This is a genomic window from Bradyrhizobium sp. CCBAU 53421, assembly GCF_015291625.1.
Classification (GTDB): Bacteria; Pseudomonadota; Alphaproteobacteria; order Rhizobiales; family Xanthobacteraceae; genus Bradyrhizobium.
In genome coordinates, this window is sequence record NZ_CP030047.1 from 3,968,227 (window position 1) to 4,024,240 (window position 56,014).

General features: G+C 65.2%; 57 protein-coding genes (2 of these 57 running past the window's edge). 39 read left to right on the forward strand and 18 right to left on the reverse strand.

Annotated elements, in window-relative coordinates; all coding sequences use genetic code 11:
- The 7 genes from XH92_RS18745 to XH92_RS18775 all read left to right on the forward strand — a co-directional run.
- Window positions 1-605, forward strand: the 3' portion of a protein-coding gene (locus tag XH92_RS18745) for a xanthine dehydrogenase family protein subunit M (protein WP_194460513.1). Its footprint begins 202 nt before the window's first position; the window shows 605 of its 807 coding nt (coding positions 203-807); its start codon lies off the left edge, out of view; its stop codon occupies window positions 603-605.
- A 102-nt stretch (window positions 606-707) separates the two neighbouring features.
- Window positions 708-1,616 (forward strand): MoxR family ATPase, encoded by a 909-nt coding sequence (locus tag XH92_RS18750; RefSeq protein ID WP_050401966.1) that lies wholly within the window; start codon window positions 708-710, stop codon window positions 1,614-1,616.
- 128 nt (window positions 1,617-1,744) lie between these two features.
- Complete coding sequence (locus XH92_RS18755) at window positions 1,745-2,947, forward strand: VWA domain-containing protein (RefSeq protein ID WP_194460514.1); 1,203 nt, start codon at window positions 1,745-1,747, stop codon at window positions 2,945-2,947.
- A gap of 10 nt (window positions 2,948-2,957) precedes the next feature.
- Window positions 2,958-3,281 (forward strand): XdhC family protein, encoded by a 324-nt coding sequence (locus XH92_RS18760; RefSeq protein ID WP_021077800.1) that lies wholly within the window; start codon window positions 2,958-2,960, stop codon window positions 3,279-3,281.
- Between the two features lie 2 nt (window positions 3,282-3,283).
- Window positions 3,284-3,985 carry an XdhC family protein gene (locus XH92_RS18765; RefSeq protein ID WP_194460515.1) on the forward strand — a complete coding sequence of 234 codons (702 nt, stop codon included), beginning with the start codon at window positions 3,284-3,286 and terminating at the stop codon, window positions 3,983-3,985.
- Complete coding sequence (locus XH92_RS18770) at window positions 3,982-5,586, forward strand: NTP transferase domain-containing protein (protein ID WP_194460516.1); 1,605 nt, start codon at window positions 3,982-3,984, stop codon at window positions 5,584-5,586. The genes XH92_RS18765 and XH92_RS18770 overlap by 4 nt, the downstream gene beginning before the upstream one ends.
- A 184-nt stretch (window positions 5,587-5,770) precedes the next feature.
- The gene (locus XH92_RS18775; RefSeq protein ID WP_371818085.1) at window positions 5,771-6,121 is read left to right on the forward strand and encodes a DUF4189 domain-containing protein; all 351 of its coding nucleotides are present in this window, start codon (window positions 5,771-5,773) and stop codon (window positions 6,119-6,121) included.
- Between the two features lie 30 nt (window positions 6,122-6,151).
- On the opposite strand, the gene XH92_RS18780 is transcribed toward XH92_RS18775, so the two are convergent.
- Complete coding sequence (locus tag XH92_RS18780) at window positions 6,152-7,369, reverse strand: FAD-binding oxidoreductase (protein WP_194460518.1); 1,218 nt, start codon at window positions 7,367-7,369, stop codon at window positions 6,152-6,154.
- 302 nt (window positions 7,370-7,671) lie between these two features.
- Here XH92_RS18780 and XH92_RS18785 point away from each other — a divergent pair, with 302 nt between their 5' ends.
- The 10 genes from XH92_RS18785 to XH92_RS18830 all read left to right on the forward strand — a co-directional run bounded on the left by XH92_RS18785 (window position 7,672) and on the right by XH92_RS18830 (window position 17,595).
- Window positions 7,672-8,082 (forward strand): DUF2000 family protein, encoded by a 411-nt coding sequence (locus XH92_RS18785; RefSeq protein ID WP_194460519.1) that lies wholly within the window; start codon window positions 7,672-7,674, stop codon window positions 8,080-8,082.
- Between the two features lie 351 nt (window positions 8,083-8,433).
- A complete protein-coding gene (locus XH92_RS18790) occupies window positions 8,434-9,159 on the forward strand; it encodes a TetR/AcrR family transcriptional regulator (protein ID WP_371818050.1) in 726 nt (241 codons plus the stop codon).
- Window positions 9,156-9,941, forward strand: a complete 786-nt coding sequence (locus tag XH92_RS18795) for an HlyD family secretion protein (protein WP_194460521.1) — start codon at window positions 9,156-9,158, stop codon at window positions 9,939-9,941. The genes XH92_RS18790 and XH92_RS18795 overlap by 4 nt, the downstream gene beginning before the upstream one ends.
- The gene (locus tag XH92_RS18800) at window positions 9,938-10,897 is read left to right on the forward strand and encodes an ABC transporter ATP-binding protein (protein ID WP_194460522.1); all 960 of its coding nucleotides are present in this window, start codon (window positions 9,938-9,940) and stop codon (window positions 10,895-10,897) included. The genes XH92_RS18795 and XH92_RS18800 overlap by 4 nt, the downstream gene beginning before the upstream one ends.
- Window positions 10,898-10,903: 6 nt before the next feature.
- Complete coding sequence (locus XH92_RS18805) at window positions 10,904-12,067, forward strand: ABC transporter permease (RefSeq protein ID WP_194460523.1); 1,164 nt, start codon at window positions 10,904-10,906, stop codon at window positions 12,065-12,067.
- 118 nt (window positions 12,068-12,185) lie between these two features.
- Window positions 12,186-13,502 (forward strand): adenylate/guanylate cyclase domain-containing protein, encoded by a 1,317-nt coding sequence (locus XH92_RS18810; protein ID WP_194460524.1) that lies wholly within the window; start codon window positions 12,186-12,188, stop codon window positions 13,500-13,502.
- A 71-nt stretch (window positions 13,503-13,573) separates the two neighbouring features.
- Entirely contained in the window at window positions 13,574-14,302 is a 729-nt protein-coding gene (locus XH92_RS18815; RefSeq protein WP_194460525.1) for a GntR family transcriptional regulator, read from the forward strand.
- A 45-nt stretch (window positions 14,303-14,347) separates the two neighbouring features.
- Entirely contained in the window at window positions 14,348-15,592 is a 1,245-nt protein-coding gene (locus XH92_RS18820) for an MFS transporter (protein ID WP_194460526.1), read from the forward strand.
- A gap of 15 nt (window positions 15,593-15,607) precedes the next feature.
- On the forward strand, window positions 15,608-16,510 hold the full coding sequence (locus tag XH92_RS18825; protein WP_194460527.1) for an amidohydrolase: 903 nt from the start codon (window positions 15,608-15,610) through the stop codon (window positions 16,508-16,510).
- 170 nt (window positions 16,511-16,680) lie between these two features.
- Entirely contained in the window at window positions 16,681-17,595 is a 915-nt protein-coding gene (locus XH92_RS18830; protein ID WP_194460528.1) for a PhzF family phenazine biosynthesis protein, read from the forward strand.
- Window positions 17,596-17,597: 2 nt separating this feature from the next.
- On the opposite strand, the gene XH92_RS18835 is transcribed toward XH92_RS18830, so the two are convergent.
- Together XH92_RS18835 and XH92_RS18840 are read right to left on the reverse strand one after the other, a co-directional pair.
- Window positions 17,598-18,059: a DUF488 family protein gene (locus XH92_RS18835; RefSeq protein WP_194460529.1), complete on the reverse strand. Its 462-nt coding sequence runs from the start codon at window positions 18,057-18,059 to the stop codon at window positions 17,598-17,600.
- A gap of 10 nt (window positions 18,060-18,069) precedes the next feature.
- Window positions 18,070-18,909 carry a DUF72 domain-containing protein gene (locus tag XH92_RS18840; protein ID WP_371818051.1) on the reverse strand — a complete coding sequence of 280 codons (840 nt, stop codon included), beginning with the start codon at window positions 18,907-18,909 and terminating at the stop codon, window positions 18,070-18,072.
- Between the two features lie 140 nt (window positions 18,910-19,049).
- On the opposite strand from XH92_RS18840, the gene XH92_RS18845 reads away from it, so the two are divergent.
- The 10 genes from XH92_RS18845 (at window position 19,050) to XH92_RS18890 (ending at window position 30,032) form a co-directional block, all read left to right on the forward strand.
- Complete coding sequence (locus XH92_RS18845) at window positions 19,050-19,421, forward strand: hypothetical protein (protein ID WP_194460531.1); 372 nt, start codon at window positions 19,050-19,052, stop codon at window positions 19,419-19,421.
- 67 nt (window positions 19,422-19,488) lie between these two features.
- Window positions 19,489-19,689, forward strand: a complete 201-nt coding sequence (locus XH92_RS18850; protein WP_194460532.1) for a hypothetical protein — start codon at window positions 19,489-19,491, stop codon at window positions 19,687-19,689.
- Window positions 19,690-19,935: 246 nt separating this feature from the next.
- The gene (locus XH92_RS18855) at window positions 19,936-21,069 is read left to right on the forward strand and encodes a glycosyltransferase family 2 protein (RefSeq protein ID WP_194460533.1); all 1,134 of its coding nucleotides are present in this window, start codon (window positions 19,936-19,938) and stop codon (window positions 21,067-21,069) included.
- 7 nt (window positions 21,070-21,076) lie between these two features.
- Window positions 21,077-22,579 carry a glycosyltransferase family 39 protein gene (locus tag XH92_RS18860; protein WP_194460534.1) on the forward strand — a complete coding sequence of 501 codons (1,503 nt, stop codon included), beginning with the start codon at window positions 21,077-21,079 and terminating at the stop codon, window positions 22,577-22,579.
- A 79-nt stretch (window positions 22,580-22,658) separates the two neighbouring features.
- Entirely contained in the window at window positions 22,659-23,354 is a 696-nt protein-coding gene (locus tag XH92_RS18865) for a DUF899 family protein (protein ID WP_194460535.1), read from the forward strand.
- Between the two features lie 329 nt (window positions 23,355-23,683).
- Window positions 23,684-24,925 carry a tlde1 domain-containing protein gene (locus XH92_RS18870; RefSeq protein ID WP_371818052.1) on the forward strand — a complete coding sequence of 414 codons (1,242 nt, stop codon included), beginning with the start codon at window positions 23,684-23,686 and terminating at the stop codon, window positions 24,923-24,925.
- A gap of 193 nt (window positions 24,926-25,118) precedes the next feature.
- A complete protein-coding gene (locus tag XH92_RS18875) occupies window positions 25,119-26,075 on the forward strand; it encodes a GAF domain-containing protein (RefSeq protein ID WP_194460536.1) in 957 nt (318 codons plus the stop codon).
- Window positions 26,076-26,496: 421 nt separating this feature from the next.
- A complete protein-coding gene (adh, locus tag XH92_RS18880) occupies window positions 26,497-28,014 on the forward strand; it encodes an aldehyde dehydrogenase (RefSeq protein ID WP_194460537.1) in 1,518 nt (505 codons plus the stop codon).
- 62 nt (window positions 28,015-28,076) lie between these two features.
- Window positions 28,077-28,427: a DUF779 domain-containing protein gene (locus XH92_RS18885; protein ID WP_194460538.1), complete on the forward strand. Its 351-nt coding sequence runs from the start codon at window positions 28,077-28,079 to the stop codon at window positions 28,425-28,427.
- 108 nt (window positions 28,428-28,535) lie between these two features.
- Window positions 28,536-30,032, forward strand: a complete 1,497-nt coding sequence (locus tag XH92_RS18890; RefSeq protein WP_194460539.1) for an AMP nucleosidase — start codon at window positions 28,536-28,538, stop codon at window positions 30,030-30,032.
- Window positions 30,033-30,053: 21 nt separating this feature from the next.
- On the opposite strand, the gene XH92_RS18895 is transcribed toward XH92_RS18890, so the two are convergent.
- On the reverse strand, window positions 30,054-30,683 hold the full coding sequence (locus XH92_RS18895; RefSeq protein WP_194460540.1) for a glutathione binding-like protein: 630 nt from the start codon (window positions 30,681-30,683) through the stop codon (window positions 30,054-30,056).
- Window positions 30,684-30,693: 10 nt separating this feature from the next.
- Entirely contained in the window at window positions 30,694-31,287 is a 594-nt protein-coding gene (locus tag XH92_RS18900) for a cysteine hydrolase family protein (protein ID WP_194460541.1), read from the reverse strand.
- A 130-nt stretch (window positions 31,288-31,417) separates the two neighbouring features.
- On the opposite strand from XH92_RS18900, the gene XH92_RS18905 reads away from it, so the two are divergent.
- A complete protein-coding gene (locus tag XH92_RS18905) occupies window positions 31,418-32,257 on the forward strand; it encodes a LysR family transcriptional regulator (RefSeq protein ID WP_194461326.1) in 840 nt (279 codons plus the stop codon).
- A 15-nt stretch (window positions 32,258-32,272) separates the two neighbouring features.
- Here XH92_RS18905 and XH92_RS18910 read toward each other — a convergent pair whose 3' ends face one another.
- Window positions 32,273-32,866, reverse strand: coding sequence for a TetR family transcriptional regulator (locus XH92_RS18910; RefSeq protein WP_194460542.1), 594 nt, complete (start codon window positions 32,864-32,866; stop codon window positions 32,273-32,275).
- Between the two features lie 260 nt (window positions 32,867-33,126).
- Between XH92_RS18910 and XH92_RS18915 the strand changes: the two genes are divergently transcribed.
- From XH92_RS18915 to XH92_RS18925, 3 genes are all read left to right on the forward strand, one after another.
- A complete protein-coding gene (locus XH92_RS18915; RefSeq protein ID WP_246788485.1) occupies window positions 33,127-33,972 on the forward strand; it encodes a DUF3313 domain-containing protein in 846 nt (281 codons plus the stop codon).
- A gap of 185 nt (window positions 33,973-34,157) precedes the next feature.
- On the forward strand, window positions 34,158-37,520 hold the full coding sequence (locus XH92_RS18920; RefSeq protein WP_194460544.1) for an adenylate/guanylate cyclase domain-containing protein: 3,363 nt from the start codon (window positions 34,158-34,160) through the stop codon (window positions 37,518-37,520).
- A 248-nt stretch (window positions 37,521-37,768) separates the two neighbouring features.
- Window positions 37,769-38,548, forward strand: a complete 780-nt coding sequence (locus XH92_RS18925; protein WP_246788486.1) for a Crp/Fnr family transcriptional regulator — start codon at window positions 37,769-37,771, stop codon at window positions 38,546-38,548.
- A 17-nt stretch (window positions 38,549-38,565) separates the two neighbouring features.
- Here the strand turns inward: XH92_RS18925 and XH92_RS18930 are convergent, their stop codons facing one another.
- The 5 genes from XH92_RS18930 to groES form a co-directional block, all read right to left on the reverse strand.
- On the reverse strand, window positions 38,566-38,763 hold the full coding sequence (locus XH92_RS18930; protein ID WP_194460545.1) for a hypothetical protein: 198 nt from the start codon (window positions 38,761-38,763) through the stop codon (window positions 38,566-38,568).
- A 40-nt stretch (window positions 38,764-38,803) separates the two neighbouring features.
- Window positions 38,804-39,019, reverse strand: a complete 216-nt coding sequence (locus XH92_RS18935; RefSeq protein ID WP_076858594.1) for a hypothetical protein — start codon at window positions 39,017-39,019, stop codon at window positions 38,804-38,806.
- A gap of 216 nt (window positions 39,020-39,235) precedes the next feature.
- Window positions 39,236-39,370, reverse strand: a complete 135-nt coding sequence (locus XH92_RS43625; RefSeq protein WP_256437671.1) for a hypothetical protein — start codon at window positions 39,368-39,370, stop codon at window positions 39,236-39,238.
- 407 nt (window positions 39,371-39,777) lie between these two features.
- Complete coding sequence (gene groL / locus XH92_RS18940; protein ID WP_024582526.1) at window positions 39,778-41,418, reverse strand: chaperonin GroEL; 1,641 nt, start codon at window positions 41,416-41,418, stop codon at window positions 39,778-39,780.
- 44 nt (window positions 41,419-41,462) lie between these two features.
- The gene (groES, locus tag XH92_RS18945; protein ID WP_021077770.1) at window positions 41,463-41,777 is read right to left on the reverse strand and encodes a co-chaperone GroES; all 315 of its coding nucleotides are present in this window, start codon (window positions 41,775-41,777) and stop codon (window positions 41,463-41,465) included.
- Window positions 41,778-42,170: 393 nt separating this feature from the next.
- Here groES and XH92_RS18950 point away from each other — a divergent pair, with 393 nt between their 5' ends.
- From XH92_RS18950 to XH92_RS43910, 3 genes are all read left to right on the forward strand, one after another.
- Window positions 42,171-42,461 carry an usg protein gene (locus XH92_RS18950; RefSeq protein WP_074127572.1) on the forward strand — a complete coding sequence of 97 codons (291 nt, stop codon included), beginning with the start codon at window positions 42,171-42,173 and terminating at the stop codon, window positions 42,459-42,461.
- Window positions 42,462-42,560: 99 nt separating this feature from the next.
- The gene (locus tag XH92_RS18955) at window positions 42,561-43,127 is read left to right on the forward strand and encodes a cupin domain-containing protein (RefSeq protein WP_194460546.1); all 567 of its coding nucleotides are present in this window, start codon (window positions 42,561-42,563) and stop codon (window positions 43,125-43,127) included.
- A gap of 1,057 nt (window positions 43,128-44,184) precedes the next feature.
- A complete protein-coding gene (locus XH92_RS43910; protein WP_371818086.1) occupies window positions 44,185-44,355 on the forward strand; it encodes an MGMT family protein in 171 nt (56 codons plus the stop codon).
- Between the two features lie 107 nt (window positions 44,356-44,462).
- Here XH92_RS43910 and XH92_RS18965 read toward each other — a convergent pair whose 3' ends face one another.
- On the reverse strand, window positions 44,463-45,719 hold the full coding sequence (locus XH92_RS18965; protein WP_194460547.1) for a NupC/NupG family nucleoside CNT transporter: 1,257 nt from the start codon (window positions 45,717-45,719) through the stop codon (window positions 44,463-44,465).
- 115 nt (window positions 45,720-45,834) lie between these two features.
- Between XH92_RS18965 and XH92_RS18970 the strand changes: the two genes are divergently transcribed.
- Complete coding sequence (locus tag XH92_RS18970; protein WP_194460548.1) at window positions 45,835-47,058, forward strand: MFS transporter; 1,224 nt, start codon at window positions 45,835-45,837, stop codon at window positions 47,056-47,058.
- Window positions 47,059-47,419: 361 nt separating this feature from the next.
- Here XH92_RS18970 and XH92_RS18975 read toward each other — a convergent pair whose 3' ends face one another.
- Window positions 47,420-48,178, reverse strand: coding sequence for an SDR family oxidoreductase (locus XH92_RS18975; RefSeq protein WP_194460549.1), 759 nt, complete (start codon window positions 48,176-48,178; stop codon window positions 47,420-47,422).
- Between the two features lie 12 nt (window positions 48,179-48,190).
- On the reverse strand, window positions 48,191-48,952 hold the full coding sequence (locus XH92_RS18980; RefSeq protein ID WP_050406373.1) for a proteasome-type protease: 762 nt from the start codon (window positions 48,950-48,952) through the stop codon (window positions 48,191-48,193).
- A gap of 289 nt (window positions 48,953-49,241) precedes the next feature.
- Here XH92_RS18980 and XH92_RS18985 point away from each other — a divergent pair, with 289 nt between their 5' ends.
- Window positions 49,242-50,867 carry an ABC transporter substrate-binding protein gene (locus XH92_RS18985; protein WP_194460550.1) on the forward strand — a complete coding sequence of 542 codons (1,626 nt, stop codon included), beginning with the start codon at window positions 49,242-49,244 and terminating at the stop codon, window positions 50,865-50,867.
- 134 nt (window positions 50,868-51,001) lie between these two features.
- Here the strand turns inward: XH92_RS18985 and XH92_RS18990 are convergent, their stop codons facing one another.
- Window positions 51,002-51,295 (reverse strand): GYD domain-containing protein, encoded by a 294-nt coding sequence (locus tag XH92_RS18990; protein WP_246788487.1) that lies wholly within the window; start codon window positions 51,293-51,295, stop codon window positions 51,002-51,004.
- A 350-nt stretch (window positions 51,296-51,645) separates the two neighbouring features.
- Entirely contained in the window at window positions 51,646-51,972 is a 327-nt protein-coding gene (locus XH92_RS18995) for a hypothetical protein (protein ID WP_246788656.1), read from the reverse strand.
- Between the two features lie 113 nt (window positions 51,973-52,085).
- Between XH92_RS18995 and pdhA the strand changes: the two genes are divergently transcribed.
- The 3 genes from pdhA to XH92_RS19010 are packed head-to-tail and all read left to right on the forward strand — an operon-like array spanning window position 52,086 to window position 55,223.
- Window positions 52,086-53,132 (forward strand): pyruvate dehydrogenase (acetyl-transferring) E1 component subunit alpha, encoded by a 1,047-nt coding sequence (gene pdhA / locus XH92_RS19000; protein WP_210345590.1) that lies wholly within the window; start codon window positions 52,086-52,088, stop codon window positions 53,130-53,132.
- Window positions 53,125-54,105 carry an alpha-ketoacid dehydrogenase subunit beta gene (locus tag XH92_RS19005; RefSeq protein WP_194460553.1) on the forward strand — a complete coding sequence of 327 codons (981 nt, stop codon included), beginning with the start codon at window positions 53,125-53,127 and terminating at the stop codon, window positions 54,103-54,105. The genes pdhA and XH92_RS19005 overlap by 8 nt, the downstream gene beginning before the upstream one ends.
- 20 nt (window positions 54,106-54,125) lie before the next feature.
- The gene (locus XH92_RS19010; RefSeq protein WP_194460554.1) at window positions 54,126-55,223 is read left to right on the forward strand and encodes a dihydrolipoamide acetyltransferase family protein; all 1,098 of its coding nucleotides are present in this window, start codon (window positions 54,126-54,128) and stop codon (window positions 55,221-55,223) included.
- Between the two features lie 31 nt (window positions 55,224-55,254).
- On the opposite strand, the gene XH92_RS19015 is transcribed toward XH92_RS19010, so the two are convergent.
- A complete protein-coding gene (locus XH92_RS19015; RefSeq protein WP_194460555.1) occupies window positions 55,255-55,680 on the reverse strand; it encodes a carboxymuconolactone decarboxylase family protein in 426 nt (141 codons plus the stop codon).
- A gap of 62 nt (window positions 55,681-55,742) precedes the next feature.
- Window positions 55,743-56,014, reverse strand: partial view of an alpha/beta fold hydrolase gene (locus XH92_RS19020; protein ID WP_194460556.1) — the 3' portion only. Its footprint extends 571 nt past the window's final position; only the last 272 of its 843 coding nucleotides appear in the window; the start codon falls outside the window, past its right edge — the gene reads right to left on this strand; its stop codon occupies window positions 55,743-55,745.

Consider the following 56,014-nt stretch of genomic DNA (forward strand, 5'->3'; position numbering starts at 1 on the left):
TGATCGGCGCCACCGCCAAGCATGCCGAGGTCGCGAACTCCGCGACCGTCCGCGAGGCGATCCCGGCGCTGGCCGAGCTGGCCGGCCTGATCGGTGATCCCGCCGTGCGTCACCGCGGCACCCTCGGCGGCTCGCTCGCCAACAACGACCCGACCGCCGACTATCCCGCCGCGGTGCTGGCGCTCGGCGCCACCATCGTCACCAACAAGCGCCGCCTGAAGGCCGAGGAATATTTCCAGGGCCTGTTCTCGACTGCGCTGGAGGCTGACGAGATCATCACCAAGGTGATGTTCCCGCTGCCGAAGAAGGCCGCCTACGTCAAGTTCCGCAACCAGGCCTCGCGTTATGCGTTGGTTGGTGTGTTCGTGGCCAAGCGTCCGTCGGACGTGCGCGTCGCGGTCACCGGCGCGGGCTCCGATGGCGTGTTCCGCGCCACCGCGTTCGAGGAGGCCCTGAAGAAGCGCTTCTCGCACAAGGTGCTCGACGGCATCGCGGTTTCGGCCGAAGGGCTGAACAGCGACCTGCATGGCAGCGCCGAATACCGCGCGCATCTGATCGGCGTTCTGACGCGCAGGGCGGTGGAAGCCGCCAATGCCAAGGACTAGATCCAAGGGACTAGATCCCAAGAGCTAGATCCCATGGTCTAGTTCCAAGAACCAAATCCACGGCGTGATTTTGCTAACCCCTGTTCGAAGACTGGCAATTCCATGAGTGCATCGGCGTTACCCACTTCCGTCGATGCGCTCGAGGAGCTGCTGACGTCGCGCGGCTATCTCGCCGAACGCTCGCTCGCGACCGTGACCTATCTCGCGCTGCGCATGGGCAGGCCGCTGTTCCTGGAAGGCGAGGCCGGCGTCGGCAAGACCGAGATCGCGAAGGTGCTGTCGGCGGCGCTCGGGCGCAAGCTGATCCGCTTGCAATGCTATGAAGGCCTCGACGTCGCCTCCGCCGTGTACGAGTGGAGCAGCGCGGCGCAGATGATCGCGATTCGACTGGCGGAAGCCTCCGGCGACACCGATCGCGACCAGCTCGCGAGCGACATCTTCGCCGAGCGCTTCCTGATCAAGCGGCCGCTGTTGCAGGCGCTCGAGCCCGACGTCGCGGGACCGCCGGTGCTGCTGATCGACGAGCTCGACCGCGCCGACGAGGCGTTCGAGGCGTATCTGTTGGAAATCCTCAGCGACTTCCAGGTCACGATCCCCGAGCTCGGCACTGTGAAGGCGCCGGCGCCGCCGATCGTCATCATCACCTCGAACCGGACCCGCGAGATCCACGACGCGCTGAAGCGGCGCTGCCTCTATCACTGGGTGGATTATCCCACCGCCGAGCGCGAGCTCGCGATCGTCAAGTCGCGGGTGCCGAACATCTCCGCAAAGCTGTCGCAGCAGGTGGTCCGCTTCGTGCAGGCGCTGCGCAACCAGGATTTCTACAAGTCGCCGGGAGTCGCCGAGACCATCGACTGGGCCACCGCGCTGTCCGAGCTCGACGCCCGCTCGCTGACCCCGCAGGTGGTCGGCGACACGCTGGGCGCGCTGCTCAAATATCAGGACGACATCGCGCGGATGCAGGGCGATGCGTTGCAGAAGACATTGAAGGAAGCGACGAGCGAGACGTAAGTCGCGCGTCATAGCAACGTCCGTCATTCCGGAGCGATGCGTCAGCATCGAACCCGGAATCTCGCGCCACAATCTCCAGATTCCGGGTTCACGCTGCGCGTGCCCCGGAATGACGAGGCAAAACAACGATGGCGATCAACCACCTCGCGCCGCCCACCGGCCACATGGCCGACAACGTGATCGGCTTTGCCCGCGCGCTGCGGGCGGCCGGGCTTCCGGTCGGGCCGGGCTCGGTGATCGATGCGCTCGACGCGCTGCAGCTGATCGAGGTCGGCAACCGCTCCGATTTCTACGCCACGCTGGAGGCGATCTTCGTCAAGCGCCACGAGCACGCGCTGATCTTCCGCCAGGCCTTTATGCTGTTCTTCCGCGCCGCCGAGGAGTGGAAGAGCATGCTGGATTCGGTGCCGTTGCCGGATCACGCCAAGAAGAAGCCGCCGCCGGCCTCGCGCCGGGTCCAGGAGGCGATGGCGCAACCGGCGAAGACCGAGGAGCGGCCGCAGGCCCAGGAGCAGGAGCTGAAGCTCTCGGTCTCCGACAAGGAGATCCTGCAGAAGAAGGATTTCGCGCAGATGACCGCGGCCGAGATAGCCGAGGTGACGCGCGAGATCGCCAAGATGCGGCTGCCGCAGGCCGAGCTGGTGACCCGCCGCTACCAGCCGGACGCGCGCGGGCTGCGGCTCGACATGCGCCGCACCGTGCGCAACTCGCTGCGCACCGGCGGCGAGATCATCGATATCAGAAAGCTCGGCCGGATCGAGAAGCCGGCGCCGATCGTGGCTCTGCTCGATATCTCCGGCTCGATGAGCGAGTACACCCGCCTGTTCCTGCATTTCCTGCACGCCATCACCGACTACCGCAAGCGGGTCTCGGTGTTCCTGTTCGGCACCCGCCTGACCAATGTGACGCGGGCGTTACGGGCGCGTGACCCCGACGAGGCGCTGGCGAGCTGCACGTCCTCGGTAGAGGACTGGGCCGGCGGCACCCGGATCGCGACCTCGCTGCACAGCTTCAACCAGCTCTGGGCCCGCCGGGTGCTGGGGCAGGGCGCCATCGTCCTCCTTATATCCGATGGACTAGAACGGGAGGCCGATGCCAAACTGGCCTTCGAGATGGACCGTTTGCACCGCTCCTGCCGCCGACTGATCTGGCTCAACCCGCTGCTGCGCTACTCCGGCTTCGAGGCCAAGGCGCAGGGCATCAAAATGATGTTGCCCCACGTTGACGAATTTCGCCCGGTGCATAACTTGACGTCCATCAAGGGCTTGATCGGGGCGCTGTCATCCCCGCCGCCGGCGCACCACCGCAGCCTGATCCGCTCCGTGGCCTAGGGAGGTTCAAATGCTCAACCGCGACGAAGACATCCTGCAGGCCGCCGAGACTTGGCAGAAGCAGGGCCACGGCGTGGCGCTCGCCACGGTGGTCGAAACCTGGGGCTCGGCGCCGCGCCCGGCCGGCTCAAGCCTCGTCATCAATGACGATGGCACGTTTCTCGGCTCGGTTTCCGGCGGCTGTGTCGAGGGCGCGGTCGTCACCGAAGCGCTCGACGTGATCGCCAGCGGCCAGCCAAAAATGCTCGAATTCGGCGTCGCCGACGAGACCGCCTGGAATGTCGGCCTGTCCTGCGGCGGCACCATCCGCGTGTTCGTCGAGAAGGTCGGTTAGCCGTGAAACTCGAGATCCTGAAAGAGCTGAACGCCGAACGCGCCGCGCGCCGCCCGGTCATCATCGTCACCGACACCGCCAATGGCGAGCAGCGCCTGGTCAAGGCGAAAGATATCGCCGCCGATCCGCTGCGCGCCGAGCTCTCAAAGCAGCTCAGGATGGGCAAGAGCGGCAATGTCGAGGTCGGAGCCAAGAAGCTGTTCCTCAACGTCTACGCGCCGACCGCAAAGCTCGTGATCATCGGCGCCGTCCATATCAGCCAGGCCCTGGCGCCGCTGGCGCGCTCGCTCGACTATGACGTCACGGTGGTCGATCCGCGCACGGCGTTTGCGAGCCCGGAGCGCTTCCCCGACGTGCCGCTGGTCGCCGAATGGCCCGACGTCGCGCTGCCTCCGCTCAATGTCGATCACTACACCGCGTTCGTCGCGGTGACGCATGATCCGAAGATCGACGATCCGGCGCTGCTGCACGCCTTCGACCGCGACTGCTTCTATATCGGCGCGCTCGGCTCGCGGAAGACCCATGCCAAGCGCGCCGAGCGGCTGCGCGCGCAGGGCGCCAAGGACAGCGACATCGCGCGCATCCACGCGCCGATCGGCCTCGACATCGGCGCGGTATCGCCGTCGGAGATCGCGGTCGCGATCATGGCCGAGATCACCGCGCAGCTGCGTCTGCCTCCCAAAGAAAAAGAAGAAGCGGCATGAAGTTCGGTCCCGCCAGTCCGGCCGACGCGATTGGCGGCGTCACCGTGCATACGCTCCGCCAGGGCACGCTGGTGCTCAAGAAAGGCACCACGATCGGCCCCGAAGAGGTCGAGGCGCTGACCAGGGCCGGCGTCAAGGACGTCGTCGTGGTGCGGCTGGAGGAGGGCGACGTCTCCGAGGACACAGCTGCCGCCAGCATCGCACAGGCGGTGGCGGGCGAGGGCGTCAATGTCGAGCGTGCCTTCACCGGCCGCGCCAATCTGTTCGCGGCGCGCCCCGGCGTGCTGGTGGTCGACCGTGCCGCGGTCGATCGCATCAACGGCGTCGACGAGGCGATCACCTTCGCCACCCTCGCAGCCTATAAGCCGGTGGTCGAAGGCGAGATGATCGCGACCGTCAAGCTGATCCCGTTCGGCGTCGAGGGGCGCTTGCGCGATGCCGCTGTGGCGGTGGCAGGCAAGGACACGCTGCGGATCGCGCCCTATGTGATCCAGAAGGTCGGCGTGGTCTCGACCTTGCTGCCGGGCCTCGCGCCGAAGGTGATCGACAAGACGTTGCGCGTCACCGCCGAGCGGCTCGCCCCGGCCGGCGCCACCATCATCGCCGAGCGCCGTGTGCCGCATGACGAGACCGTGCTCGCGGCCTCGATCAAGGAATTGCTCGAGCTGGGCGCCGAGCTCGTCATCGTGTTCGGCGCATCCGCGATCGCTGACCGCCGCGACGTCATCCCGGCCGCGATCACGGAGATCGGCGGCGCGGTCGAGCATTTCGGCATGCCGGTCGACCCCGGCAATCTGCTGCTGATCGGCAGCGCCGGCGGCGTGCCGGTGCTGGGCGCGCCGGGCTGCGCGCGCTCGCCGGTCGAGAACGGTTTCGACTGGGTGCTGATGCGGCTGCTCGCCGGCATCAAGGTGACGCGGTCGGATCTCACCGGCATGGGCGTCGGCGGCTTGTTGATGGAGATCGTGACGCGGCCGCAGCCGCGCACCGTCCCGGACACCGAAGGCAACCGCAACGTCGCGGCGATCGTGCTCGCCGCCGGCCGCTCGACCCGGATGGGCGGCCCGAACAAGTTGCTCGCCGAGCTCGACGGCAAGAAGCTCGCGCGCATCGTCGCCGAGCAGGCGCTCGCCTCGAAGGCCGCTGAGGTGATCGTCGTCACCGGGCATCAGGCCGACCTGATCGAGCAGGCGCTCGACGGCCTCAAGGTCAAGTTCGTCCGCAACCCGGATTTCGCCGGCGGCCTCGCCAGCTCCGTGAAGGCCGGCATCTCGGCGGTCTCCGACAGCGCCGACGGTGCGGTCGTCTGTCTCGGCGACATGCCGCTGATCGATGCGAAGCTGATCGACCGCCTGATCGAGACCTTCGCGCCCGACCGCGGCCATCTGATCGCGGTCCCGGTCAGCGAGGGCCGCCGCGGCAATCCGGTGTTGTGGTCGCGGCGCTTCTTCAAGGAATTGATGACGCTCGACGGCGACATCGGCGCGCGCCATCTGATCGCCAAGCATGCCGAGGTGGTCGCCGAGGTCCCGGTCGAAGGCAACAGCGCCTTCCTCGACATCGATACGCCGCAGGCGCTGGAAGCGGCAAGGCGGGGCTGAACATCATCCGCGTCGTCCCGGCCTTCGTCGGGACGACGAACGGATAGAAATCACCCGTCAACCCGTCATTCACCATCTGGAAACGACCCCCGCGTACAGTCCGCGCCGGACTTTGGGGGATTTCCGCTTGATCATTTCGACCGCCGCCGCGCAGCGCCGCGCGCTGACGATTCTCGTCCTGACATTGCTGCTCGGCGCCACGCGTTACACCGTGGAAACCTTCGTCCCCAAGGCACACGCAGCCGGCGCGTTCGCGGTCGGCAAGTGTGGAGCGTATGGCCAGGCCTACGACTATCCGGCGGAAGGCGCGGCGCGCGCTGCGGCGCTGAAGCAGTGCAAGGGCGATTGCACCACCGTCACCATGAAGCGCGCCTGTGCCGCGCTTGCGATCGACATGAAGAATCCCTGCGGCGCCCATGGCTACGCGGTGGCGCCGAAGATCTCGAGCTCGCTCAATGCCGCGACCAAGAAGTGCTACGACTACGGCGGCAAGGAATGCGTGATCCGCGCCTGGGCCTGCGACGCCAAGGGGTAGCGGAGACGCGATGATGTCCCCGAGCGGCGCTCAGACGGCGCCATAGAAGTGTCGGTATTGCCAGGCGGCGTCGCGCTCCAATTGATCTTCAGACCACGATTGGTCTTTGAACCGCGTGACCGACATCGGCGATAGGTCGACCGGCGGCCTGCCGTCCACGATCCAGTCCGCGAGCGCCTCGCCGACTGCCGGCGAGATCGACAGGCCGGCGACGTTGCACCCGCTCGCAAAATAGAATCCGGTCACGCCAATGGCTGGGCCAAGAATATGATGGCCGTCGGCAGTCATCGTCGGAATGCCGCCGCGAAACTCCCGCACCTTGGCGGTTTGCAGGAACGGGAGCTGGTCCTTCACCTCGTCGGCGGCTGCATGAAGCACGCCGATGTCGAGCGGCATGTCCTTGACGTCGAAGCCGGTCCCAAGCGATTGCATGTCGAAGAAGCGCGGCGTTTCCTCGTAGACACCCCACAGGAAACCGCCCTGACACGGCCGGGTATACACCGCGGCATCCATGATACGGATCATCGGCAAGTCGGCGCGGGCGCCATCCAGCGGCTCGGTGACGATCAATTGCTGCCGGGTCGGCACCAGTGGCACGCGAATCCCGCTCGCCTCCGCGACCTGTCGCGTCCACGCGCCGGCCGCATCGACCACAACCGGACTTTCAATGACGCCGTTCGCGGTGGTCACGCCGATCACGTTGCCGCCGACGATATTGACGGCGCGCACGTCGGTCTTCGGCAGCAAGGTCGCACCGTTGGCCGCCGCGGCTTTGGCGAAACCGACGGCAACCTGCGCCGGGTCGAAATACCGGTCGTCGCCGATCCGCATCGCCGCGACGACACCCGCCGGCTGCAAGAACGGATTGAGACGGCTCGCCTCTTCCGGGGAGATCAGCTCGACATCGAGGCCGGTGCGGCGTCCGCGCTCGAAGTCGCTCCTGATCACGTCGGCGTCCTGTGGCCGACGCGCAACCTTCAGGCTGCCCGAATGCACCCAGTCGAGCGGCTGGCCGGTTTCTTCCGTGAACGCTTCGATCTTGCGGCATGCGTCCTTGATGATTTCGATCATCAGGTCGCTCTTGCGCACGCAGCTCACCATGCCTGCCGCGCGGGGCGAGGTTTGCGATCCGATCTCATGCTTGTCGACAAGGGCGACGCTGAGACCTCCACGCTTGCTCAAGTAATAGGCCGTGGCCGCGCCCAATCCGCCCGAACCAATAACAACAACATCGGCGCTGCTGATCATGATGCAATGCCCTGAAATATGCTGATGGTAATCGAACGCCCGAAGCCTACTCCGCGGCGCAGGACCTGACTATTGCTTTCCGTCCCAGCTGATCTGGGCCAGCGACGCCGAGGGCGCCACATTCGACGATCGAAGTGCGGATTGATCTGCCTTGCCGCGGCAATGTCGGCCTCTGCGGCCTGTGCTGGCGGTTTGGTGCTGCCGCGTGGGTTGCAGGAAACGAACGCCGGCTTCCGGCGGGCAGATGAGCTCTGCACCGTCCGGACTGGTGTTTGCCGGCTGGCTGCCGCTAGACTTGCGTCATGCAGTTCGACACCAAGATCGCGGTCGTGATCCGCACCGACCTGGAAGTCTGGCAGAAGCTCAACGTGGCGTCGTTCCTCGCCGGTGGCATCGCCGCTTCCTTCCCTGAATGTATCGGCGAGAATTACCAGGACGGATCGGGGACGAAGTATCTTTCCCTGATCGGCCAGCCGATCCTGATCTACGGCGCCGATCGCGCGCAGTTGTCACGGGCGCTGGAGCGCGCGCTGGCGCGCGACGTGAAACCTGCACTCTACACCGAGGACATGTTCAAGACCACGCATGATGCCGCCAACCGCGAGGTGGTGAAGGCGGCGGCGCGGAGCGATCTCAACCTGGTCGGCCTTGCCTTTCGCGCCGAGCGTAAGGTGGTCGACAAGGTCCTCGATGGGCTGAAGTTTCATACGTAGCGCGCCAACTCTCCCTGTCGTCATTCCCCGGTGCGCAATTGCGCGCCTGAGGGCTCGCGCGCGACGCGCGCCCCGGAATGACGAGGAGGGGTGACCCACACTGTCATCGCCCGGCCTGTGCGCAATTGCGCACATGGACCGGGCGATCCAGTACGCTGCGGCCTCTCGGTTCAAGCACAGGCGTCTCTGGAATACTGGATCGCCCGCATGCGCGGGTGATGACACCGGACAATGACGGCTAGAGGTCGGGTTCCGGCACGTCCTGACGATCTGCCGGCCGATAGGAACACTTAACGTCACCAGACGTTTCCTTTGATTGACAATGACTGACCAGTCAGTCATAATATGACCATGACAAAACGCCCGCAAAAGACGACCCGCACCCAGCCCGCCAAACGCCGGACCACGATCCGGGCTGCGGCGGCGAAGGTCCCGAAGGTGGCCTCGGCACCACTGACGGAGGCGAAACCGCCCGCGAACCGCGCGGAGAAATCGGCGGAGCGGCGCGCGGCGATCATCAATGCGGCGATGGACGAGTTCATCGCGCGCGGCTTTGCCGCGACGCGGCTCGACGACGTCGCCAAACGGGCGGGCGTCGCCAAGGGCACGCTCTATCTCTATTTCAAGGACAAGGAATCGATGTTCGAGGAGCTGATCCGCACGGCACTGGTGCCGCTGATCAGCCGCATGACCGCGCTGCCGACCATCACCGGTCCGGTGCGCGATGCGGTAGAGGGCTTTGCCGAGACCTTCATGCGCGAGGTGGTGGCGACCCGGCGCGGCGACATCATCCGTTTGATCGTCTCCGAAGGGCCGCGCTTTCCGGCGATCGCCGATTTCTATTTTCGCGAGGTGGTGTCGAAGGGCCTGACCGGCATGAGAGCGCTGGTCCAGCTCGCGATCACGCGCGGCGAGATCAAGCAGCGGGAGCTCGGGGATTTCCCGCAGCTGGTCGTCGCGCCCGCGATCGTCGCGGTGATCTGGCAGAGCCTGTTTGCCCGGCACGCGCCGCTCGACGGGCTCGCGATGTTCAGGGTTCATCTCGATCTGATTTTCGGCGAACGGAGGAAGACATGACCGCGTCGCGCATGATGAAGCTGGTGACAGCCGTCGCGCTGGCCGCGGCGCTCGCCGGCTGCAAGGAGAAGCGCGATCCCGGCTTCCAGGGCTGGGTCGAAGCCGACATGATCTTCGTCAGCCCGGATGAATCCGGCCGCGTCATCAAGCTCAACGTGCGTGAGGGCGACGAGGTCAAGCCCGGCGATCAGCTCTATTCGGTCGACGACGATCTGCAGCGCGCCGATCTCAACCAGAACAACGCGACGCTCGCCAACGCGCAGCAGAGCTATGACCGCGCCGCCTCGCTGCGCGGCACCGGCGCCGGCACCCAGGCCAATCTGGATTCCGCCGTCTCGGCGCTGCGCGTCGCGGAGGCGCGCGTCAACACCTCGCAGACCCGGCTCGACCGCCGCAAGGGCTTCGCGCCGATCGCCGGCTCGATCCAGCAGATCTATTTCCGCGAGGGCGAGATGGTGCAGGCGCAGCGACCGGTGCTGTCGATCATGCCGCCCGGCAACATGAAGCTGCGCTTCTTCGTGCCGGAGACCGAGCTGCCGAAGCTCGCGCTTGGCGACGAGGTGCGGGTGTCCTGCGACAATTGTGCCGCCGACCTCACCGCCAAAATCTATTTCATCGCCACCACCGCGGAGTACACGCCGCCCGTCATCTACAGTCTCGATGAGCGCAACAAGCTGGTCTATCTGATCCAGGCGCGGCCGAGCCGGCCCGATGTGCTGCGCGTCGGCCAGCCGATCAGCATCTACCTCAATCCCAAGACGCCGATGGCGGAGCGCAGATGAACGGCGGCCCCACCAGCACGCAGCCTAATGCATCTTCGATCGCGATCGATGTGAAGGGCCTGACCAAATCGTTCAATGGGCGCGAGGTGGTCCACGACCTGTCGATGCAGGTCAAGCGCGGCTCGATCTACGGCTTCCTCGGCCCCAACGGCAGCGGCAAGACCACGACCATCCGCATTCTCTGCGGCCTGCTGACGCCGGACAGCGGCGAGGGCACCTGTCTCGGCTACGACATCCGGCGCGATGCCGACAAGATCAAGCGCAAGGTCGGCTACATGACGCAGCGCTTCAGCCTCTACCAGGACCTGTCGGTGCGCGAGAATCTGGAGTTCGTGGCGCGGCTCTATGGCATGCCTGATGCGCGCGGCGCCGCGGCCGAGATGATCGCGCGGATCGGGCTGAAGGGCCGCGAGGAGCAGCTCGCCGCCAATCTCTCCGGCGGCTGGAAGCAGCGGCTGGCGCTCGGCGCCTGCACGCTGCCCAATCCGCAATTGCTGCTGCTGGACGAGCCGACCGCCGGCGTCGATCCCAAGGCGCGGCGCGATTTCTGGAACGAGATCCACGCGCTTGCGGCCGAAGGGCTCACCGTGCTGGTCTCGACCCATTACATGGACGAGGCCGAGCGCTGTCATGAGATCGCCTATATCGCTTACGGCCACCTGCTGGCCCACGGCACGGTGGACGAGGTGATCGCGGCCTCCGCGCTGTCGACCTTCACGGTGACGGGCGAGGACTTCAACGGCCTGATGGCCGAGCTCACCGGTAAGCCCGGCATCGATATGGCGGCGCCGTTCGGCACCAGCCTGCATGTCTCCGGCCGCGACAAGGCGGCGCTGGAGGCGGCCATCGCGCCTTACCGCGACAATCCGAAGTGGCACTGGCAGCCGAGCGAACCGTCGCTCGAAGACGTCTTCATCGACCTGATGGGGCGCTCCAAGGACAACTTCCAGGGATAGTTTCCAATGAGTGCGACGGATGCGATCCAGAAAGGTGAAGAGAGGGAGCCGGCATTCGGCTTCTGGCGGCGCAGCTATGCGATGCTGGTCAAGGAATTCATCCAGCTTCGCCGCGACCGCGTCTCGTTCGCCATGATCATCATGCTGCCGGTGATGCAGCTCACGCTGTTCGGCTATGCCATCAACACCACGCCGCGCAACCTGCCGACCGCGGTGCTGACCCAGGAGGACAGCGATCTCGGCCGTTCGATCCTGAAGGCGATGGAGAACACCGCCTATTTCCATTTCGTCCGCGAGGTCCACACCGTCGAGGAATTCGACGAGCTGCTGCAATCCGGCAAGGTGCTGTTCGGCGTCGAGATCCCGCGCGGCTTCGAGCGCGCGGTGCGGCGCGGCGACCGGCCGGCGCTGCTGGTCGCGGCCGATGCCACCGATCCGGTGGCCTCGGGCACCGCGCTCGGCACGCTCGGGCCGCTGGTGCAGACTGCGCTGGCGCATGACCTGCACATCGGCGATCCCCCGGACATGCCGTTCGAGATCCGCGCCCATGCCCGCTACAACCCGGCCGCGGACTCGCGCCTCAACATCGTGCCCGGCCTGGTGGGGACCATCCTGACCATGACCATGCTGATCTTCACCGCGCTGTCGGTGACGCGCGAGATCGAGCGCGGCACCATGGAGAGCCTGCTCTCGATGCCGATCAAGCCGGTCGAGGTGATGTTTGGCAAGATCATCCCCTATGTGCTGGTCGGCTTCATCCAGGCCACGCTGATCATCGCGATCGGCATCGTGTTGTTCGGCGTACCGGTGCTCGGCAGCCTGACGCTCTTGGCGCTGCTCACCACGCTGTTCATCACCACCAATTTGTCGATCGGCTACACGTTCTCGACCATCGTGCAGAACCAGCTGCAGGCGATGCAGCTCTCGATGATGTTCTTCCTGCCGAGCATCCTTTTGTCCGGCTTCATGTTTCCGTTCGCGGGCATGCCGGTCTGGGCGCAATATATCGGCGAGGGGCTGCCGCTGACCCATTTCGTCCGCATCGTCCGCGCCATCATGCTGAAGGGGGCCGCGATGCCGAACCTGCAATACGACACCATCGCGCTGGTCGCCCTGATGCTGTTCGCCATGACGATCGCCGTGACGCGCTTCCGCCGCACGCTCGATTGAGGCTATGATGGATCCCATCAGTGATGGTCATTCCGGGGCGGTGCGCAGCACCGAACCCGGAATCTCGAGATTCCGGGTCTGGTCCTTCGGACCATCCCGGAATGACGTGGTGGAGGGCATGGCCGAGGTCTTGGGGACGAGAAGCGAGGCGGCGCAAGGCACGACCGTCTCCGCAGATTTCCACCACGCCCTGATGCGCGAGGTGATGACCACCGAGCTGCTGCGCATCAAGGTTCTGATCGGCACCGCCATCGTGCTGGGGGCGATCAGCCTGCTGGTGTATCTGTTCGCACCCGAGGCGGTCAGCCGGGTCTGGCACGGCAACCTCAGCCCGGTCTACATTTTCTACGTCACCGGTCCGCTGATCCTGTTCGAGATCTGGGTCCACGGGGCGATCAGCTGGTACATGCGCAAGGGCCGCGACCTGCCGGTGATCCGGCGCTATATCGGCGTGCTGGTCGAGACGTCGCTGCCCACCATCGTGCTCGCGCTGCATATCGACAGCATGGGCCGCCAGGAAGCGCTCGGCTTCGTGGCCCCGCTGATCTATTTCGTCTTCATCATTCTTTCGACGCTGCGGCTCGATTTCTGGCTCTCGACCTTCACCGGCATCGTCGCCGCGACCGAGCTGTTCTACATGGCGGTGTTCTTCCACGCGCCTGATGGCGTCGCGCCCGATCAGGGCATCTATTATCACGCCGCGCGCAGCACGATCATCCTGATCTGCGGCGTGCTGGCCGGCGCGGTCGGCCTGCAGTTGCGGCGGCAGTTCGCCGCCAGCATCGCCGCCGCCACCGCGCGCGACCGCATCACTAATCTGTTCGGCCAGCATGTTTCGCCGCAGGTGGTCGAACGCCTGATGACGGAGGGCGCCTCGACCGGCAGCGACATCCGCCGCGTCGCCGTGATGTTCGTCGATTTCCGCAGCTTCACGGCGGGCGCGCGCTCGCGTTCGCCGCAGGAGGTGGTGGACAGACTCGACGGCGCCTTCGCGGTGCTGGTCGAGATCCTCGATCGCCACGGCGGCATCGTGAACAAGTTTCTGGGCGACGGCTTTCTCGCGCTGTTCGGCGCGCCATTCGAGACGGGCGACGCCGCGCATCAGGCGGTCGCAGCCGCGCGCGAGATGCTGGCCGCCAACGAGCGCACCAACGCAGCGTCGAGCTGGCCGCTGCGGATCGGCATCGGCATCCATATCGGCGAGGTCGTCGCCGGCAATATCGGCTCGCCCCGGCGCAAGGAATACACCGTGATCGGCGACACCGTGAACTTCGCCGCCCGGCTCGAGGCGCTCAACAAGGAGCTCGGCTCGCAATTTTTGATCTCGTCTGCCGTGCGCGATGCGCTCGGCGACGAATGCAGCGACGCCGTCTCGCGCGGCGAGATCCCGGTGCGGGGTTACGAACACCCGGTGCCGGTCTGGCAATTGGGGTAGGGCATAGCAACCCGGCTTGAGGTATCAAGGTAGCGATTGACGCGGCGTCATATACTCATATAGATGACTATATGAATTCAGCCCTCGACGACCGCCTGCCGCGCTACCAGCGTCTCCGCGACGACCTTGCGGCGCGCATCAATCGCAACGAATGGCGCCCGGGGGACCTGATCCCCTCCGAGGCCGAGCTCGGCGCGTATTACGGCGTCGCGATCGGCACCGTGCGCAAGGCGATCGATCAGCTGGTCAGCGACGGCGTGCTGGAGCGCCAGCAGGGCCGCGGCACCTTCGTGCGCCGCGCGCGGTTCAATTCCTCGCTGTTCCGCTTCTTCCGCTTCCAGTCCGAAAGCGGCGAGCGCCGCGTGCCGCAAAGCCGCATCCTGCGCCGCAAGGCGATGCCCGCGACCACGGCTGTCGCGTCGGCGCTGCGCATTGGCGTCGGCGAGCCCGTCATCAGCCTGTCGCGCCTGCGGCTGATCGACGACGCGCCGCTGCTCGCCGAGGAGATCTGGCTGCAGCGATCGCGCTTCGAGGCGCTGCTCGCGCTCGACACAGCCGAGTTCGGTGACTTGCTGTATCCGCTCTATGAGGATCGTTGCGGCCAGGTCGTGGTCTCCGCCGATGAAATCCTCACCGTCGAGATCGCGACCGAGATGCAATCGCACCTGCTGCGATTGGAGGCGAGCGCGCCGCTGATCGTGATCGAGCGCCTGGCCTTTGACCTGGAGCGGCGGCCGATCGAATGGCGCCGCTCGCGCGGGCCGGCGGATCGCTTCCGCTACCACGCCGAGATCAGGTAGCGCGGCGAACAAATAAAACAACACAAGATATTTCAGGGAGGAATGATGGCAAACTGGTACAGCGAATGCTCGCCGCTCGAGCGGCGCACCTTCTGGGCAAGTTTTGGCGGCTGGGGGCTCGACGCGCTCGACGTGCAGATGTTCAGCCTCGCGATCCCGGCGCTGATCACGGCGTTCGGGATCAGCAAGGCCGATGCCGGGCTGCTCGGCTCGGTTACGCTGTTCTTCGGCGCGTTCGGCGGCTGGCTCGGCGGCGCGCTCGGTGATCGCTTCGGGCGGGTGAAAGCGCTGCAGATCACGGTGGCGACCTTTGCGCTCGCGACCTTCGCCTGCGCCTTCGCGACAAGCTATCCCCAGCTTCTGGTCCTGAAGGCGATCCAGGGTGTCGGCTTCGGCGCCGAATGGGCCTGCGGCGCGGTGCTGATGGCCGAGATCATCCGCGCCGAGCATCGCGGCAAGGCGCTCGGCGCCGTGCAGAGCGCCTGGGCGGTCGGCTGGGGCGCGGCGGTGCTGCTCTCGGCCCTGGTCTTCACCTATGCGCCGGCCGACATCGCCTGGCGCGTCCTGTTCGCGGTCGGCCTGATCCCGGCGCTGCTGATCCTCTACATCCGCCGCGGATTGAAAGAGCCGCTGCGCGCCGCACCGCGCGCGGCCGAGCCGCCGTTCTTCGCGACGCTTGCCGGAATCTTTCACCGCGACGTGCTGCGCTCGACCCTGATCGGCGGGCTGTTCGGCATCGGCGCCCATGGCGGCTATGCGGCGCTGACGACATTCCTGCCCACTTACTTGCGCGAGGTGCGGCATCTCTCGGTGCTCGGCTCCAGCGCCTATCTCGCCGTGATCATCGTCGCCTTCTTCTGCGGCTGCGTGGTCTCCGGGATCATCAGCGACCGGATCGGGCGCCGTGCCAACGTGACGTTGTTCGCCGCCGCCTGCGTCGTGACGGTGCTGGTCTATATCTTCGCGCCGCTCAGCAATTCGCAGATGCTGGTACTCGGCTTCCCGCTCGGCTTCTTCTCGGCGGGCATTCCCGCCAGCATGGCCGCGCTGTTCAGCGAGCTCTATCCGGCCGGCGTGCGCGGCACCGGTGTCGGCTTCTGCTACAATTTCGGCCGCATCGTCTCGGCGGCGTTTCCCTTCCTGGTCGGCTACCTCAGCGATCACATCGGCCTTGGTGCCGCGATCGGGATCGACGCGGCGTTCGCCTATTCGCTGGTGCTGGTCGCGGTGCTGATGCTGCCGGAAACCCGCGGCAAGGTTTTCGAGCAGGCCGCCGCCACGCGCGCGTGATGATGAGGAATGATCATGACATCGGACGAACATGGGTTGACGCGGCGCCGGTTTGCCGCGGGGGTGGTTGCCGCGCTGTCGGCAGGCGGATTGGCGCGCAAGGTGAGGGCTGAGGTGCCGAAGCAACTCGCGATCGATACCCACGCCCACGTCTTCCATCGCGGGCTCAAGCTGGCGCCCGGCCGGCGCTACGCGCCCGACTACGACGCGCCGCTCGCGCTCTATCTGCAGCAGCTCGACCAGAACGGCATCACTAACGGCGTCCTGGTGCAGCCGAGCTTCCTCGGCACCGACAATTCCTATCTGGTCGAATGCCTGAAGGCGACGGGCGGCCGCCTGCGCGGCATCGCGGTGGTCGACGTAGGCGTTGGCGCGGACGAGCTTCGCGCGCTCGATCGCGCAGGGGTGGCGGGCATCCGTCTCAACCTGGTCGGCCAGAAGCTGCCCGATCTGACGTCGGGCGAGTGGACGGCGCTGCTGGCGCAGATCAGGGCGCTCGACTGGCAGGTCGAGATCCAGCGCAATGCCGGCGATCTCGCGACGCTCGCACCTCAGCTGCTCGACCAGGGCGTGAAGGTCGTGCTCGATCACTTCGCCTTGCCCGATCCAAAGCTCGGTATCGACGATGGCGGATTCCAGTCGGTGCTCAAGCTCGGCGCGACGCGCAATGTCTGGGTCAAGATCTCCGCACCCTATCGCAATGGTGCGGCCGGCGAGGCGTTCGCGAAGCAGGCCTATCCGTTGCTGCGCAACGCGTTCGGCGTCGACCGTCTGCTATGGGGCAGCGACTGGCCGCACACCCAGTTCGAGGCGACGCAGAGCTACGCGAAGAATCGCAAATTCCTCGACGAGCTCGTCACCGACGCCGATGAGCGCGCGCGCGTGCTCGCATCGCCGCGCGAGCTGTTTCGCTTCTAGGAGCATGATCCGGAAAAGTGCGAAGTGGTTTTCCCTCGCGACAAACGCGGAACGCGTTTGCGCGGAGATCATGCTCAACAAGGACGTGATTGTACCGAGTGCTCTGAAGGGCGTCGTTGCTGCTGTGCTACGATGACGCCATCGGAATGACCGGCACAAGGATACGCACAATGCAGCGGCGCTATATCACTGTCGATGTTTTCACCGACCGCGCCTTCGGCGGTAACCCGCTCGGCGTGGTGCTCGACGCCGAAGGGCTGTCGACCGCACAGATGCAGGCGATCGCGACCGAGTTCAACTATTCCGAGACGACCTTTGTGCTGGCGCCGCAGGACAAGGCCAACGACGCCCAGGTGCGCATCTTCACGGTGCGCTCGGAAATTCCGTTCGCCGGCCATCCCAATGTCGGCACCGCTTTCGTGCTGGCGAGCCGGGCGGCGAAGACGCCGGAGCAACTGAGGTTCGAGGAGAAGGCGGGCCTCGTGCCGGTCGCGATCCTGTCCGAAGGCGGCAGGGTGGTGGGCGCTGAGCTGACCGCGCCGCAGCCATTGCAACGGACCACCGAGGTGAGCGCGGCCGCTGCGGCCGCGTGCCTGTCGCTGTCGGCGGCTGACGTGAAGACCGATCGGCATGTGCCGCAGGTCGTCTCGGTCGGCCTGCCGTTCCTGGTGGTGGAGATCGCTTCCCGCGAGGCGGTCAGGCGCGCCCGGCCCGATGCCGCGGCGTTCGCGAAGGTGCTGGCCGAGATTGGCCGTGACGTCGTCTATTTCTACACCCGCGACGTGCCGGCGAGCGAGCAGCCGCTCGACCTGCAGGCGCGCATGTTCCATCCCGGCGCGAGCGGCCTGTCCGAGGACCCCGCGACCGGCAGCGCGACCGCGGCCTGCGCGGCGCTGCTCGCCGACATCGATCCCGCGCGCGACGGCGAATTGCGGTTACGGATCGGGCAGGGCGTCGACATGGGCCGGCCGAGCCTGCTGCTGACGCGGGTGCGCAAGCAGGGCGGCGCGATCACCTCGGTGCATGTCGGCGGCGGCTGCGTGCAGATGATGGAGGGCACGCTCAACGTGCCGGGGCAGGGCTGACGCTAGAGCTGCGGCGCGGCCAAATTCTCGATCCTGACGCCGTCGCGCTCCTCGATGATCTCGGCGATCCAGCGGCGGTGACAGTGCTCGTGGTCGCGCTCGTAGCAGAGGATGCAGACCGGCCCGGACTTCTTCACCAGCGCCGACAGCTCGTCGAGCTCTTCCTTGGCCTGCACCGTTTTCAGGTGCGCCGAGTAGATCTTGTGCAGCAGCGCATATTGCCCGCTGCGAGCTGCCTCCCGCCCGCTCTTCGGCGTGCCGAGGCCGCGGAGGTGGACGTAGCCGATGCCGCGCTCGTCGAGGCCTGCGGCGAGCTGGCTCTTGGAGAAGCCGGGGCGGCGCGAGGAGGCGACCGCCCGCACGTCGACCAGCAGCTTGACGCCGGCGTGCTGGAGCTCGTCGAGCACGGCCTTGGACGGCGTCTGCTCGTAGCCGATGGTGAACAGCCTTTTTGCCTTCGCCATCGGCTCTGCCTCACTTCACCCGTTCGATCAATTCCATCGCGCCCGCGGGCGCGCGGATCTTGCCCTCGTGGATCACGTAGGCGAACACGTCGCGCGGCGCCTTCTTCGGCGCTGATTTGTCGACCTTCGGCAGATCGTCCGGCTCGCTGCCGCCGGCCCAGTCCTGAAATCGCTTGGCCCAGGCGTCGAGCTGCTTCGGCGGGTAGCAGGTCTTCAGTTCGTCATTGCCCTTCTGCAACCGGGCATAGACGAAGTCGCTCGCGACGTCGGCGATCGCCGGATACTTGCCGTGCTCGGCGAACACCACCGGCACCTGGTGCTCGCGAATGAGGGCGATGAACTCGGGCACGCAAAAGCTGTCGTGACGCACCTCGACGACATGGCGCAGCGCGCGGCCGTCGAGCTTGCGCGGCAACAGCTCGAGGAACTTGCCGAAATCGGCGCCGTCGAACTTCTTGGTCGGCGCGAACTGCCAGAGCACCGGCCCGAGCCGGTCCTTCAGCTCCAGCACGCCCGAATCATAGAACCGCTTCACCGAATCGCCGGCTTCGGCGAGCACGCGGCGGTTGGTGGCGAAGCGCGGACCCTTCAGCGAGAAGATGAATCCATCAGGCACTTCGCTCGCCCATTTGCGAAAGCTCTCCGGCTTCTGCGATCCGTAATAGGTGCCGTTGATCTCGATCGAGGTCAGCTTCGAGGCGGCGTAGGACAGCTCCTTCGCCTGCGTGAGCTTCTCCGGATAGAACACCCCGCGCCACGGCTCGAAGGTCCAGCCGCCGACGCCGATATAGATGTTGCCTGCGTCTGTCTTGGTATCTGTCTTGGTCGCCTTGGTGGGAGCTTTGGCCACGACTGCACTCATCGTGAGGAGGGGAACGGGGATCGAGAGTAGTCAAAATAATCGTGATTGGCCAGTTTGCCAGATTGCCGCGCGGGTGCTTATCGTCGTTGTCGCTCTTCGCTACGATGCGCCAAAATGGAGAACAACACATGCGCATGCTGGTTGCGGCCGCCCTCCTGATCACATCCTCCGCTGCCATATCGTCCGCTGCGATGGCCGACGAGGTCGACGATGCGCACAAGCTCGCGATCACCGGCCGCGACGCCTACTGGAATTGTCTCGCCCGCGAATATCCTCGCGACAGCAACAAGACGATGTCCGATCAGGAGTTCGGCTCGCTGATCGCCAACGTCTGTCCCTCGGAGCGGCAGAACTTCCGGGTGTCGCTGATCGACTTCCTGTCGCTGCAGTTTCCCAAGCAGGATGCCGACGCGAATCTGACCACGGCCAACCGCGCGATCGAGCTGGCGCAGAAGGACATCGTGACCGCCTTTGTCAGGCGCAAGGCCGCGGCGAAATAGGTTCCCGAATCCTGTTGCGGCCGGCCGATTTTTGATATCAATCCGCGCAGGCGAGGGGATGATCGGCATGAGGTCACAATCGACGGCAGGCTTCTTGGGCGCATTGGTCGCGGCCATCGTGCTGGCGGCAGCGTTCATCTACGGGCCGTCGCCGACCCAGCTCCGCAACCCGACCCGGCCCGCAGCCGTGCAGCCGCAGGCGGCTCCCGCCGCCGAGGCGGCCCCGGCGCCACGCGGCCCGGTGATCCGGGAAGTCCCGAACAACTAGCGCCATCTGCCCCTTGCGGATCGCATGGGGGCTTCCTATCTGGCTCATAACGGCGGCGTTGAGCTCTAAGGGCTCCGGCGCTGGGACGACCACGGCAATGTCGGCTGCGCCGGATGTACGCGCGCCCCTTGTTCGTGGTCGTTGGCATTTTCAGGGGCATTTTGCCCCGTTTTCCCGCTTCCCGAGACCGCGATTGGGCCGGCCCGCCTTGGCAGCGGGGGAGGCTGCGGCTATACGCTGGCGCTCATGAAAGACGCCATCAAGCCAGCCCCCGAAACCGTGCCGCAGGCAGCAAGCCTGCCGCAGCTTTCAGTGGTCGTCCCGACCTTCAATGAACGCGACAACGTCACGGTGCTGTACCGCCGGCTCGACGCGATCCTGAAGGACGTGTCCTGGGAGGTCATCTTCGTCGACGACAATTCGCCCGACGGAACCTGGGACGTGGTCCGCGCCCTGGCGCGGAAGGATTCCCGCGTGCGCTGCATCCGCCGGGTCGGCCGGCGCGGCCTGTCCGGCGCCTGCATCGAGGGCATCCTGGCCTCGAGCGCGCCCTATGCCGCGGTGATGGACGCCGACCTCCAGCATGACGAGAGCCAGCTCCCGAAGATGGTCGCGCTGCTGCAGAGCGGCGAGGCCGAGCTCGTGGTCGGCAGCCGATATATCGAGGGCTACAAGGCCGACGGCTTCAACAAGCAGCGCGCCGGCGCCAGCGCCTTTGCCACCGAGATCGCGCGCCGCGCGCTGAAGGTCGAGATCGCCGACCCCATGAGCGGCTTCTTCATGATCCGCCGCGACCGTTTCGAAGAGCTTGCGCCACAGCTCTCGACCCAGGGCTTCAAGATCCTGCTCGACGTCGTGGCGACGGCGGAAGGCAAGCTGCGCGCGGTCGAAATTCCCTACACGTTCGGTGCCCGCCAGCATGGCGAGAGCAAGCTCGACTCGATGGTCGCGCTCGACTTCCTCGGCCTCGTGCTCGCGAAGCTGACCAACGATCTGATCTCGCTGCGCTTCATCCTGTTCGCAGGGGTCGGCGGGCTTGGCCTGCTGGTGCATCTCAGCGTGCTGTTCATCGCGCTGGAGCTGTTCAAGGCGCCGTTCCCGGAGGCCCAGGCGGCCGGCGCGATCGTCGCCATGACCAGCAACTTCATCCTCAACAATTTCCTGACCTACCGCGACCAGCGGCTGAAGGGCTTTGGCATCCTGCGCGGCCTGCTGCTGTTCTATCTGGTCTGCAGCGTCGGCCTGCTCGCCAATGTCGGCGTCGCGTTCTCGGTCTACGACCAGGAGCCGATCTGGTGGCTTGCGGGCGCGGCCGGCGCGCTGATGGGCGTGGTGTGGAACTACGCGATGTCCGGGCTGTTCGTCTGGCGCAAGCGATGACTGTGGCATGAACGCGAACGAGGCGCGGCTGGCCCGGAACACCGCGCTTGCGGTGTGCGCGCTGGTCGTGTTGCGGCTGGCCGCCGCCGCATGGACGCCGCTGACCTTCGACGAAGCCTATTACTGGATGTGGTCGAAGGCGCTCGCCGGCGGCTATTACGACCATCCGCCGATGGTCGCGGTCGTGATCCGGCTCGGCACCATGATCGCGGGCGATACCGCGTTCGGCGTGCGGCTGGTGTCGATCCTGCTCGCGCTGCCGATGAGCTGGGCGATCTACCGGGCGGCCGAGATCCTGTTCGGTGGCCAGCGCATCGCCGCGAGTGCTGCGATCCTGCTCAACGTCACGCTGATGGCCGCGGTCGGCACGCTGATCGTGACACCGGATGCGCCGCTGCTGGTCGCTGCGAGCTTCCTGCTGTATTCGCTCGCAAAGGTGCTGGAGAGCGGCCGCGGAGGGTGGTGGCTTGCGGTCGGCGCCAGCGCCGGCCTGGCGCTGCTGTCGAAATACACCGCGCTGTTCTTTGGTCCCGCGATCCTGATCTGGCTTGCTGCCGTGCCGAAGTTGCGGCGCTGGTATCTCTCGCCCTGGCTCTATCTCGGCGGCCTCGTTGCCGCTGGCCTGTTTGCGCCGGTCGTCCTTTGGAATGCCGATCACCAATGGGTGTCGTTCATCAAGCAGATGGGCCGCGCCCGGATCGAGGACTTCCGGCCGAATTACATCGCCGAGCTGATCCCGACGCAGTTTGCGTTCGCAACGCCCTTGGTCTTCATCCTCGGCGTGATGGGCCTTTATGCGCTCTACCGCCGCCGCGCCGGCGCGATGCCTGCGCGCGTGCTGGTCAACACGATGTTCTGGACCATCGTGGTCTACTTCACCTGGCACGCGCTGCATGCGCGGGTCGAGGCCAACTGGTTTGCGCCGGTCTATCCGGCCTTTGCGGTGGCGGCCGCGGTCGCGGCGATCCAGGTGCAGTGGGCGCCGCGCGAGCAGCGCACGATCGATTTCTGCCGCCGCTGGGCCGTGCCCACCGGCGTCGTGCTGTTCGCGCTGCTGATCGTGCAGGCCAACACCGGCTTGCTCTCGGGCTACCGCCGCGACGCCACCGTGCGCAGCGTCGGCGTCGGCTGGCAGGAACTCGCGAGCGAGATCGAGGCGGCGCGCGCGCGGACCGGCGCGACCTGCGTGCTGGCACCGGACTACGGCACCACCGGCTGGCTGGCCTTCTATCTGCCCAAAGGCACCTGCGTCGCCCAGCAGGGCCAGCGCATCCGCTGGGTCAACATGCCAGAGCCGAGCCCGGCGCAGCTGTCCGGCAAGCTGTTGTATGTGCATGAGGTCGAGCAGCCGATGCCGGCCTCGCTGCGCGACGATTTCGCTCGCGTCGAAACGGTGGTCGAGGCCAAACGCATGCGCGGGCCGCTGGTGATCGAGACCTATGCGCTCGATCTGCTCGATGGTGCCAAGGGCGAGGTCCTTGACCGGTCGCCGCCGCCGGAACTGGAGTAAAATCGTCGCCGTTGACTGTCGGATCGTCCGGCTCCGGCGCGTCTTCAAGGGAGCCCGTCAACCACGCGAGGTTCCAACCATGACCAGTTCCGTCCTCAAGCCCGCCGCCGAGCTCGCCAGCACCAACACCAGGCGCTTTCCCAATGAGAGCGCCGAGTATCGCAGGGCGCGCCAGGCGCTGCTCGTCGAGGAGATCGAGCTGCGCCGGCACATCGCGCGCGTCGCCGAGCTGCGCCGCGCCTTGCCGCCGGGCGGCGAGGTGACCAGGGCCTATGAGTTCATTGGCGAGTCCGGCACAGCCTCGCTCGCCGATCTCTTCGGCAACAAGCAGACGCTCATCGTCTACAGCTACATGTTCGGGCCGCAGCGCGAGAAGCCGTGCCCGATGTGCACATCGTTCATGGGCACCTGGGAGGAGAAGCTTCCGGATATCGAGCAACGTGTGGCGTTCGTGTTCGTGGCGCGCTCGCCGATCGCGCGGCTGATCGAGGCGAAGAAGGCGCGCGGCTGGACCCGCCACAAGGTCTATTCGGATGCGTCGGGCGATTACACGCGCGACTATGTCAGCAAGGATGACAGCGACGTGCCCGGCTACAATGTCTTCACGCGCCACCACGATGCGATCCGGCATTTCTGGGCCGGCGAGATGGGCGCCGGCACGATGGACCCCGGCCAGGACCCGCGCGGCGCGCCGGACATGGATCCGCTCTGGACCTTGCTCGACACCACGCGCGAGGGGCGCGGCACCGACTGGTATCCGAAGCTCGGCTATTGAGAGATGGATTTTGCCCGATCCCCGCGCGATTACGGGGCCATCGGCAAGGAAATTCTCCCTAGGATTTATCTCGGCATGCGACGGCTGAGCCGCGTGCCGGAATGTCCCATCATGGGACAGAAAAGCCGCTTTGGCGGTCCAATGTCATCTTAAAAAAGCCCTACGCCACAGGCACTTCCCGCGTTGCAGGGGATCGCATCCGGTTAAGTCGCATTTAACTAAAAGTCGCCTTAATGGCCGTCTGTGCCCCCTGCGCGATGGTGTGCCGAAACGTCGTTCGGCAGATCCAGTGTGGGGACAAAGGTGGACCTGTTTTGAGCGCCGGGCGTATGGGTACGAGTGCGAGTGCGTATGTTCTTGGGGCGCCGAGCCGCAAGAAATCTTCCCGAAAAATCCTTCCGCAGCATTTCTTTGGCAGCGCGGCCGTCGCGGCGCTGGTGCTTGGCTGCGCCTGGACCGTCTACGCCAACATCTTCGCGGCGAGCGTCTATCCGTCGGTCGGCAATGCGTCGTTCGATGCGCCGGTGGTGAAGCGGCCCGTCGCGGTTGCCGCGCGCCCCGCACCCGCCTTCAACGAGGTGTTTGCGTCCTTGACGCCCGCGCCGGCGGCGCCCGCCAAGACGGAGATCGCGAAGTCGGAAGCCCCGGCACCGTCACTTATGTTTAACGATCGGTTTGCGGCCGCCTCGCCCGAGGGCGTCGCGCCCAGCGTCGTGGCCGACGCCGCACCGCAGATCGACCCGATCAAGCAGGCCGCCGCACCCAAGGTCTCCGCAGCGGCGAGGGCGGTGGCCACCGCAGAGCTCGCCGAGACATCGAAGCCGTTGCCGGCGCCGAAATCGGTCGAGACCGCCAAGAAGCAAGCCGCCGCCAATCTGAAGGTGGCGCTCAACGATCCCGCTGCCGATGTGCAGCCAAAGGCGGCCGAAGCGAAGGCGACGGAGCCGAAGCCGGCCGAGGTCAAGCAGGCTGCGAAATCCAGCGGCGTTCGCGACATGGCAGCGCGCGCGAAGGCTGCGGTGATGTCGATCGCATCGAGCGAGCGGCAGACTATGGTCGAGAAGCTGTGGGGCAAGCGCGAGTCGGGTGGCGGGCTGCTGTCCTTTGCCTCGGCCGACGCCAATGTCACCGGCAGCATCCCCTCGACGCTGGACCAGAATCCGATGCTCGGCGGCTCGCCGCCCTATGACCGCCAGACCGCGGTGTACGACATCTCGGCCAAGACCGTGTATCTGCCGGACGGCACGCGGCTCGAGGCGCATTCCGGCCTCGGCTCCCGGCTCGACGATCCCAGGTCCTCGCATCTGAAGATGGTCGGTGTGACGCCGCCGCACATCTACGAGCTCAAGCCGCGCGAGGCACTGTTCCACGGCGTGCCGGCGCTGCGGCTCAATCCGATCGGCGGCGAGGGCAAGATCTTCAACCGCGATGGTCTGCTCGCGCACACCTTCATGCTCGGTCCGAACGGCGACTCCAACGGTTGCGTCTCGTTCAAGGACTATTACGCATTCCTCGATGCCTACCGTAACAAGGGCATCCGCCGCCTCGCGGTTTTGGCGAGGATTCAGTAAGCGCCGTCCTCCCTGGGGGCGCTGCCCCAAGGCATGAGCTGGGCGATCAGCCCCGGTTCCTGTCCGAAGGTCGGTGTGCCGTTCCCTTGAAAGGCCGCCGGCAGCGCTATATCCTGCGAAATACAAGGGTGCCAGGGCCAGCAGCGCCGCGCTTCCGAGGGTCACAGAACCCCGGGGAGCAGGGGAGGGAAGCATGAACCGGTCTCCGGGCGTCATGCACACGGACAAGGTTCTCGACGTGCTGGCCGGAGGCGGGGCGCCATCCGACCTGTCGGCATCGTGGCGGCGGTCCGGCCATCTGCATGCGCTCGATCCTGCGAGCCGCCTGCCGTCCTACCGTCTCGGCCAGGCTGAAATCGTGGCCGCTCAGCAGCGCCTCGGCGAATTCCTGAAGGTCGCTCAGAGCACGCTCGACCGGCTGTTCCTTGCGGTGGGCGGGGTCGGCTGTTCGGTGCTGCTGGCGGACCGCGACGGTGTCGTCGTCGACCGGCGCGGCGCGGGCGCCGATGACGCGACCTTCAACGCCTGGGGGCTGTGGACCGGTGCGGTCTGGAGCGAGAAATACGAGGGGACCAACGGCATCGGCACCTGCATCGTCGAGAAGCGCCCGCTGTCGATCGACCGCGAGCAGCATTTCTTCACCCGCAATTCCGCACTGTTTTGCACCACCGCGCCGATCTTCGACGAGCATGGCGAGCTTGCCGCGGCACTCGATGTCTCCTCCTGCCGGGCAGACCTGACCGATGGATTTTCCCGGCTGATCGCGACGACGGTGACGGACGCCGCGCGTGCGATCGAGGCCGAGAATTTTCGCCGGGCGTTTCCCGATGCGCGGATTCTGCTGATGCCGAGAAGCGAACGCGCAGTCAACTCGCTGCTGGCGGTCGATCGCGACGACCTCGTGATCGGTGCAACGCGCGCCGCGCGCCGCGCCCTCGGCCTCAACGCGGCGTCGCTGGCGCGGCCGTTGCCGGCGGCCGATCTGATCGGCGAGACGCGCGACGATGGCGGCTTGGCTGCCGCGGAACGCGCAGCGTTGCAGCGCGCGCTGGCGCGCGCCGGCGGCAACGTGTCGAAGGCCGCCAAGGACCTCGACATGTCGCGCGCGACACTGCACCGCAAGCTCAAGCAGCTCGGCCTGCACCGCTAACGCGAGATGGGTTTTGGTTGAATCAGCTTGCTGCGGCTTCGGTTCACCTCTCCCCACCGGGGAGAGGTCGGATTGCGCATGGCGATGCGAAGCATCGTCCAGTACAATCCGGGTGAGGGCTCTTGCTCTCTCGATAGACCGTAACCCCTCACCCGATTTGCTGCGCAAATCGACCTCTCCCAAGGGAGAGGTCAGTCCCGACGCCGTTCCAGCTCAACCTAATCCCGTCACGCTAAGGCATACCCGCGCCTCATCATTTGCGTCCGGAGCGCTGACGCGTCTGTGCCAATTTGCGGCGCACTCTGTCTCAGATTTGCGACAGTCCCCCGTGGCCGTTGGGGCGGGCCCCTGTTCTGTCCGCCTGATTTGACCGAGCGTCCCGGCCAACGCCGTGTGCATCGGCGTGCCAACGGAGGAACACATGAACAAGCTTGACATGCAGTCCGTGCTCAAGGCGCCGTTCGCCAAGCGCTACGGCAATTTCATCGGCGGCGAATGGCGCGAGCCCCGCTCCGGAAAGTATTTTGAGAACGTTTCGCCGGTGACCGGCCTTCCGATCTGCGAGATCCCGCGCTCCGACGCGTCGGATGTCGAGGCCGCGCTCGATGCCGCGCATGCGGCGAAGGATGCCTGGGGCAAGACCAGCGTGGCCGAGCGCGCGCTGATCCTCAACAGGATCGCAGACCGCATGGAGGCCAATCTCGAGAAGCTCGCCACCGCCGAGACGTGGGACAACGGCAAGCCGATCCGCGAGACGATGGCCGCCGACATGCCGCTGGCGATCGATCACTTCCGTTACTTCGCGAGCGCAATCCGCGGACAGGAAGGCTCGATCTCCGAGATCGACCATGACACCGTCGCCTACCACTTCCACGAGCCGCTCGGCGTCGTCGGCCAGATCATTCCCTGGAATTTCCCGATCCTGATGGCGACCTGGAAGCTCGCGCCCGCGCTCGCCGCCGGTAATTGCGTGGTGATCAAGCCGGCCGAGCAGACCCCGGCCTCGATCCTGGTCTGGCTCGAGCTGATCGGCGATCTCCTGCCCAAGGGCGTGGTGAACGTCGTCAACGGCTTCGGCCTCGAGGCCGGCAAGCCGCTCGCCTCGTCGAACCGGATCGCCAAGATCGCCTTCACCGGCGAGACCACTACCGGCCGGCTGATCATGCAATACGCCTCGCAGAACCTGATCCCGGTGACGCTCGAGCTCGGCGGCAAGTCGCCCAACATCTTCTTCATGGATGTCTGCGCCGAGGATGACGACTTCTTCGACAAGGCGGTCGAAGGCTTCGTGATGTTCGCGCTCAACCAGGGCGAGGTTTGCACCTGTCCGAGTCGCGCGCTGATCCAGGAATCGATCTATGACCGCTTCATGGAGCGTGCGCTGAAGCGCGTCGAGGCGATCACCCAGGGCAGCCCGCTCGATCCGACCACGATGATCGGCGCGCAGGCGTCCTCCGAGCAACTCGAGAAGATCCTGTCCTACATCGACATCGGCAAGAAGGAAGGCGCCGAGGTGCTGACCGGCGGCGAGCGCAACAATCTCGGCGGCGGGCTCTCGGGTGGCTACTATGTCAAGCCGACCGTGTTCAAGGGCCACAACAAGATGCGCATCTTCCAGGAGGAGATCTTCGGCCCCGTGGTGTCCGTGACCACCTTCAAGAACGACGAGGACGCGCTTTCGATCGCCAACGACACGCTCTACGGCCTCGGTGCCGGCATCTGGAGCCGCGACGTCAATCGCTGCTACCGGTTCGGCCGGGCCATCCAGGCCGGCCGGGTCTGGACCAATTGCTACCACGCCTATCCCGCGCATGCGGCGTTCGGCGGCTACAAGCAGTCCGGCGTCGGCCGCGAGAACCACAAGATGATGCTCGACCATTACCAGCAGACCAAGAACATGCTGGTGAGCTACAGCCCGAAGAAGCTCGGCTTCTTCTAGATCGTGTCCACGCGACAGGCTTCGGCGGGACGTCCGCCGGAGCCTCCATCACGGAGGCCGAGATGGCTGACAAGGTGACCGCGACGCCGGCTGCGCTGGAGCTGATCGCCGAGATTATCGCCGATCACGGGCCGGTGCTGTTTCACCAGTCCGGCGGCTGCTGCGACGGTTCGTCGCCGATGTGCTATCCGCAGGGCGAATTCCTGATCGGCGACCACGACGTCAAGCTCGGCGAGATCGGCGGCGCGCCGTTCTACATCAGCGGCTCGCAATACGACGTCTGGAAGCACACCGATCTGATCATCGACGTCGTTCCCGGCCGTGGCGGCATGTTCTCGCTCGACAACGGGCGCGAACGCCGGTTCCTGACACGGTCCGAGATCTGCGCGTTGCCGCCGCGCGAGACCGAGTAGGGCGGCTTGGCGCGACCGGCGCCGATCTGGAACTGGAGGCCATTGTCGCTATACTGCGCTGATCCAGGGCGAGTCCCAACTCGGCAACGGATCCGGTGCAAAGCGAACATGTCCCCGACGTCCCCCATCGAAACCCCTCCGCCGATCACGACCGAAGCATTCGTCGATGCCGCGGCTGCCGTCGCCCGTCTCGAGGAGATCTACGAGCGCAACACCGGTTTCCTGCGCAACCGCTTCGAGGCCTATGTCAACGGGGTGCCGTTCACGACGCGGGTGCGGGCGCATTACCCGTTCGTCCGCATCACGACCTCGTCGCATGCCCGACTGGATTCCCGTCTCGCCTATGGTTTCGTCGCGGGGCCCGGCATCCACGAGACCAGCATCACGCGGCCGGATATCTTCCGGACCTATCTCACCGAGCAGATCGGGCTCCTGATCAAGAACCACGGCGTGGCGGTCGAGATCGGCGAATCGAACGAGCCGATTCCGATCCATTTCGCCTACCGGCGCGATATCAACATCGAGGCCGCGCTGACCATCGCCGACAGCTCGGCGTTCACGCGGTCGCTGCGCGACATATTCGATACGCCCGACCTTGCGGCAATGGACGATGCGATTGCCGACGGCACGTTCGAACTCACGCCGGGGACGCCCGAGCCGCTGGCGTTGTTCCGTGCCGCGCGGGTCGATTACTCGCTGCGCAGGCTCTATCACTACACCGGCACCGATCCCGAGCATTTCCAGAATTTCGTGATCTTCACCAACTACCAGTTCTATGTCGACGCCTTCGTGCAATCGAGCCTGCAGCGTCTTGCTTCGGGCGAGCAAGGCCTCGAAGCATTCGTCGCGCCCGGCAATGTCATCACGCGCAACGCGCTGGCCGGTGGCGGCACCATCGGGGCCGCATCGGAGCGCGTGCCGCAGATGCCGGCGTTCCATCTCGTCGAGCCCGGCTATCGCGGCATCACCCTGATCAATATCGGGATCGGTCCGTCCAACGCGCGCAACATCACCGATCACGTCGCGGTGCTGCGGCCGCATGCCTGGCTGATGATCGGGCATTGCGCGGGCCTGCGCAACACGCAGCGGCTCGGCGACTATGTGCTGGCCCACGGCTATGTCCGCGAGGACCACGTGCTCGACCACGAGCTGCCGCTGTGGGTGCCGATCCCGGCGCTTGCCGAGATGCAGGTCGCGCTCGAGGAGGCGGTCGGCGAGGTGACCGGGCTCACCGGCTTCGAGCTCAAGCGCTTGATGCGCACCGGCACGGTGGCGAGCGTCGACAACCGCAATTGGGAGATCAGCGGGCCGCAGGTGATCCGGCGGATGTCGCAGTCGCGCGCCGTCGCGCTCGACATGGAATCGGCTGCGATCGCCGCCAACGGCTATCGCTTCCGCGTGCCCTACGGCACGCTGCTGTGCGTCTCGGACAAGCCGCTGCATGGCGAGATCAAGCTGGCGGGCATGGCGAGCGAATTCTATCGCCAGCGCGTCGGCCAGCACCTCCAGATCGGGCTGAAGGCGCTGGAGCGGCTCAAGCAGCAGGAATCCGAGCGGCTGCATTCGCGCAAGCTGCGCAGCTTTGCCGAGGTCGCGTTCCAGTAATGCGGCGCCACTGCGCGGCGATCACGCCGCGACGCTCTTCCATAATTGCATCTCGGTGTCGATGGCGGCCTTGACCTGCGGCCGCGCCTGGATGCGTCCGAGATAGGCGGCCAGTGGCGGCCATTGCGCCACGTCGACGCCGGCGGCGCGCAGCAGCAGCAGAGCCCAGGCGAGATGCGCGTCCGCTACCGTGAAGCGGTTACCGACCAGAAATTCGCGGTCGGCAAGATGCGCTGATGGCACCGACAAGGTCTGTCCGATCCTGGCCCGCGGCTTGGCGAGCGATGCATCGTCCTTGTACCAGAAGGTCGGAAACAGGAAGCCCTTGTGGATCTCGGTGCCGATGAAGCTCAGCCATTCCTGCAGGCGGTAGCGGTCCGGGTGGCCGGGCGGCGGCGCGAGGCCGAGCTCGGGCTTGAGGTCCGCGATATATTGCAGTACCGCCGCGCTCTCCGTCAGGTGCTCGCCGTTCTCGAGCACCAGCACGGGCACCGCGCCCTTCGGCGCGACGGCGTGGAAGTCGCCGTCGTCTTCCAGCACCTTCTTGGTCCAGAGATGGACCATGTGATAGCGCGCGTCGATGCCGGCTTCCATCAGCGCGATCCGGCTGGCGAGCGAGCAGGCCATCGGCGAGAAATAGAGCTGGAGCATATCGGTGATCTCAGGCGAGGGCGTTGCCGCGGGCGATGATCGCGAAGCGGTCGGACAGCTCGGCGAGCGCGACGTCGTGGATGAGTTTTGCGGCAATGGTGCCCCCGACACCATCGGGCAGGTCGCGGGTGGCGCAGCTGTCGGCATCGATGGTGGTGCGGAAGCCGAGATCGAGCGCGGCGCGGGCGGTCGAGCTCACGCACATATGCGTCATGAAGCCGGCCAGCACCAGCTCCTTGCGGCCGGTCGCGGCAAGCTGCGCGTTGAGGTCGGTGCCGGCGAAGGCGTTCGGCAATTGCTTCTCGATCACGATCTCGCCGGGCCGCGGCTTGAGCGGCGCGACGATCACGCCGCGCTCCGCGCTGCGATCGAACAGGCTTCCCGGCGCTCCCTTGTGCGCGATGTGGATGATCTTGGCGCCGCTCTCCCGCGCGCGGCCGAGCAATGCGGTGGCGCGCGCGATCGCGGGGCCGGCGTCGGGCAGCGCAAGGGGACCTGCGAGATATTCGTTCTGGATATCGATCAGCACCAGGCAGCTGTCGCCGAGGCGGGGCGGGGTGAGGTCGATGCCGGCAAGCTGCATCAGTGTTTTGGCTGCGGTCATGGTCCTGAGAACTCCTGGGGATGCGTCTTCGTGAAAATATAGCCGCGGACCGGCCTGCCGTTATGCAGGGATATTGCAGCCGGTGGCTGCGTTATTGCAGGCAGGCCCGATGCGATGTAGCCTCAAGGCCATGAACTGGGATGACCTTCGCATCATCGCCGCCGTCAGGGACGAGGGCACCTATGCCGGCGCCAGCGCGCGGCTGCGCATCGACGAAACCACCGTCGGCCGCAGGCTGGCGCGGATCGAGCGTGCGCTCGGCCTGCGGCTATTCGAGGCCGCCGACGGCGTCCGCAAGCCGACCGGGCAATGCGACGTGGTGCTCGCGCACGTCCAGGCGATGGCGGCGCATGCCGAGGAGATCGGCCGGATCGGCGAAAGCCTGCCCGGCCCGGTCGGGCGGCTGCGGATCGCCTCCACCAATGCGATCGCGGAGGAAGTGCTGGCGCCGCGCACCAGCGAATTGCTGCGCGCCAATCCCGGCCTCACGCTGCAATTCCTGACGTCGAGCGACAACGTCAAGTTCTCGCGCTGGGAGGCCGATCTCGCGATCCGCCTGCGCAAGCCCGACAAGGGCGACTTTGCGATCTCCAAGCTCGCCGAGGTCAGGCTGTATTTCTTCGAGCCGGCCGCGATGACGGCGGGAGAGGCGGTGACGTGCGCCTATCCCGACGAGCTCGGCGGGATTCCGGAAATGCAGTTCTTGCGCGCGAAGCGGCTTCGCGCCCGCTGCGTCACCGACAATGTCCGGATCATCCACAAACTCATTCAGTCGCATCAGGCGGTCGGCGTGCTGCCGGAGCATAGTTGTGTGGACCTGATGACCGATCGCCGTCTGCGCGCCACGCTGCTGCCGAAGCGGCGCGACGTCTGGCTGCTGGTGCAGAGCCATCTCAAGCGCGATGCGGCGACGCGCGTCACCATCGACTGGCTGCGCGCCTGCTTCCAGGACGTCGCGCGCGGCGGGTGACGGTGGGGACGGGAATCAAATCGCGGCCTTCAGATTGGCGAAGGCCTCCTGGACGTATTTGGTGAGCTGGCGCCTGCCGCCCTGCTCGAGCCAGGCGTCGACCGCGATGCGCAGTGCACCGCTCGCGGCCATCGCGACGAGACGGAGGCGGTCGCGGCGGTCCTTGCCCGGCCATAATTCGCACAGCGTCTCGTAGACGACCTGCTCCCGGTGCAGGTCGTTGCGGTGCCGGCGGGAGCTCAGCACTTCGCTGTCGCGGATCAGGCGCGAGATCGCAACGGTCCGCGAGGTCTGGAAGCGGGCGGAGATGTCCAGCAGGGCGTCACGGACGACGTCGATCGGCGCGCCGGCGGCGGCATGGTCGCGGATCGATGCCTTCAGCGCATCGTCATAGCCGGCGATATGAGCGAGCAGGATGTCGTCCTTGCTCTTGAAATAGTAGAAGAAGGTCCGGCGCGAGATGCCGGCCGCCGCCGCGATCTCATCCAGCGTCGTCGCATCGAAGCCGTTGGCCAGAAACAGCTCCATGCCGACATCGGTGATGCGTTGCAGCGTCTCCCGACGATTTCGCTCGCGCAGTCCTTCGGATTTCGTCAATGTGTCGGGCATCGGCCGCTTTTCTCATGAACAGGCAATCAGGGCAAAAGCACTTCACGGCGTCGGGTTCGCGCGGCCGTCGGCGTCAACGCGGATGGCGGCGCGGATGGGCATGCGTCTTCCGGTCGCAGACCGCGGTCACGCCATAAAACCGCCCAACACGATAATTACACCGAGTGTAATATTTACACTTAGTGTAAGTCAGTGGTGCCCCAATGACAACCTGCTCGCGCCTATGCCGGATCAAGCGGATTCCGGCGGCAGATGGATTTGTGAGCGGGCGAAGGGCGCAGCTCAGCGGTTGGGCCGCGGCGACGCTGCTCGGCCTGACGGTCGCCGGCTGCGCGACGGCGACGCTGGATCAGGCCGGCTCACTCCGTTCCTACGACAACATGGTGCAGTCGGACGGGATGTTGACCCGTTCGCAGCTGCGGGTGAGCAAGGACGAGGTGCTGGCGGCGAAGACGATCAGGATCGTGCCGACCGTGTTCTCGGAGCGAACGCCTGCGCCGTTCACGCCGGCGCAGCGCAGGCTCGTCACCAACGCCGCCGACCGTGCGCTGTGCGCGGGTTTGAGTGAACGCTTCTACGTGGTTGCGTCGGAGCCGGCCGATCTGACCGTTCACGCCGTCATCACGCATGCGGTGCCGACCGATCCGGCCGCCGTCGGTGTCTCCAAGGGTGTGTCGGTGGCGAAGACAATTTTGTTGCCCGGCGTGCCCGTGCCGGTCCCGCGGATTCCGGTGGGGCTCGGCAGCCTGTCGCTCGAAGCCGAGGCGCGCGATCCGGCCGGACAGCAGAAGGCGGCGATGGTCTGGGGCCGCGCGGCCAATGCCTTCGACAGCGGGCGGATGTCGGAAGAGGGCGATGCGTACGGCCTTGCGGCATCGTTCGGCGGCGATTTCAGCCAGATGCTGGTCACCGGCGTGACGCCGTTCGGCGGCGTGCCGTCGATGCCCTCGATGCAGCGGCTCGGCTTCCTGCTTGGCGGCGCGCCGAAATACCCGGCCTGCGAAGCGTTCGGACGCGCGCCGGGCCTCGTCGGCATGATCGGCGACAGCGCCGGCGTGCCGCCTGATTGGACCGACAAGGGGCCGGTCGCGGCGAAGGTGGAGTGAGCCGGCCGGCACGCGTACGAATGTTCGCGTGCACACGGCTGTAACGGGGCACCGCCGTGGCACAATTTGTGTGTCCTGCTCTGCGCGGAGTAGCCGCAAAACAGAAGGTGCCAGCACAGACGGATTGCGATAACGTCGGTTTGCCGTGGTCCGTTCGGCCAGCCGTCAACCCGTCGGTGAAGCCAATGCAGCAGATTGCGGAATGGCTCGAGAAGCTGGGGCTTGGGCAATACGCGCTGCGTTTTGCCGAGAACGGCATCGACGTTGGTGTTCTTCCCGAATTGACGGATGAAGACTTCGACAGGCTCGGAGTCCTGCTCGGCCATCGCCGCAAGATGCTGCGTGCCATCGCCGATTTCAATCAAGCCGAACTGATCGCCGCGCCGGTTTCATCGCACGATGCAGAGCGACGCCATCTCACCGTGATGTTTTGCGACCTGGTCGGCTCGACGGCGTTGTCGGCTCGTCTCGATCCCGAGGATATGTGGGAAGTGATCCGCGCCTATCGCGCGGCCTGTGCGCGGGTAATCGCGACATATGATGGCGTCGTTGCCAGATTTATCGGCGACGGCATCCTCGCATATTTCGGCTACCCGCGTGCGCATGAAGACGATGCGGAGCGCGCAGTGCGCGCCGGCCTCGACGTCATCGCCGCGATCGGCAAGCTCGAGACCCGAGCCGACGAGGGGGTCGCGGTGCGGATCGCAATTGCGAGCGGGCTCGTCGTGGTCGGCGACCTCGTCGCCGGCGGGGCGTCGGAGGAGCAGGCGCTGGTCGGCGATGCGCCGAACATCGCCGCGCGGCTGCAGAGTTTGGCGGAGCCGGGCGTGGTCGTCGTTGCCTCCTCGACACGCCGGCTGCTCGGCAATCTGTTCACGCTTCGCAACCTCGGCCGCCGCGAGGTCAAGGGTATCTCCGAGCCGATCGCGGTGTGGGCTGTCGAGGGCGAGCCGGCATCGGAAAGCCGCTTCGAGGCGGTGCGGACCGCGCGCTCGATCGGCTTCGTCGGCCGCAAGGCGGAGATCGAATTCGCGCTGTCGCGTCAGCAACTGGCGTGGCAGGGCCACGGCCAGGCGGTGCTGATATCGGGCGAAGCGGGGATCGGCAAATCACGCATCGTGGCGATGCTCTCCGACGGCCTCGCGTCCGGGACGCACCGCCGTGTGCGGTATCAATGTTCGCCCTATCATACCAATAGCGCGCTGCATCCCTTCGTCGCCCAGCTCGAGCGTGCCGCCGGCATCCGCGTGGAAGATGTGCCGGAGCAGAAGCTGGACAAGCTCGAGGCCATGCTGGCGCTCGGGACGCAGCATGTGCCCAGCGTGACACCGCTGATCGCGGCGCTGCTGTCGATCCCGACCGGCGACCGCTATCCGCCGCTCGGCCTGAGCCCGGCGCAGCAGCGGCGGCAGACATTCGCAGCGCTGCTCGACCAGCTCGAGGGCCTTGCCCGGCAGCAGCCGGTGCTCGTCGTCTGCGAAGACATGCATTGGGCCGATGCCACGTCGCTCGAATTGCTCGACCTCGCGGTCGACCGGATCAGGGGACTGCCGATCCTCATGCTGATGACGTTCAGGCCAGAGTTCGAACCGCCGTGGGCGGGGCTTGCCAATGTCAGCCTGCTGCGGCTGGACCGGCTCGACCGGCAGGACACGCGCGCCCTGATCGAGCAGGTGACTGTCGGCCGGTTGCTGCCCGGCGAGATGATGACACAGATCATCGAGCGGACGGATGGTGTCCCACTGTTCGTCGAGGAGCTGACCAAGATGGTCATGGAGTCGGGGCTGCTCGTCGAGAATGCCGGACGCTACCGCCTCGACAGTCCGCTGCCGCCGCTGGCGATCCCGGCGACGCTGCAGGACTCGCTGATGGCCCGCCTCGACCGCCTGGCGCCGGTCAAGGAGGTGGCGCAGATCGGCGCAGCGATCGGCCGTGAGTTCTCATACGCGCTGCTACGCAGCGTGGCCGGTCGCGATGATCTGACGCTTGCCGCGGCGCTCGCCCAGCTCGAGGAGGCGGAGTTGCTGTTGCGTCGGGGCACGCCGCCGGATGCGAGCTACAGCTTCAGGCACGCATTGGTCCAGGAAGCGGCTTACGAGAGCCTGCTCAAGAGCCGCCGGCAATTGCTCCACAAGCAGATCGGCGATGTGCTGCGCGCCAAGTTTGCCGAGATCGCCGAGATCGAGCCGGAAGTGGTTGCGTATCATTTCACCGAGGCAGGGCTCGGCCAGACTGCGCTGGCGTGGTGGCGCAAGGCCGGTCAGCAGGCGCTGAAGCGCTCGGCCTATTGCGAGGCGATCGCACATCTCGGCAAGGCGGTCGCCATCGCCGATGAACTGCCCGACGAGCCGGGTCGGATGATCGGCCGGCTGCATCTGCAAATCGCCTACGGTCGCGCGCTGCGCGGCAGTCTTGGGCACAGCGCCCCCGAGACGGTGGCCGCCTGGACGCGCGCCCGGCGGTTCGCCTCTGACATCGACGATCCAATCGAACTGGCGCCGATCCAGTCGGGCCTCTTCAACGCCTGCTTGACCCACGGCGAGCTCGCGCCGATGCGGGAGTTGGCGGAGGCGATCATGGGCGCGGCGGAGCGGCATCCGGATTCGCCGGTGGCGACGATCGTCGCGGGCTGGACCAGCGGGGTGACCTGCTGGTTTGCGGGCGACTATCTGAATGCGCGCGTCCATCTCGAGAGGGCGTTCGCTGCCTATGCGACCGAGCCGGATCCGGCAACGTTGAAGGCATCGACGCTCGATCTGCCGTTCGTCATCATGAGGTTCCTGGCGCTCGTGCTTTGGCCGCGCGGCGAGATCGATCGAGCCCGGCAGCTCGCGGGCGCAGCAGTGAGCGTCTCCGGGGAACAGCGTGCGCTCGCGCGCGCCAATGCGCTGGTTCACAAGGCCGTTTTCGACGGGCTGTGCGGCAGCCGGTTGCGGCAGACCGAGACGATCCTCGCGTTGGGACTGGCGCAGGATCACACCATGCCGCTGTATGTCGCCGCCGGCACTTATCTCAATGGTTTGGCGAAGTGGCGTGCCGGCGACCTGGCGGCAGGTCTCGCGGAGATGCAGCGCGGCTGGACATTGCTTCACGAGAACGACTGCTACCTCTGTGATCCCTTCTGGGGACTGCAGATCGCGGTGGCGAATGCGGAGGCGGGGCATGTCGAGGCGGGGCTCGACATCATCAACGAGTTGATCGACGCAACGGAGCAGTCCGGGCAGCACTGGCTCGATGCCGAGCTGTATCGCGTGTTGGGCGAGCTGCGGTCGCGTCGCGACACCCCAGACATTTCCGGTGCCGAGGATGCTTTCCGCCGCGCTATCGAGATTGCGCGAAGGCAGCAGACGAAGACGTTCGAATTGCGCAGCGCGCTGGGACTTGCACGTCTTTGCAGTCGCAGCGATCGGGCAGACGAGATGTCTCAATTGTTGTCGCCGGTGCTCGCCAGCTTCGATGCGGCGCTCGATCTTGCCGAAATCGACGACGCACAGAAACTGCTCACACAGGCGCGTTGGCGGCCCGACCGCAACTCGCGCGCGTCTTGACCGGCGCCGCATTGGAGCGGTCGTTGGGCGCGGCGCTTGCGGAGTCCGAAAATTGGAACTCTTGGGTTCCCGAAATCTTACGGTGCGACCATGCTCATTTTGCTGTTGCATCCAGCGGCGCATTTGCATCTAACTATTTCGGATCGTGTCGCAGGAAATTCCGCCGCGCGGTCAAGTGTTTGGAATTCGTTGTTTGGCCTGTGTTCGAGTGAGTTTGCTTTGCGACCCTTCATCACGAGTTCCCGCAGGTGAGCATTTCCGGCGGAAGTCGTAATCGTCTTCTAGCAACATTGTCGCCGGCGGATTTGGACCTCCTGAGGCCCGAGCTGGAGACTGTCGCGCTCGAACAGGACGAGGTCCTGGCGCGCGCCGGCGACGAGATCGACTACGTCTACTTTCCTCACAGCGGCGCGGTCTTGTTGATGATCGACATGGCGGATGGGCACACGGTCGCGACCGGTGTGGTCGGAAACGAAGGGGCCGTGGGCAGCCTTTCGGTGCTCGGAGCGTCACCGTCAGGCATCACCGCAGTCGTCCGTGCTGCCGGTATGGCCTCGCGGGTTCCCGCGTCGCGCTTTCATGCCGCTTTCGGCCGCAGTCCCGGGATCCGGCAGGCGATCCAAAAGCACGTCAGGGCGATGCTGATCCAGTTTCAGCTTGGCTCCGCCTGCAATGCACTCCATCCGGTCGAGGCGCGGATGGCGCGTTGGCTGCTCCAGCTTCGCGAACGCGTCGACAGCGACGTCCTCCCGTTGACCCAGCACGCGCTTTCGCAAATCCTGGGCGTACGGCGAACAACGGTGACGTTGCTGATGGGCAATCTGCGCAAGCGCGGTGCGATCAGGTCCGATCAACGCGGCCGGATCGAGATCGACCGGGGACGGCTGGTGGCGGCGGCGTGCGAATGCCATCGCGTCATGCGTCTTGAGGCCGAGGAGATTTTCTCGGGTGACAAGGCTCGAACTCCAGGAATGGCTCCGGCCGACGATCCCCGCATCTCGGAAATCGAGGCGGACGACACCGTGTGAGCGCGTTCCCGGCGCGATCAGCTTGCTGGCCGCCGATCACGCTCCCGCGCGGTGGAGGATGCCGCCTCGAGCTTTGCAATCTCGCGCAGCACGTGCGCCGTCTCGCGCAATTCATTGCGTTCGGGGCCCGGCTTCAGCCGTCGTGCTTCATGGAGAAAGTCCTTGGCCTGCAACAGCCAGGCAGACGTTTCCATTGAGTTCTGCGCATGCGCCATGGTGTCCCTCCATCGCGATGATCAAGAGTGGTGGCCGGTTTCAGGCCGGCGAACCGGCGCTGCGGCGTCGCCGCACGCGGATGCTCGGCTCGTCGACCCAGGCGTCCCCCGCAAACCAGGCGTGATCAGCGCGGCAAAATGGGCAAGGGGTGCGCGAGAAGAACACCGTACTGCGTCGAAAGCTCTCGCGATCGGTTTTGATCCCGGTGGAAATCGCGTGCCCGGTTTGCGGACATTTGACCATGACCATGCCCATGTGAGCCTCCCTCTCATATTGTTTTTTGCTCTTGCAGAAAAGCTCCGGCCGGTTGGATTGGCCTCAGGTCGGTGCGGGGTAGTTGGGGGGCATCTCGCACCTGCGGCGGTTGACAGAGCATTGGGCAGTGGGGGCTGCATGCTCGTCACTGGGCTTTTTCCAACCGGCCAGATCCCTCCTCAAACGAATCCTCGATGTGAGTTGAACGCCGCTTCTTCAGGCGGCGTGGCGAAGCACCTCGGCAAATCGTTTCCTGGCTGGTTCGCGGACTTTCGTCGCACCCGTCTGGTCGAACGGGTGACTCGACAACGGCATCTCGAAGAGACGCGTGCCCTTCACGGTGACTTTCATTTGGCTTTCGCTCACCGCACAGCCCTCCCTCTCAAGCGCAAGCATTCTCCGCAACGCTTGCCCGCGTCACGGGAGCTGACGCTCCGTGCTCGATTCAGATTTTTGAGTGAACTTCGATCCTGTCCCGAGCTTACTGTGCGGGACGAGGCCGAGACTGTCGGTTCGGTTTGCGACTCTCGCTGATAATTTTTTTGAGAATGTCAACCCAAACTAACATGGGTTTATGGGGAGTGCTGTGCATAAGTGAATGCTGCCGTGAGCAGCAGCGTGCCGTCTCCAGTGCGAGGTCGCGCAGAACACTGGCATTGAGCGCGCTGCAACAAGTGCTCGGCCGGCTGTCGCAAACAAAAACCCCGGCATCGCTGCCGGGGTTTTGCATTTCGTGGATTGCCTTGAGAGGCCAGACCTTAGAAGTCCATGCCGCCCATGCCGCCGCCCGGAGGCATCGCGGGGCCGCCGGCGTTCTTCTTCGGCAGCTCGGCAACCATCGCTTCCGTGGTGATCAAGAGCGCGGCAACCGAGGCAGCGTTCTGGATCGCGGTACGGACGACCTTGGTCGGGTCGATGATGCCCTTCTTGACGAGGTCGGCATAGTCGCCGGTCTGGGAGTCGAAGCCGTAATTGTAGGTCTTGTTCTCCAGGATCTTGCCGACGATGACGGAGCCGTCTTCACCGGCGTTGATCGCGATCTGGCGAGCCGGAGCCGACAGCGCCTTGCGCACGATCTCGACGCCGGTCTTCTGGTCGTCGTTCTTGGTGCGCAGGCCCTTGAGCTGCTCGGAAGCACGGAGCAGGGCGACGCCGCCGCCCGGGACGATGCCTTCCTCGACAGCCGCGCGGGTCGCATGCATCGCGTCATCAACGCGATCCTTGCGCTCCTTCACCTCGACCTCGGTCGCGCCGCCGACGCGGATCACCGCGACGCCGCCAGCGAGCTTGGCGAGACGCTCCTGCAGCTTCTCACGGTCGTAGTCCGAGGTGGTCTCCTCGATCTGCGCCTTGATCTGGGCAACGCGGGCGTCGATGTCGGCCTTCTTGCCGGCGCCGTTGACGATCGTGGTGTTTTCCTTGTCGATCATCACCTTCTTGGCACGACCGAGCATCTGCAGCGTGACGTTCTCGAGCTTGATGCCGAGGTCTTCCGAGATGGCCTGGCCGCCGGTCAGGATCGCGATGTCCTGCAGCATGGCCTTGCGGCGATCGCCGAAGCCCGGAGCCTTGACGGCCGCGACCTTCAGGCCGCCACGCAGGCGGTTGACGACGAGGGTGGCGAGGGCTTCGCCTTCGACGTCCTCGGCGACGATGACCAGCGGCTTGCCGGTCTGCACCACGGCCTCGAGCAGCGGCAGCAGCTCGTTCAGCGAGGAGAGCTTCTTCTCGTTGATCAGGATGTAGGCGTCGTCCATCTCGACGCGCATCTTGTCGGCGTTGGTGACGAAGTAGGGCGAGATGTAGCCGCGGTCGAACTGCATGCCCTCGACGACGTCGAGCTCGGTCTCGAGCGACTTGGCTTCCTCGACCGTGATCACGCCCTCGTTGCCGACCTTCTTCATGGCGTCGGCGAGGAACTTGCCGATCTCGGCATCGCCGTTGGCCGAAATGGTGCCGACCTGGGCGATCTCCTCGTTCGAGGTGACCTTCTTCGAGTTCTTCTGGAGGTCAGCAACGACGGCTTCGACCGCGAGGTCGATACCGCGCTTCAGGTCCATCGGGTTCATGCCGGCGGCGACCGACTTGGCGCCTTCCTTCACGATCGCCTGGGCGAGCACGGTCGCCGTGGTGGTGCCGTCGCCGGCCGCGTCAGCGGACTTGGAGGCGACTTCGCGCACCATCTGGGCGCCCATGTTCTCGAACTTGTCCTCGAGCTCGATCTCCTTGGCGACGGTGACGCCGTCCTTGGTGATGCGGGGAGCGCCGAACGACTTCTCGAGCACGACGTTACGGCCCTTCGGACCGAGGGTGACCTTCACCGCGTTGGCGAGAACGTCGACGCCGCGCAGCATCTTGTCGCGCGCCTCGACGGAGAATTTGACTTCTTTAGCTGCCATCTGAGTTTTTCCTTGAGAGATTTACCTGGGAGGGAGGGAGGCGCTTAGGCCGCCTTCTTCTTGGAAGCGGGGACGTCGAGGACGCCCATGATGTCGCTTTCCTTCATGATCAGCAGGTCTTCGCCGTCGATCTTGACCTCGGTGCCGGACCACTTGCCGAACAGGACGCGGTCGCCGACCTTGACGTCGATCGGGATCAGCTTGCCGGCTTCATCGCGGCCGCCCGGGCCAACGGCGATGACTTCGCCCTGGGAGGGCTTTTCCTTGGCACTGTCCGGAATGATGATGCCGCCAGCGGTCTTCTCTTCGGCGTCGATACGCTTAACCACGACGCGGTCGTGAAGCGGACGGAATTTCATGCAGTCCTCCTAAACATTTGCGGATGCTGTAGATTTTTGGAGTTTTAGCAGTCCAGCCCGGCGAGTGCCAGGCTGGTTGGGCAGGAGATAGGCCAAGCCTTGGCGGCCGGCAAGTGCCTCTAGCAGAAAAATTGGCACTCGCGAATGACGGCTGCCAGAAGGATGCCGGGATCATTTCGGCATCCTTAATGCCGTCGGGAGCGCCCGCTGGGCTATTAGCAGATGCGGTAAGCTGCTGCCAACGCAAGAAATTTCAACAACCTATTAAACATTTAGGCTTGAGATGGGTTAGTCGCGTGCGTCACATTTCTCTCATGTGAGCGCATCCATTGCCGGTGGTCCGGCGGGGAAGGTCGGCCACCATGTGAGTGCGCTCCGTCACAGGAGGTTGGCATGGTCTCGCGAGTTGGTGGGGTTGTTTCCGACGATTTCCGGAAGCAGTTGCTGGGGTACGGGCTGACGACGGCGCAAATCCTCTATCGGATGCCCGATCACCCTTCGTTGCTGCAGACCTATGTCTGGCAGAACTACGATCTGTTTCCGAAATTTCCGGCGCTGCAGGATTTCCTCGCCTTCTGGCAGCAGAAGCTCGAGGGCCCGCTGTTCTCGGTGACGGTGGCGCATTCCAAGCTGGTCAAGCCGGCCGAGCTGCGCGCCGTCGACGGCGTGTTCAGGCTGCATTGAGCGGGCAAGAGGGCAAAAGCGCGCTGTGCGCCTTTGCCCACCTGCGCGCACGCGACTTGTGTTAGCCTCCACCGATCAGAAAAAGACGGGAGGCGAACAATGGCCAAGAAGCCGGCATCAAGATCCGCAGCCAAGACCGCGGTGAAGAAGAAATGGACCGGGCTCGGCGCCGGTGCCAAAAAATCCTCCGCGAAATCGTCCGCGCGCAAGACCATCAAGTCCAAGGGCCGCGTCTCGGCGGCGAAGAAGAGCGCGCCCAAAGCGGCGACCAAGGCGCGGCCGAAGCAGCGCGTTGCCATCAGCCATCACCGCGAAGAGGATTTCAAGGCCGACGGGCTGCGCGCATACGCCAGGTACCGCGACCTCGGCATTGCCGCCGCTTCGCACGGCCTCGCGCAGGCGCATGTGATCCGGCTCCAGGGACCGTGTAATCCGGACGAGGTGTCGAAGCTGCACTACCACGACGTCGACTTCCAGATGGTCTATGTGCTCAAGGGTTGGGTGAAGACCTACATGGAGGGCGAGGGCGAGACGCTGATGCAGCAAGGCAGCGCCTGGACCCAGCCGCCGCGTATCAAGCACATGATCCTGGACTATTCCGACGACGTCGAACTGCTGGAAGTGATCCTGCCGGCCGAGTTCAAGACGGTGGAGCTGAAGGCGTAGGCACTGCTGCGTCATGGCCGGGCTTGACCCGGCCATCCATCCTGCTTCGAAAGACTCTTTCTTGGTTGATGGATGCCCGGTTCAAGCCCCGGGGCATGACGATTTTCTAGGCGGTGTACCCATAAAACCGTCGGCGTGACTCTCCGTCCGCTTTGCCCCGATAGCGACCAAGTTCGTGCGGCAACGCAAGATGTCGCGATGGGCCACAACCGGACTTCAACAGGACAATGGCAAAGTCATGGTCGCGTGTCGGCGGCCATAGCCTGATGAACTTTTTCGCTTTGCGTTGATCGCGGCGCTTCAAACCCGATTAACTGTCCCGGCCACAAAGCCAATAAACGATCCGGTGAAAAAAGAAGCACTAAGCATTATTAGACTGCCCGTCACGGAGAGAACAAGCTTGTCTTGAACAAAATGAAGTACCATCCATCCCAGCAGCATGCAGATTAGCCCGCCGCCTGCCGGCCACATCGCACGCCGCCGAACTGCGAGCCGCTGGGCCGGGCCAAGCAGTTCAGAGTTCCGTGATAGATTCCGGGATCGGCGAAACGACACCTCGAAACTCAAGGCTACCACGATCAGACAGGCAGTGAGGAAGTAACCAGACATTACCCTTGGTCCCGACCATTACCATCTTGAAGGACACAGGCGAGACAATAGCGTAGGTTGATTGCCTCAACCTTAAGGAGATAGCGAACAAAAGCTGTATCGGAGCACTATTCCAAACTCGTCAGCGAAGTCCGCTATGGGTCATTCACGTCGAATCGCATCGGGCGGAGCCGCCGGTCGATGTCCGCAATGCTCCGTTTGCGTCCACGCCGGCACTGCGCGGTAAACGACGCTAGGGGAATAGCTGCCCACAATGTTAAGACGGCGGCGCGCACTTCGAAACTAACACCGGCACGTCCGGTCGAATCTTCCGTGCCAACGCGACGCGCTCGTTCCAACCGCAAGTAAAAAGGCGAAAATCCTCTGAGAAATCTGCTACACTCGGCCTATGAAAACCTTTTCAGATAAGGTCCGCGACATCGTGCGCAAGATCCCAAAGGGGAAGGCCATGACGTACAAAGCTGTCGCTGCTAAAGCCGGCAATCCGAAGGCTGCGCGCGCGGTTGGTGCCATAATGCGCACGAATTACGACCCATCGATCCCCTGTCATCGCGTTATTGCAAGCGACGGCTCAATGCGCGGCTACGTTCGTCCGCGCCGTCGGCCGGCCCAACAATGATCCGCTTGACAGGGAGCCTCACCGCGTCAGCACCGCCCCGGATTGCGCGGAGCCTGTCATCGGGCGCGCGTTCGCGCGAGCCGTTGGCTCCATCCAGGCTACTGCGGCTACGGCTGCGTCATCGCCCCCACGATCGCGCCCATTAGGCACGTCGTCAGCGTGCCCGAGACGATCGATTTCAGCCCGAGCGCGTTGATCTCGTCGCGCCGTGTGGGCGCCATGATGCCGAGGCCGCCGATCATGATGCCGAGGCTCGCGAAGTTGGCAAAGCCGCACATCGCGTAGAGCATGATCAGGCGCGAGCGCGGATCGAGCGCGTCGGGGCCGAGCTTCGACAGATCGACATAGGCGATCAGCTCGTTCAGCACCGTCTTGGTGCCCATCAGGCTTCCAGCCGTGATCGCCTGCGGCCAGGGCAGGCCCATCAGCCAGCACACCGGCGCCATCACGTAGCCGAGCAACCGTTGCAGCGAAATCTTCGCGCCGCCGATCTCCGGCAAGAGGCCGATGATCTTGTTGCCGAGATAGACCAGCGCGACCAGCACCAGCAGCATCGCGATGATGTTCATCAAGAGCTCGAGCCCGGCCGCGGTACCCTTCACGATCGCGTCCATCGTCGACGACACCGGGACATCGGGATCGTCGAGCGATCCGCCAGTGCGTTTGTCCGACGTCTCAGGAACCATGATCAGGCTCACCAAGATGGCGGCCGGTGCGCCGAGCACCGAGGCGATGACGAAATGCGCGGCCGCATCTGATATCAGCGGCGCCAGCAGCGTGGCGTACAGCACCAGCACGGTGCCTGCGATCCCGGCCATGCCGCCGGTCATCACCAGAAACAATTCGCTGCGGGTGAGCTGCGCCAGATAGGGGCGGATGAACAGCGGGGCTTCCACCATGCCGAGGAAGATGTTGGCCGCGGTCGAGAGCCCGACCGCGCCGCCGACGCCGAGCGTGCGCTCCAGGATCCAGGCCATGCCGCGCACGACAGGCGGCAGCACGCGCCAATAGAACAGCAGCGTGGTCAGCACGCTCATCACCAGCACGATCGGCAACGCCTGGAACGCGAGGATGAAATCCGAGCCGGGTGCCTTGGGATCGAACGGCGCCGGGCCGCCGCCGACGTAACCGAACACGAAGGCGGTGCCGGCGCGCGTCGCGGCCGCGATGGTGCCGACGGCATCGTTGATCGCGCCGAAGGCCTGCGTCACCAGCGGCACCTTGATCAGCATCAGCGCAGTCGCAACGGTGACCGCGAGCCCGATCGCCGCCTGCCGCAGCGACACCTTCATGCGATTCTCGCTCAACGCCCAGGCGATCATAAGCAACGCCACCACGCCGAACGCCGATTGCAACTGCAGCATCACGCCCCCAAGAACATCAGCGGATTATGAGCAGGGGCCTCGCGCAGCGCAATGCTGTTGCGCGTGCGTCTTGAATCCATTGACAAGTTGCAGGCGCTCGGCCACGCAATCACGCATGTCCACCACCACGCCGGCCGGCGCCCGCGATCTGCTCGGCCACAGACCGTTCCTGTTCTTTCTGTCGTCGCGCAGCCTGTCGCGCTTCTCCAGCCAGATCGGCGCGGTCGCGATCGGCTGGCAGATCTATGACCTGACCGGCAGCGCGTTCGACCTCGGCATGGTCGGACTGGTCCAGTTCCTGCCGACCGCGCTGCTGGTGTTCGTCGCCGGCCACGCCGCAGACCGCTTCGAGCGCAAGCGCGTGGTGCAGGCCTGCCAGATCGCGGAAGCGCTGACCGCATTGTTTCTTGCCGGAAGCACTTTTGCAGGCACCATCTCCGAGATCCAGATCTTCGTTGCGACCTTCGTGCTCGGGATCGCCGGCGCGTTCGAGAGCCCGGCGACCGCCGCAATGTTACCGCTGATCGCGCCGCAAGGCGCGCTGCAGCGGGCGACCGCGATCTCGAGCGGCGCGGCGCAGGTCGCGACCATCACGGGACCCGCGCTCGGCGGCTTCGCCTATGCGCTGATGCCGAGCGCGCCCTACGGCATCATGATGGTGTTCTGGCTGCTCGGTGCGCTGCTCACCGGCGGCATCGGCCGGCTGCAGCAGGCGGCGGCGAAGAACGGCGAGGTGTCGGATGACCTGTTTGCCGGCGTCACCTTCGTGCGCAGCAATCCGGCGATCCTCGGCACCATCTCGCTCGATCTGTTCGCGGTGCTGTTCGGCGGCGTCACCGCGCTGCTGCCGATCTATGCGCGCGACATCCTGATGACCGGCCCGCTCGGCCTCGGCATCCTGCGCGCCGCGCCGGCAGTCGGTGCGCTGCTGATGACCATGGTGCTGGCGCGGCACACCATCAACCGCCGCGTGGGATTACGCATGTTCCAGGCGGTCATCGTATTCGGCGTGGCGACGGTGGTGTTCGCGCTGTCGCACTGGATGTGGCTGTCGGCGCTAGCGCTCGCGGTTGTCGGCGCCGCCGACACGATCAGCGTCGTGATCCGCTTCTCGCTGGTGCAGCTTGCCACCCCCGACGAGATGCGCGGCCGCGTCGGCGCGGTGAACTTCCTGTTCATCAACGCCTCGAACCAGCTCGGCCAGTTCGAGAGCGGCGTCACCGCGGCGCTGCTCGGCACCGTGCCGTCGGCCGTGCTCGGCGGCGTCGCCACCGTCGCGGTCGCGCTGCTCTGGATGAAGCTGTTCCCGACGCTGCGGGATGTCGAGAAGCTGGAGTAGGGGCGTTCTTACCTCGCCCCGCTTGCGGGGAGAGGTCGCCGCGCAGCGGCGGGTGAGGGGGACTCTCCGCGAGTTCGTCCTTCACCGTCCTCGTGGAGACTCCCCCTCATCCCGACCTTCTCCCCGCAAGCGGGGAGAAGGGGAAGATCACCCGCGCCGAGGTACTTACAAATTTCGGAATAATGGAAAAATATCGCTGAGTTGCCCGACGTGTCAAGCTGCCGTCTCGGACGCCGCTAGCTGCCGGCTACTTTGCATGGGGTTGTTCTCGATATTTTTGGCAGTGCGTCCCTGCGAGGGCATGGCCGGGACAAGCCCGGCCATGCCGTCGTGATCATCCTGCCGCAAGCAGGGAGATAGATCAGCCCCGACCGACGAACGGCATCTTGGTCGCCATGACCGTCATGAACAGCACGTTGGCGTCGAGCGGCAGGCCGGCCATGTAGGCGACGGCGTCGCCGACTGCTTTCGCATCCATGCGCGGTTCGTGCTTGGTGGTGCCGTCCGGCTGCAGCACGCCGGGGCCATTGACCATGCGGTCGGTCATCGGGGTTGCGGCATTGCCGATATCGACCTGGCCGACCGCGATGTCATACATGCGGCCGTCGAGGTTGGAGGCCTTGGTGAGGCCGGTGATGGCGTGCTTGGTCGAGGTGTAGGCTGCCGAGAACGGCCGCGGCGCGTGCGCCGAGATCGAGCCGTTGTTGATGATGCGGCCGCCGCGCGGGTTCTGGTCCTTCATGATGCGGAAGGCGTGCTGGGTGCACAGGAACGGCGCGGTGAGGTTGGTGTTGACCACGGCCTGCCACTGCTCGAGCGGCAGATCCTCGAAATGCACCGGCGGCGCGCCCATGCCGGCATTGTTGAACAGCACGTCGAGCCGGCCATAGGTCGCCTTCACCTTGTCGAACAGCGCGGCGATCGCGGCCGGGTTGGCCATGTCGGCGGTGACGCACAGGCTCTTGCCGGCGGGGCCGAGCTTGGCGGTCTCTTCCAGCATCTCCAGGCGGCGCCCGACCAGCACCACGGTGTAGCCCTTGTCCATCAGAGCGAGCGATGCCGCGCGGCCGACGCCGGTGCCTGCGCCGGTCACGAGCGCGATCTTGGTTGCTTCGGTCATCCGAGTTTCCTCTTACTTGGTTTTTGCTTCGGTTTCGTTCTTGTAGGGTGGACGTGGAATGTTCTGGTGCGCCGCGCGCAGCGCCGCCGACCAGCGCGAGCGCAAATCGTGGAAGTAGGGCTCGCCGGCCTCGATGCGGTGGTTGAGATCGGCCTCGCAGGCATCCGTGCGCACCACCAGGACGTCGATCGGCAGGCCGACGCCGAGATTGGAGCGCATCGTCGAATCCATCGAGATCAGCCCCGTTTTGAGCGCCTCATAGAGCTCGACGTCGTAATGCATGGCGCGGTCGAGCACCGGCTTGCCGTATTTGTGCTCGCCGATCTGCAAATAGGGCGTGTCGGTGGTGCATTCGATGAAGTTGCCGGCGGTGTAGACCATGAACAGGCGCATCCGCGATCCCTTGATCTGGCCGCCGAACAGGAACGAGACGTCGAAGGAGATATCTTCGGAACGCAGCGCATCGCCCTCGGTCGCATGCACCGAGCGGATGGCGCGGCCGATCCGCTGCGCCGCCTGGAACATGGTCGGCGCGTTCATCAGCGTCTCGAGCTCGCCCGTGTGCGGATCTTCCATGCCCTCGGTCAGGGTCGACAGCACCGACTGGCTGATCGCCAGATTGCCGGCGCTGGCGATCGCCATGATGCGGTCGCCGGGCTTTTCGAAGATGTGCAGCTTGCGGAAGGTCGAGACGTTGTCGAGGCCGGCATTGGTACGGGTATCGGCGATCATGACGAGGCCGTCGCGCACCAGAATTCCGCAGCAATAGGTCATTTCCAGTCCTCAAACGGTCCGAGTTCATCGGCGGGAAACTAGTAGCCAATTTCGAGCATGCATCCAACCCCAATTCCCCGTGACGGGACAAGCGACGGCCGGTCTGGAGGGGCCGGCAACGGTCAGGACCTGTTCCACGGTTGGCCGCCTGCGAATCCTGTGCTTGCCCGGCCGCGTTCTGCGTCGCGCGCAGCCGGCAATGATCTGCGCCCCGTCTCATTGCGAGGCACTCGGCGTTGTGGTCGACTGCCTGTATCGACAAGAACAACAAGAATTCCGGGAGGCGAGAATGTCGCTCAAACTGTCTGCATTTGTCGTGGCACTGAGCGTCGCGGTGATGGCCGCGAGCCCTGCATCGGCGCAGAAGAAGGGCGGCACGCTGCGGCTCTATCACAACGACAATCCGCCCTCGACCTCGCTGCTCGAGGAATCCACCATCGCCTCGGTGATGCCGTTCGCGGCGGTCTTCAACAACCTCGTGGTGTTCGACCCGGCCAAGGTGCACGAATCGATCGACACCGTGATTCCGGATCTCGCCGAGAGCTGGTCGTGGGATCAGACCAACACCAAGCTCACCTTCAAGCTGCATCACGGCGTGAAATGGCATGACGGCCAGCCCTTCACCGCCAAGGATGTGCAATGCACCTGGCGGATGCTGATCGGCAAGAGCGAGACCCAAGACTCCAAAACCCAAGACTCTAAAACCCAGGACTTCAAGCGCAATCCGCGCAAGGTCTGGTACTCGAAGCTCAAGGATGTCAGCATCAACGGTGACGATGAGGCGACCTTCGAGCTGAGCGAGCCGCAGCCCGGCCTGCTGGCGCTGCTCGCCAGTGCCTTCTCGGTGGTCTATCCGTGCCACGTTCCTCAGCAGGTGATGCGCACCAAGCCGATCGGCACCGGGCCGTTCAAGTTCGTCGAGTTCCGGCGCGGCGACTCGATCCGTCTCGTCCGCAACCCCGATTACTTCAAGAAGGACCGGCCGTATCTCGACGAGATCACGGTGCGCTCGATCGACAGCCGCGCCACGCGCATGCTGGCGTTCGCGACCGGCGATTATGACATCACCTTTCCGTCCGACGTCAGCATTCCCCTGATGAAGGACGTCAAGGCGCGGGCGCCGAACGCGATCTGCGAGATGACGTCGACCAATCTGCAGATCAATCTCTTGGTCAACCGGGTCAATCCGCCGTTCGACAATCCCGACATCCGCAAGGCGATGTCGCTGGCGCTCGATCGCAAGGCCTTCAACAGCATCCTGTTCGAGGGCACCGGGCGGCTCGGCGGCGCGATGCAGGCGAAGCCCGAAGGCGAGTGGGGCATGCCGCCGGAGATCCTGTCGACGCTGATGGGCTACGGCCCCGACATCGAAAAGAACCTCGCCGACGCGCAGGCGATCATGCAGAAACTCGGCTACAGCGACGCCAAGCCGCTGTCGATCAAGATCCAGACCCGCAACCTGCCGACCTATCGCGACCCGGCCGTGATCCTCGCCGACCAGCTCAAGAAGATCTACATCGTCGCCGAGCTCGACATCCTGGATACGCCGCGCTGGTACTCGCGGCTGCAGCGCAAGGACTACACGATCGGCCTCAACGTCACCGGCGTCAGCGTCGACGATCCCGACGGCAACCTGGTCGAGAACTATTCCTGCAATTCCGAGCGCAATTACACCCAGTATTGCAATGCCGAGGTGGACAGACTGCTCGCCGCGCAGTCGCGCGAGGTCGACAAGGACAAGCGCCGCAAGATTGTGTTCGACATCGAGCGCCTGCTGGTCGACGACGCCGCGCGGCCGGTCATCCTGCACTCATCGGCCGGCAATTGCTGGCAGCCTTACGTGAAGAATTTTCATCCGCACGACAACAGCCAGTACAACAATCTGCGCTTCGAGGATGTCTGGCTGGATAAATAACGCGTGCTGTCCCGCAGGGCGACGACGTGCGTCGTCGCCCTGCGCACACGCGGAGTGCTGGCGCCGATCGCCGGGTGTCAGACTAGCGACGGTACCCGTTAGTCAGGGCGCGCACAGGTCCACATCCGAAGCCGCTACGGAAGCTCGGATATCAGCTTGGTCCACTCGGACTCGGGCCAGGCCCGTGAGGTGCAGGTCCGTATGTTTCCCTGAGAACTGAGGGCAAGCGCGAGCTTTGTGATGTGGTCGCCGAGCGGGGCCTCGGCGAGGAGAAGGATGTCATGCTCGCCGGAGGTGAGATAGACCTCCTTGATTTCGACACCGAGCGTCTTGGCGAGTTCTTTTGCCGCTCGGCTGCGCTTGGGAGCGTCCTTGACACTACGAATTCCCTGATCGGTCCAGTCGATCCTCACTATGAATGTCGCCATGTCGTCCTCCAAGGGTTACGCATTCCCTTGTCTGCCGCGCGTGCGGCAGGCCAACCTGCATCATGTTGAAGTTGAGGGAGCGCCACATAAGGCAGGCGCTGCTTTCAGACTGCGATGCCTGCCGACGGCCTGACCGCTGCCCGTTCCTTCAAACGGAGACGTCGGCCCGTCCCGTCTAAGGCAGCTCGTTGCAGATTACGCCATGTCCCTTGCTTGAGAAAGAGGGCTCCCCGCGTTGTGATCGGGACCGCGATGGCCTCGCGTAAGCGAGGGCGCCGCGTCAAGATCACACCCTCTGCGCAAGGATGCGGCCGCAGACCTTCGCGCGCCGGACAGCTATCCGATGAACGTCAGGTGTGGGTGTAGTCACCGGGTTTCAACCCGAGCGCCTTGACAGCTGCTTCGGGAAGCAGCCCCCACGCTTCGACCGTTTCATTCGGAGCCATCATGTCCGCAATAATTGCGGTGGCCTTTGCCGCGTCTCCTTCAGCTACGAAGAAGACCGAGCGAACAGGCGGGCCGCCGTCCAACGGCGCAGTTCTTACGAGGACAACGTGACCATTTGCCATGCTCTCTTTTACCGCTATCGCGACGCTGTTTCCACGGATCTCATCGGTCGATCCCGGCGATCGGCCTCCGACGCAGGCGCCAGAAGCGAAGCTGCCCCAGTATTGCATCGTCGCGGCTCGAACACCAAATAACACGAGGTGGGACGCAGAACCGCTCCAGGAGCGAGAGCGTGGCCAGCAAAAGAGCGAACGAAGAGCTCCCCGTCATTGCGCGCTTTGAGGTGCGCCGCCGCAATTACCTCGCGCCCGACGGCTCGATCGAGCGGCCGCTTCCTGCCTTCGCCACCGATGCCAAGCTACTGGTCGAACTTTACCGGTCGATGGTGCTCTTGCGTCTGTTCGACCGAAAGGCTGTTGCATTGCAGCGCACTGGTCGGCTGGGAACCTATGCCATTTCGCTCGGCCAGGAGGCCGTGTCGGTCGGCATCGCGAGTGCGATGCGGGAGGATGACGTTTTGTTGCCCTCCTATCGCGACAATGGCGCGTTGCTCTGGCGTGGCGTCGCGCTGGAGGAGATTCTGCTGTTCTGGGGCGGCGATGAACGCGGCAATCAATTCTCCGGTCCGGTGCACGATTTCCCGTTCTGCGTTCCCGTCGGATCACAGGCACCGCATGCCGCTGGCGTTGCCTATGCCCTGAAGTTGCGCAAGGAGCCACGCGTGGCCGTCTGCATGTTCGGCGACGGCGCCACCTCGAAAGGCGATGTCTACGAGGCCATGAATTTCGCCGGCGTTCACAAATTGCCGCTCGTGTTCGTCGCCACCAACAATCAATGGGCCATATCGGTGCCGCTGCGGCTGCAAACCGCGTCTGAAACGTTGGCCCAGAAGGCGATCGCTGCCGGGTTCAGCGGCGAGCAAGTGGATGGGTGCGACGTGGTGGCGATGCGCGCCGCCGCCGCGGAGGCCATTGCCGCTGCCCGCGATGGCAAGGGCCCTCACTTCATCGAAGCGGTCACCTATCGGCTCGGCGATCACACGACGTCGGATGATGCATTGCGCTATCGTTCGGCCGAAGAAGTCCAGGCGCATTGGAAGGAAGAGCCGATCGCGCGCCTCAGGTCCTATCTTGTGGGTCAGAAGATGTGGACCAAGGCGGACGAGGAACAGCTTGCCGCCGAGTGCCATGAGCGCATCGAGGCGGCGGTGGAGCGCTATCTGAAGACGCCGCCGCGCCGAGCAGAAACCATGTTCGACAACCTCTATGCCGAGCTGCCCGAGCCGTATGCCGCGCAGCGCCGCGAACTCGCGGGAGAGGACGATGCCTGAAGTCACGTTGGTCGAAGCCATCAATCTGGCGCTCGGCCGCGTCATGGCGGATGATCCCGATGTGGTCGTGCTCGGCGAAGATGTCGGCGTCAACGGCGGCGTCTTCCGCGCGACCATCGGCTTGCAGGAGCGCTTTGGTCCGGAGCGCGTCCTCGATACGCCGCTTGCCGAACTCCTGATCAGTGGGCTTTGCGTCGGCATGGCCGCGCAGGGATTGAAGCCGGTCGGCGAAATCCAGTTCATGGGATTTATCTATCCCTGTCTCGATCAGCTGGTGAACCACGCATCACGGATGCGCAACCGTACCCAGGGACGGCTCACTTGTCCGATGGTTCTGCGCACGCCGCATGGTGCCGGCATTCGCGCACCCGAGCATCATTCCGAGAGCACTGAGGCGATGTTGGCCCACATTCCGGGCTTGCGTGTCGTGATGCCTTCTTCGCCGGAGCGCGCCTATGGACTTCTCCTCGCTGCGATCCGCGATCCCGATCCGGTGGTGTTCCTGGAGCCGACGCGGTTGTACCGCGCCGTGAAAGGCGAGGTCGAGGACAACGGCGAAGCCTTGCCGATGGATCGCGCCTTTGTCGAGAGGGAAGGTCGCGACGTCACGCTGATCAGCTGGGGTGCGATGCTGAAGGAAACGATGGCCGCAGCGGACGCGCTCGCCGACGAGAGCATCGCTGCCGAGGTTATCGACCTCGCCACGCTCAAGCCCTACGATGAAACCACCGTGCTCAGGTCGGTCGCAAAGACCGGGCGCTGCGTCATCGTGCACGAGGCCGCGCACACCGGCGGATTTGGCGCGGAGATCGCAGCCATGATCGCCGAGCGCGGACTATCCTCGCTGCTCGCACCCGTGACCCGCGTCACCGGCTACGACACGATCATCCCGATGGCCCGCCTCGAGCAACGGTACATGCCGTCGGTCGGACGCATCGTGACCGCAGCCCGAAAGGCGCACCAGTACAACTGAACACCAACGGACCTCGTGCCATGCGCCAGTTCACGTTGCCGGACCTTGGTGAAGGTCTTGAAGAAGCTGAGATCGTCACCTGGTACGTCAACGAGGGCGATCACGTCGTGACCGATCAGCCGCTGGTTTCGGTCGAGACCGACAAGGCGGTGGTCGAGATACCGGCGCCGTCGAGCGGACGCATCGCGCGCCTGTTCGGTGCCAAGGGCGATATCGTGAAGGTCGGCGCGCCGCTCGCCGAGTTTGCCGAGGAGGCCGGGCAGGACACCGGCACGATTGTGGGCGAACTCGACACCGGCGAGCAACGGCGGGCTCCAGCAACTGCTTCGCAGCCCAGCGGGCAGGGAGCCCAAGTGTTTCCGGCGGTGCGCGCCCTTGCGCGCAAGCTTGACGTCGCGCTCGATCTCGTCGAGGCGACCGGGCCCGGCGGCACCATCACGCGGGCCGATGTCGAGAGGGCGGCGAAGCGGATGTCTCACAGCGGACCGGCCGAGCCGCTGCGCGGCTTGCGCCGCGCGATGGCCCAACGCATGACGGCAGCGCACGCGGAAATCGTCCCCGCGACGGTCACCGATGAAGCCGACATCGACGATTGGCGGCAGGGCGAGGACGTGACAATCCGCCTGGCGCGGGCGATCGCCGCTGCCTGCAAGGCAGAGCCCGCGCTCAATGCCTGGTATCATTCCGGTACGGGAGAACGGCGCCTGATCGAGCGCATCGATCTTGGCATCGCCGTCGACACCGGCGGCGGCCTGATCGTTCCCGTGCTGCGCAATGTCGCGGAGCGGAGCGTATCGGACCTGCGGGCCGGACTCGACCGCCTGCGAGCCGACGCAATCGCGCGCGCGATACCTCCGGAGGAACTGCGCGGTGCGACGATCACGTTGTCGAACTTCGGCATGATCGGAGGCCGGTTTGCCAATCTCATCATCGTGCCGCCGCAGACGGCGATCGTCGGCGCCGGGCGGATTTCGGAGCGCGTGGTCGCGCTTCGGGGGCAGGTTGCGGTCCGACGCACGCTGCCGCTATCGCTGACCTTCGATCATCGGGTGGTGACGGGCGGCGAAGCTGCCCGTTTCCTGGTCGTCCTCAAATCCGACGTTGAGCGCATTTCGTGACATCACTCATTCGCGAGACGGGCAGGAGCGTTCACGGCTCCTGCCTCTGTCCCGCAGGTGCATCGACGAGGAAGGCCTCGTCGACCGGCACGCCGAGCGCCGTGACCAGCCGGTTGGTCTCGGCGGCCATGCCGACGATTGCCAGCATTTCCTGATATTCGGCGTCGGTCATGCCCCTGGCGCGGGCGCCCGCGGTGTGCGAGTGAATGCAATAGCTGCAGCCGTGGGCAACCGAGACGGCCACGTAGAGCATCTCCTTGACCTTCGGGTCGAGCGTGCCCGGGGCCATCACCTCCTTGATGCTCTCCCAGGTTCGCCGCAGCGTCTTCGGATCATGCGCGAGCGCGCGCCAGAAATTGTTGATGAAGTCGGAGTTCCGGGTCTTGCGGATGTCGTCGAACACGGCGCGGGCCTCGGTCGAGAGTTCGTCGTCGGAAAGCAGTTTCACGGTTGCCATGGCTTGTCTCATTACGTCGGTTTGAAGCAGCAGCGATCATAGCAGGGCCGGCGCGGCTGAGATCAGGAGCCAAGAAAATCCAGTAGCGCGGCGTTGAAAAGCGCAGGATCCTGCAGGAATGCGAAGTGGCTGGCATTGGGCAGGATGAGCAGGCCGGCGCCCGGAATGGTCGCGGCCATGTATTCGGTATGCTCGCGCCTGATGCCTTCGTCGTATTGGCCGTCCGCGATCAGCACCGGCGCGCGGATCGTGCGCAACTGCTCGTCGGTCCAGTTCGGCTGGCTATCCCACATCTTCTCGATCTGCTGCAGGAACTGATCGTACTCGCCCGGCG

Coding starts and splice junctions, on each gene's coding strand:
- XH92_RS18895 (WP_194460540.1), bottom strand. CDS start 30,683: ATGCTCCAGCTCTATTTCTCGCCGATGGCCTGCTCGCTCGCCAGCCGG.
- XH92_RS18890 (WP_194460539.1), top strand. CDS start 28,536: ATGTCCCCGACGTCCCCCATCGAAACCCCTCCGCCGATCACGACCGAA.
- XH92_RS18810 (WP_194460524.1), top strand. CDS start 12,186: ATGGCCGAGGTCTTGGGGACGAGAAGCGAGGCGGCGCAAGGCACGACC.
- XH92_RS18885 (WP_194460538.1), top strand. CDS start 28,077: ATGGCTGACAAGGTGACCGCGACGCCGGCTGCGCTGGAGCTGATCGCC.
- XH92_RS18835 (WP_194460529.1), bottom strand. CDS start 18,059: ATGGCGAAGGCAAAAAGGCTGTTCACCATCGGCTACGAGCAGACGCCG.
- XH92_RS18860 (WP_194460534.1), top strand. CDS start 21,077: ATGAACGCGAACGAGGCGCGGCTGGCCCGGAACACCGCGCTTGCGGTG.
- XH92_RS18815 (WP_194460525.1), top strand. CDS start 13,574: ATGAATTCAGCCCTCGACGACCGCCTGCCGCGCTACCAGCGTCTCCGC.
- XH92_RS18795 (WP_194460521.1), top strand. CDS start 9,156: ATGACCGCGTCGCGCATGATGAAGCTGGTGACAGCCGTCGCGCTGGCC.
- groL (WP_024582526.1), bottom strand. CDS start 41,418: ATGGCAGCTAAAGAAGTCAAATTCTCCGTCGAGGCGCGCGACAAGATG.
- XH92_RS18825 (WP_194460527.1), top strand. CDS start 15,608: ATGACATCGGACGAACATGGGTTGACGCGGCGCCGGTTTGCCGCGGGG.
- XH92_RS19010 (WP_194460554.1), top strand. CDS start 54,126: ATGCGCCAGTTCACGTTGCCGGACCTTGGTGAAGGTCTTGAAGAAGCT.
- XH92_RS18990 (WP_246788487.1), bottom strand. CDS start 51,295: ATGGCGACATTCATAGTGAGGATCGACTGGACCGATCAGGGAATTCGT.
- XH92_RS18750 (WP_050401966.1), top strand. CDS start 708: ATGAGTGCATCGGCGTTACCCACTTCCGTCGATGCGCTCGAGGAGCTG.
- XH92_RS19005 (WP_194460553.1), top strand. CDS start 53,125: ATGCCTGAAGTCACGTTGGTCGAAGCCATCAATCTGGCGCTCGGCCGC.
- XH92_RS18870 (WP_371818052.1), top strand. CDS start 23,684: ATGGGTACGAGTGCGAGTGCGTATGTTCTTGGGGCGCCGAGCCGCAAG.
- XH92_RS18910 (WP_194460542.1), bottom strand. CDS start 32,866: ATGCCCGACACATTGACGAAATCCGAAGGACTGCGCGAGCGAAATCGT.
- XH92_RS43910 (WP_371818086.1), top strand. CDS start 44,185: ATGACGTACAAAGCTGTCGCTGCTAAAGCCGGCAATCCGAAGGCTGCG.
- XH92_RS18920 (WP_194460544.1), top strand. CDS start 34,158: ATGCAGCAGATTGCGGAATGGCTCGAGAAGCTGGGGCTTGGGCAATAC.
- XH92_RS18855 (WP_194460533.1), top strand. CDS start 19,936: ATGAAAGACGCCATCAAGCCAGCCCCCGAAACCGTGCCGCAGGCAGCA.
- XH92_RS18905 (WP_194461326.1), top strand. CDS start 31,418: ATGAACTGGGATGACCTTCGCATCATCGCCGCCGTCAGGGACGAGGGC.
- XH92_RS18800 (WP_194460522.1), top strand. CDS start 9,938: ATGAACGGCGGCCCCACCAGCACGCAGCCTAATGCATCTTCGATCGCG.
- XH92_RS18955 (WP_194460546.1), top strand. CDS start 42,561: ATGGCCAAGAAGCCGGCATCAAGATCCGCAGCCAAGACCGCGGTGAAG.
- XH92_RS18975 (WP_194460549.1), bottom strand. CDS start 48,178: ATGACCGAAGCAACCAAGATCGCGCTCGTGACCGGCGCAGGCACCGGC.
- XH92_RS18995 (WP_246788656.1), bottom strand. CDS start 51,972: ATGCAATACTGGGGCAGCTTCGCTTCTGGCGCCTGCGTCGGAGGCCGA.
- XH92_RS18935 (WP_076858594.1), bottom strand. CDS start 39,019: ATGGGCATGGTCATGGTCAAATGTCCGCAAACCGGGCACGCGATTTCC.
- XH92_RS18850 (WP_194460532.1), top strand. CDS start 19,489: ATGAGGTCACAATCGACGGCAGGCTTCTTGGGCGCATTGGTCGCGGCC.
- XH92_RS18875 (WP_194460536.1), top strand. CDS start 25,119: ATGAACCGGTCTCCGGGCGTCATGCACACGGACAAGGTTCTCGACGTG.
- XH92_RS18805 (WP_194460523.1), top strand. CDS start 10,904: ATGAGTGCGACGGATGCGATCCAGAAAGGTGAAGAGAGGGAGCCGGCA.
- XH92_RS43625 (WP_256437671.1), bottom strand. CDS start 39,370: ATGAAAGTCACCGTGAAGGGCACGCGTCTCTTCGAGATGCCGTTGTCG.
- XH92_RS18985 (WP_194460550.1), top strand. CDS start 49,242: ATGTCGCTCAAACTGTCTGCATTTGTCGTGGCACTGAGCGTCGCGGTG.
- XH92_RS18770 (WP_194460516.1), top strand. CDS start 3,982: ATGAAGTTCGGTCCCGCCAGTCCGGCCGACGCGATTGGCGGCGTCACC.
- XH92_RS18845 (WP_194460531.1), top strand. CDS start 19,050: ATGCGCATGCTGGTTGCGGCCGCCCTCCTGATCACATCCTCCGCTGCC.
- XH92_RS18865 (WP_194460535.1), top strand. CDS start 22,659: ATGACCAGTTCCGTCCTCAAGCCCGCCGCCGAGCTCGCCAGCACCAAC.
- XH92_RS18965 (WP_194460547.1), bottom strand. CDS start 45,719: ATGCTGCAGTTGCAATCGGCGTTCGGCGTGGTGGCGTTGCTTATGATC.
- XH92_RS18970 (WP_194460548.1), top strand. CDS start 45,835: ATGTCCACCACCACGCCGGCCGGCGCCCGCGATCTGCTCGGCCACAGA.
- XH92_RS18900 (WP_194460541.1), bottom strand. CDS start 31,287: ATGACCGCAGCCAAAACACTGATGCAGCTTGCCGGCATCGACCTCACC.
- XH92_RS18950 (WP_074127572.1), top strand. CDS start 42,171: ATGGTCTCGCGAGTTGGTGGGGTTGTTTCCGACGATTTCCGGAAGCAG.
- XH92_RS19015 (WP_194460555.1), bottom strand. CDS start 55,680: ATGGCAACCGTGAAACTGCTTTCCGACGACGAACTCTCGACCGAGGCC.
- XH92_RS18980 (WP_050406373.1), bottom strand. CDS start 48,952: ATGACCTATTGCTGCGGAATTCTGGTGCGCGACGGCCTCGTCATGATC.
- XH92_RS18930 (WP_194460545.1), bottom strand. CDS start 38,763: ATGGCGCATGCGCAGAACTCAATGGAAACGTCTGCCTGGCTGTTGCAG.
- adh (WP_194460537.1), top strand. CDS start 26,497: ATGAACAAGCTTGACATGCAGTCCGTGCTCAAGGCGCCGTTCGCCAAG.
- groES (WP_021077770.1), bottom strand. CDS start 41,777: ATGAAATTCCGTCCGCTTCACGACCGCGTCGTGGTTAAGCGTATCGAC.
- XH92_RS18780 (WP_194460518.1), bottom strand. CDS start 7,369: ATGATCAGCAGCGCCGATGTTGTTGTTATTGGTTCGGGCGGATTGGGC.
- XH92_RS18790 (WP_371818050.1), top strand. CDS start 8,434: ATGACAAAACGCCCGCAAAAGACGACCCGCACCCAGCCCGCCAAACGC.
- XH92_RS18820 (WP_194460526.1), top strand. CDS start 14,348: ATGGCAAACTGGTACAGCGAATGCTCGCCGCTCGAGCGGCGCACCTTC.
- XH92_RS18785 (WP_194460519.1), top strand. CDS start 7,672: ATGCAGTTCGACACCAAGATCGCGGTCGTGATCCGCACCGACCTGGAA.
- XH92_RS18830 (WP_194460528.1), top strand. CDS start 16,681: ATGCAGCGGCGCTATATCACTGTCGATGTTTTCACCGACCGCGCCTTC.
- XH92_RS18755 (WP_194460514.1), top strand. CDS start 1,745: ATGGCGATCAACCACCTCGCGCCGCCCACCGGCCACATGGCCGACAAC.
- XH92_RS18760 (WP_021077800.1), top strand. CDS start 2,958: ATGCTCAACCGCGACGAAGACATCCTGCAGGCCGCCGAGACTTGGCAG.